Below are 42,575 nucleotides of genomic sequence, written 5' to 3'. Positions count from 1 at the left end.
AACCTTGCCAAGGTTGAGGTCGCGAGTTCGAGACTCGTTTCCCGCTCCAAGTTTTAGCAATTTGGCCGATACAGTCGGCCAAAAGCTAATTTGGCGGGATAGCAAAGTGGTTATGCAGCGGCCTGCAAAGCCGTGTACGCCGGTTCGATTCCGACTCCCGCCTCCAAAATACCAAAGTGAATGTAAGCCGCAGGCAGTAAATCGCCTCGCGGTATTGGTTAAACAAACCATACATCAGTCAGCACGGCGGGGTGGCAGAGTGTTTATGCTGCGAGGGGTGCAACCCTCGTATAGGCCGGTTAAAATCCGCGCCCCCGCCTCCAATCATCCAGGCTGACAAACCACAGCCCGGCCCGAGTGGTGGAATTGGTAGACACAACGGACTTAAAATCCGTCGCTCCTTAATACGAGCGTACCGGTTCGATTCCGGTCTCGGGCACCACAAAACAGCTTGTTTCCAAATACAAAAACCCGCTCTGCTTTGAGCGGGTTTTGCTGTATTTTCGGCCTTGGTTTTGTTCTACATTTTATGGCTTGTTCTACATTTCTGCATTTTGCCGCATGAAAAAAGCACGGTTTCCCGTGCGTTTTTTCAGGTAGCCTGACGGTTTTTATTTAACTTGACGGCCGGCTCGGAGAGGTGGCCTTTTCGGTTGCGGATGTAGCGCTTAGTCATGTTTTGAGTAGTGTGGCCGAGCAGCACGCGGGCGGCTTCGATGCCGACGGCATCGTCGGTATCGGTGGCTGCCTTGGCGCGGAGGTCTCGGAACTGGAAGGCTGCCTTTTCGATTCCAGCTTTTTCGCGGGCCCTATCCATTGCGCCGCGCAGCATAGCATATGTCATCGGCTGGCCGCGATGGCGCTGGCGGCCGAGCGAGACAAATAAGTAATCGTGTTTCTGCTCGCCCCTCTCCCGCAAAATCAAGTCCAGCACCTCTGCCAACTCGCCGGTGAGTTTGATGCGGACTTTGGTTTGCACTTTGTTTTGCTCAATCCACAGCTCCCCATCTTTAATATCTGTGGTGCGTATTTTCAGGCAATCGGCCACACGCTGGCCGATAAAATATGCAACCAGCATCAACAGTTGCAGATGCCGCTCGGCGCACTCGTACAGCCTCCAATATTGCTCATCCGTGATGTACACATGGCGACCGGTCTCTTGGTATTTATTCACACCACGGCATGGGTTTTCATTGTTGGTGTAGCCCCATTTCCGCGCCCAATTAAAGATAACGCTAAACAACGCGATTTCGCGATTGGCACGGATTTTGGCCGCCTGCCGCCATTCCAAATATTCGTAGATGTCCACACTCAAAATTTGGTTAATCGGCGCGGGGTTATCGCCGTCAAAATACTCGTACAAAAATTTGAGCTGATACAGGTAATCCGACTGCGTCCTGGGTGACAACGTTGGCAGCACAGTGCGCACATAACGCTCGGCCACCACCCGGAAAGTGGCCTCTCGCTCAATACGGGCGGTCAGCTCTTGGCTGTATTCCTGCTCGTAGTCGGCATACTTGCGCAAGGCTTCGAAAAAGTCCGATCCGAGTGGCAGCCACTTGCGTGGCTTGGCGCAGGTGTCATAGTAAAAATACACCTTGTCGCTACTGGTTTTCTTTTGCCGCATTCTCATGGGCAGATTTCTTATTGCCTGTTTCATAATGGTTTAATTTGGTTTTGCTTTGCTACTCTGCCATCTTCGGCGCGGGCTGGCAGCTTGCTCCGGCCTGCCCTCGAGCACGGCGCGGATCACAATGGGGCGGCCGGTTGGATTGGTGATAAACGGGATGCCCATTTGGCGCAGCACGTCGCATTGCTTTCCGTAGCGTTTATAGTCGGTGAGGCTGGCAACCTCATCCCTAGTTAAAAACATTTCGCTCATCTTAATTTTCTCCGGTGGCCGCCGTACCCAAGGGCGCGGCGGCTAAATCATGGTTTTCAGGTAGCCTGAAACCGGCCACAATCAATGCACGATGTAGAGCGCATCATGTTCGGTTTCGAGACGGGCGAGCAGGGTGTCGAGCTCGGCCATCACGCTTTCAGCGGTATCGTGGCGTTTTGGTGCCGGCCAGCGGCGATGCGGGGTTTTAAATGGGGTTAGGTCAATCGCGGTTTCAGGTAGCCTGTTGGCCGGCGGTGAAAGGCGGTCGAGGTGGTGCAGGTGGTGTTTGTATTCGCGCGTAGCATCGGATTGGGCCCGGGTTTGCTCGGCGGCGGCACGGGCGGCGGCAACTTGAGCGGTAGCTTCGCGGCTGTTAATGGCGGGCTTGGCAGTCAAATCATGCAGCGCCCCGTGCAAAATGGTGATTTCACGCTCTTTAATAATCGCAGGCGCTTCGCTTTCCAGCACCCGATCTATCTGTTGCAGTATCTCTTCACGCAGTAGCGGGATGTGGCAACGCGGCGGCTCCATACCGCGATATGGATTTCCCCCAAAAACCTTATCGTCTTCTAATTCAAAATCAGCTACTTCTCCCACTTTTTTCGATTTCGTAGAGTTATTGACACCAGTCCAAGGGGCGGCTTTGCCGCCCTGCAGCATCTGCCATTCGTGGATGCGGCTAATTTTTACAAGCCCCGTTTCCGGCTCGAATACGCCGCGAATCATTGGCGGGCGCGGCTCTTGGTAGCGGTTGAGCTCTTTCGGGTCTTCTTTGTAGAGGTGAATAGGGCGGGCAGAACGGCTGGCAGTGGCACCACCCATAATCATCGTAAACTTGCCCCAGTCACCCGCATCGGCGGCCAGTGAGGCGCGGACAATCGTGTCGTTGTAGTCGCCCGCAGTCATGCCCTCGCGGCGGAGCTCGCGCCAAGTGGTAACAGGTGCGCCGCCTATTTGCTGGAATTGGCGGATGCCATGCAGCGACGCCCAAGCGTCCACCAGCTCGGCAGTCTCCACCACGTTGCGGCCGTCTGCCTCGTAGTCGATACCCACGCTGTCGCCCAGCGTGTTTTTGCCGTCGATATTTTTGGCAATGTATTTGGCAATGTAGCCCGCTGCCGTGCCGCGCCGCCAATCGATGGCTTTAAAATTAACGCGGGCATCCACCTGCCGAAAGGCTCGGTAGTCGGCCGCCGCCCAAAAACCGGCTTCGGTCTGCATATCGGCCAGCAGCGACTTAATGCTAGACACATGACCGCCATGCTCAATAGCACGGCGGCGCTGGGCGGCCTGAATCAATTTAGCCTGCTCGATGGCGGCAGCCTTGGTTTCAAAGTAATCTAATCCCAGCTCTTCGCGGCTGTCGCGGCAGGCGTAGCGGGCAACGGTGCGGCGGAAGGCTTGGCGGTGCTCTTTTGGCATAAAAAACAAGCCGTGCCAATGCGGCGTGCCGTCGTGGTGCGGTTCGGCCACACGGAAGCCGTACACGGCAATCTCTTGACGCTGTAGCGAGGCTTGGATGCGCCCCCATACTTTTTGCAGATAGGCTTGCGCTTCGGTGGGCGTACTGCCGTCGTATTTGCTGTTTTGGCTGCCTGAAACATGATGCGCTGCATGAAAGCGGCTGGGGCAGGTTAAAGTGATAAATTCGCCGATGTGCCCCGTTTCGCGGGCGATGTATTCAAACCCGGCGATGCGGGTCATCAGCTCGGCGCGGCGGATGGCGGGGTTGGCGTTGGATTTTTCCACCAGCTCGGCCAGCGTGAAGGTTTGCCCCAGCTCATTCACCATCTTCAATGATTCGAGCAAGACGCGATTGCGGTGCTTCTGCTGACGGCGGCGTACCAATGCGGGAGCCGATACATAAAGCCAATGCCGCCGATGGATCAGATTCATACCGCCGCGCAAGGTATTCTCCAGGCGGCGGCCGATGGCGCGGCGCAAAAACCGACGCCACCATCGCGCATCCTGAAGGCGCAGCGCAATCGCCTCCCAGTTGCCTGCCTTAATCTGCTTGGCAAATCTGTTTTGCCAATCATCCAGGCCGTCCTTCTCCGCCAGCTTGAGCTGTTTGAATATATCCATGCCGTATTTGGCACGGCTACAAAACAAAGCAGCCTGCTTGTCGGCATAACTGCAGATGTCGTCGTCTGATGCGTTCAAGTCCAGCGGCAGGGGGTTGTGCATCAGCGGCTTGGCAAATTCATACAGTTCACAGTTGGCTTTATCGTCGCTGTATTCATACTGCAGCGCATGGGGTTTGCACACCGGTTTCACGTTGGCAGTTTTCAGCCAACGCTGCCGTGCCAGCTCGGCCAGCTGTGGCGGCATTTTGTCGAGAAATTCTTGGGCAAAACGGCTGACTTTAGTAAGTGCTGGTCTCATACACTGCCTCCTGCAACAGACAGGCAGCCGCCTGCCGCCGGCATACCTAACAGGGCAGCCAGGCGGCAGAATTGCCTAAAGCGGATTAGCTTAGGCGCTCCAAATCGACGAGCACAGTTTGAAAGCGCTGGTTGATGGCTTCGAGTAAGAAATAGAGCTCGCTGGCATCCAAGGTGTGATTGGGTGCAGCAGAAAGCAGAGAGGTAACAGCCGAGAAGGCGGCAATATCGGCCCGCAGTCGGTCGGAGAGGGAGGAAATGGAGAAGAGCGGCACAGACAGGCCGGAAGAAACGGAGTTCATGGGAAATACCTTTGTGTTTAGTTAGTGTATTGCCCACAGGATGAGGTGGGCGGGACTCAACTACCTCACAAAGAAGGCTGCCGCTATTCCCTTGCGGTATTGTATTGACGGCTATCATCCCGCCATAAACATGGCGAGCCCCCGCGCGAGACGGGCGCAAAAATACCGCAGGATTGACGGATGCGGCTGCCGCTTTGTGAGTAGTGCGGCGATTGTAGGCGGCGCAGGCGGGGGCTGTCAAATTCATGGTGTGATTCTCAAAAATCAATGTGATTGAGATAACTGGTTGCAGCGGACTACGGCTTCATCCCACTGCTGCTTCCGTTCTTCGGCCAAATGCCGGATATTGTCGGCGAGTTCATGCCAGCCCAATGCAACGGCTACGTCTTCTAATGCAACCAGATAGCCGGCGCGAAACAGCACGTTTTGGGCAATCTGCTGTTCTCCTTCTGCAACTAACGGAATATCTAACTGCATCAATACGCTTTGGCGCGCGGCGCGCTCGGCAAGCCAACGGGGCAGATTTATTTGTTGATTGGTAGATTTTGGTTTCATGATTTTCCTTTCAGGTAGCCTGAATTTTTTAGCTCTAGATCTGCCATTACTTCTTCGCGGCGGCGCTGAGTGGTTTGACTGATGGTTTGGTATTTGCCGCAGGCCGGGCGGCGGGAAGGCAGGAAGTTGAAACATTCGCCTTGTGCGCAGGCGGCGAAACCGTGGCGCAGCATGGGCGCTGGTTTTGGCTCGCCATCCTTTCCTGTTTGACTGGCTTGCCAATGGCGGCAGGTGCGGCATGTGCTCATGCTTATTCCCCTACCGGTTCCAGCACCACGCCGGCCATTGGGTCTTGGCTGGTAGCGGCTGCCAAGGCGGCGGCTTGGCGGCGAGCACGGCAATCGGCACGGGTTTGCTCGGCGGCAAGATCGGCAGCGGTGATTTGGTGCTGCAAATCTTGGTTTACTTGGAAATACAGGCCGGCGCGGAGTTCGGCGTTGTCCAGCTCGGCCTGCATGGCGGCTTGCTGGTTGGTGCGATAGGTATCGTTGATGTATTCGCCAGCCGGTAGGCCGATGATGATGCCAAGCAATATGGCTGCAGCTTTAGACATGGTTTTCCCCCCTATATCGAAGTGTAAGCGTGATGGTTTCGGACAACTTGCCCGGATTAACCAGCCAAATAACGATGATTGTGATGTCGTAACCGGCCAGCTCTTGCGGCTCGCTGCGGCGCAGCTCCCAGCCGCTCTCCTCGGTAAACTCTTGCACGGCACGGTCGATGCGTATGTCTTGCTCCACCGTCTCAATATCGAGCAGCAGAGTGAGTTCGCTGTAGTCGGCAAAATTGCCCAGTTGGAACAACACCCCGGCAGACTGCAGGCAGTCGGCCAGCTGTTGCAGCGGCTCATACATGGCACAGGCGCGGTCGGCTTTGGCGTAGATACTGTGGATACTTTCGGCGGCGGCAGCCTGAATCATTTTGGCTACCTGAAAATCGGGAGTAGGGCTAATCATAATTACGGTTTCCTTGGCGTTGATTAAGCTGGTCGATGAGGTGGCTGATGTGGTCGGCGGCGGTACTGTCCGGGCTGTGCACGGCCTGCATGGTTTCCCACACACCGGCGAGCTGGTTGTAGGCGGCGGTGGCGAGGTGGCCGCTTACGCCGTCAGACAGGGCAGCATTGGCTGCCGCAATGGCATCGTGGTATAGGCGGTTGCCGAGACGGATCACGGCTTGCTGTTGGCTGGCATTCATCAGGCAGCCTCCCTTTGTCTGTTTGGCGTGGCGAGCTTGAGCGGGGCAGCGGTGAGCCGCACTTGCGGCTGCACGGCGCGGATGCCGAGGCGGCGGGCGGCCGCACGGGCGGCGATGATGCACTCATCCAGCTGCCACAACAGATTGGCTACCTCCGGCAGGCAGAGCGTGCCCACCGGCAGCTCGTAGGTGATGAGAGTGGTGTTGATTTGGGCGGTAGCGCGGTGGATGTGGCCGCACAGCTTTTGCACAATTTCCACCCCTTCTGCCTGCTTCGGGGTGAGCAGGCGGCTGGCGATTTGGTTGGCCGGCAATTCGTGCACCATCGGCTGGCGCGGAGCGGCGGTTTGCATGGGCACATGCCCGGCTAATTTAGCCAACATCTGATTACGGCAATCCCAAGCGGTTTGCGTGTAACCTGCGGGGCGTGGTTTCTCAAATTGCTGAATTTCTTTCATTTTATTTTTCCTTTCCCTTTTTTAGGGCGGCAAAAACCCTGCTGCGCGCAGCAAGCGGCAGCGACTGGCTTAAAACAATTGGTCTTCTACTGGCGGCGGATCGATGAAAAAACTGGCATCTACTGTTTCAGGTAGCGTGCCGTGCCGCAGCGGGGCGGGCGGCTCATGGGTGGTTTTGATGATTTCGAACATGCCCAAACCGCGCCAGCCGCAGAGGTGATTGGTGCACCAAACATAGTATTGGCGGGTGAGCTGGCTCGGCTTGCTGCTACCGCGCACTAGGCAGCGGTGGCCGCAGTTGGGGCAAACCACCTGAACGCGGAATTTGCCCGGCTCGTGTTGGTTACGGTTTTTCAGCGGCATCTGAAAAATCCCCATAGATGCGGTCGGTGAGAGCGGCCACAGATACCAGGCGGTTTACCACACTGCGCACCTGCGCCCACAGCTCGGCACTTTCGGAGCGGCTTAAAAAACCGTCGGCGGTGGATTCGCGCCATTGCACGAACAGCTGGCCGAGCTCTTCAACTGCGCCGTGCAGGTGGTCGCGGATGTCTTCGCCGAGCAGGGCTGCCGCATCCATTTCCGGCACCGGTACAAACACCCCGCCGCTTTCGGCAGCCACGGCGGCAGCAAAGTCGGTGCGGTCGGTGAGGCGCTGCAGCAGCATGGCTTCAGCAATGCCGATGCGCTGGCCTTTGACTTCGTAGAGGCGGTTTTCCAGGGCGGCAGTAGTCATGCCGAGCATGGCGGCGCTGGCTGCGTAGCCGCCGTTGGGCGACTGGGCCATCGTGCGGATGGCTTGATTGATGGGGTTAGGCGTCATCAGTCATCCCTTTCAGCAGTTGCTCTAAATCCGTGATAAGCTCGCTGTGCTTTGCCAACCATTGATCAAAATACTTGGAGCGTAAAAATGAATCAGAAACCGACCTACGACGAATTGAATAAGGCGCTTGAGCAAGCATTGAAAGAATTAGATGATGCTGAGAGCGAAGTTGATGCTCAAGAACTTTTAATTGCTGCTTTGCTGCGTAGTACTTTAGCTGCACACAGCGGCGATAAAGCTGGCATTCGAGATCGGATTGCGGCTCTTGTTGCAGAGGATCAGACGCTTGGCTTGATGTTGCACAGCCCGGAGCCGGAAGAGGAGCAGCGGGTGATTGAGGAAGCGTTGGCGACGCTGGATTCGCGGCTGAAGCTGCACAATCAAACGGGGTGCTGACGATTTCATCGGGCGCGGCCTGATAGGCGGCGGCGATGCGCTGATTGAGTCTCTGCAGGCGCATTTTGAGGCGGCGCAGTTTTTTGCTGTATTGGATTTTTGCCATGATTAGCCCTTTCGTGTCTTGGTGTTCAGGTAGCCTGAAAGGGCTTAGGATGCAGCTACGGATTGATTACGAGCGGCCACAATAGAGGACTGGCGAATAAATGCACTGATACCCAATCCATTATTTTTCGCAGCCTGCCGTATCATTTCGGCGTCCGGTTTAGTAAACCAGACTTGCACAAGGTCTTCACGTTCCAAACGAGCGCGGCGGCGCTCTATTGATGAACTCTTGTTTTTTGAGGGATTCATGCTAGAATTACCTTTCGTTGTAAGTTGTTCGTAATGTTTTGTTGTGGTGACTGAATATTACGTTACTTACAGTTTCATTGCAATACCTAAAGTTCCGTATTTGCGGTACTTTAGGTTATTGCTATGTTTCTTAAGGTAAAATATTTTGTCCAACAGTATCGACCGAGCCAAAGAAGCGCTCAATGTTTCGTCAGATTACGAATTGGCGAAAATATTAGGCATCACTCATAGCGCCGTTGCTGGTTATCGCAGGCGCGAAAACTCCCTGCCTCTTGCTCAATGCTTAAAAGTTTCTGAACTAGCAGGGAAAACATTAGACTGGCTAATTCTTGGTAAAGGTTCTGATACAGATACAGCGAGCAAAAAATCAGTAACCTCTATACCTAATATTGTATTGGTGCCGCTATACGACGTGCCGGTGAGCGCTGGGCATGGTAGTTTTTTTGATACCGAAAACATCATTCAGCAGATACCGTTTGATACGGAGTGGCTGGAGCGCGAGGAGCTGATTGCAGGCCAGCTGGCCTGCCTGCCGATTAAAGGCGACAGCATGAGCCCCGGCCTAAAAACCAGCGACATCGTGCTCGTTGACCTGACACATCAGCGCGGCGACGGCGTATTCGTGCTGCGCTTGAATGGTGCGCTGCGCATTAAGCGGCTGCAATGGCTGGCCGACGGGCGGCTGCGCATCAGCAGCGACAACCCGATTTACGAAACTGAATACGTTGATCCGAACACACCACCGGATGATTTTGCAATCATCGGTTTCTGCCATACCAAAATCGGCAGAGTGGTGTGATTTTTCTGAATACCTAAAAATAGGCGGCTAAGATGAGGCCGCCATTTTTCTATTGAGATGGAGGAGAAAATGGCCGATAGCAAAAAAACACTATTGCCGTGTAATGCAAGGTTATTGCTGGTTTACCAAAATAAGAGCGGCAAGAATAGCGAGCGTGTAGTGGATGTGAAACGGTTTGAAGGGTGGCCGGACGGGCACTTTGTTGGATTTTGCCACTTACGCCAACGGGTGCGCACTTTCACTTATAGCGGCATTCAAGAGGCGACGGATATAGCCAGCGGCGAAGTATTGGCAGCAGAGCAGGTGGTGCAGCATTTAATGCGGTTGTACCAACATTCGCCACAGCGCTCACTGGATATTTTTATACAGGAACACAAACCGGTTATTGATGTATTGATGTATATCGGGTACTGCGACGGCAGATTCGCGCCGGCGGAAAGAAATGCGGTAGTGGAGTGGCTGTTGCAAGAAACCGGCGTCGCCGACGAGCTGGCCGATTATGCCAAGGAGCAGGTCAAAGAATGGCCGCTGCCGATGGCAATGGATTTTGATTTTGCCGCACTCACCATCAGCCGAACGATGCCGGAAATGAAGGAGGCAGTATTGCAGCAGGCTGAAGAGGTGGCAGCAGCTGATAATAAATTGCATGAAAACGAGAATGCTGCGCTGCAGCGGCTGCGCAGGATCTTTGCGGTGTAAGCGAATCAGGCTACCTGAAATTTTCAGGTAGCCTTTTTGCTGGGCGTTGACTTCTCCCCGCCATTTGTCGGCTCGTCGAGGTTGATTTGCCCCTCGAGCTGGATATTGCAACTGTAGCCACTGCTGTCGAGGCGGTGGCTGATTTCTTTAATCAGCCATTGCTGGCTGTCGATTTCGGGTTTAAAGCCGGACACGCTGACGGGGGTTTCCGGTGTGAGGTCGGGGCGGCCGACAGCCAAGGTAAGGCTGAATTGCGCAGCACCGCGCAAGAGGCGGCGGAAAGCGGCGCGGGCACCAGTAAGGGCGGTTTGCTCGCTGGCGTAGAGGTGGCGCAGGGTTTTGATTTTGAGGCCGTCGGTGTTGATGCGTCGGGTGGTTTCAACGGTGCGGGTGATGGTGCGGCTGCCATCTCTGCGCCGGCGGCGGGTTTTGCGGGTTTCGGTTTTGCGCTGGGGCTCGAGGTTGTCTTTGTTGATAACGACCTCTTTGCGGCGGCCGGTGCGTTTGTCGGTGTAGTAGGCGCGGACGGCATTGTAGGCGTTGGTGGCCGAGTAGTTAAAGCTGTGATTGTCGCCGCTGGCACGGGTGATGGTGAGCGGCGGGATGGGCGCACCGCCGGCGGTTTGCGCCTCACCGGCTGGGATAAACAGCAAGCGGCCGGCTTTGACGGTTGCGATGGCATCATAGCGTTCGGCAAGGCGGGAGAGGAAGCTGGCGTCGCTCTCGTTGGTTTGGTCGATATGGGCGATGGTTTCCTGCTTGTATTGCTCGGCAATGCGGTATGGATAGCGGTGCTCTTTGGCGATGGCTTCGACGATTTGATAGAGCGTTTTTTTGTGCCAGCTGCGCTCTTTCTGCTGGGCAAGGGTTTCGGCAAGGTCGGCGGCGCGGGCGGTGATGTTTAGGCGGTCGGGGGCGCCGGTGTGAGTGAACTCGGAAAACAGGTATTCGCCTTTATCAACAATGCCGGTTTCCTGATAGCCGAGATGCAGGGTGATTTTACTGCCCGGACTAGGGATGGCGATGGCGCCATCATAGTCGTCAAGCTCGATGGTGAGTTCGTCGGCCTCGAAACCGCGTTTGTCGGTGAGGTCGATGCTGACAATGCGCGAGAGGGTGGCGCTGCCGAATGGCTGGCCGTTGATGGTGAGGCGGGCGACCGGCGTGAGATGGCGGCCGCCGCTATCGGTGAGCGCGGCAAATACTTTGTTGGCGGCATCCGCCACGGTGTCGAGCAGGCTCATGGCTACACTCCCACCAAGCTGCGCACCATGCCGACGGCGAGGCCGAGCGCTTCACCTTCCAAGCCGAAGGCGTGGTCGGCTACTTTTTTCAGGTTCATGCTAAAACTGATGGCGCGGGCTTTGCCGTCATACATCAGCTGGCTTTGCTTATCTTGAATATCGGTGATGACGTAGCTACCGAGCAGCTGGCCGGTGCCGAGAATAAGCGGCCACGGCTTGCCGCCATTAGCCATGCTGCGCAGCAGGTTGATGCTCATGTCGCCGCCAGTAACTTCCGGGCGCAGTTCGGCCTGAATAGTGATGGTGTCCGGCTCTTTGCCGGTGTATTGCGATGGCGGCGGGCTGTCGTTGCCGACAATGCTTTTGTGCGGATGCCGCCAGCTTTGGCTGCGGTCGATGCCGTTGTAGGGGATGGTGGCGGTGTGGAATACGAAAAAGCCGAGGGTAGCGAGTGGCATGGGTTAATCCTTGTCTTGATAGCGTGAATTAGCGCGGCGCGCAGCCTGGGCTTGGCGTTTATCCAATTCGGCAGCCACAGCACGGGCGATGCTGCGCTCGTCTTGGCCTGGGGCGGCATAGACGTTAATGGTAACGCCGCCGGCGCCAGCCAAAGCAGGCGCTGGGTTGGCATTGCCGCCACCTAAAGACTGCAGGGCGCGCAGGCCACCGGTGCGCAAGGCTTCTACAGCGCGCCAACCGCCAAAGTGGCGCACGTCGGCCTGGCTGAATACCACCTCACCGCGATGCACGAGGCCGGCAATTTGGTTGATGCCGCCAGCGCCGGTGTAGCCGCCGACGGAAAAACCTTTGGCGAGGCGGCCGCCAGCTGCGCTGCCTACCGCGCCTGGCGCACGACGGGCGCTGTTGCCGAGGCCGTTAAATAGGTTGGTGGTTTGCCGCCAAACGCCAGAGAGGTCGGGCAGCATGGATTTGATGCCGTTAACCAGTGATTGGATCATGTTGCGGCCGGCGGTAGAGAGTTTGGCCGGTAGCTCAATGCCAAACCAGCGCAGCACAGCGGCGAAGGCTCGATAAAACAGGCCGAGCGGTGACCAATTGACGATTTGGGCAGTGATGCCGGAAATGCCACCGCTGAAAAATGATTTGATGCGCTGCCACATTCCAACAAAAAACGGGGCGACAATATTCCAGTTATTTACAAGGAGACGGGCGAGGCCGACTATCGGAAAAATAAAGTTGAGAATTGGGTTTCTTGCAAATGCGGTGTCAATTTTCTGCCACCCGGCAATGAGGGCGGTTTTGACACTCTCCCAATGGGTATAGAGCAAATACAGCGCGCCGACCACAGCCACGATGGCGATAAGCATGGGGTTGGCTATCATCATAGAGATAAGCCCACGGAAAGCGCTGCCAAGCAGGGTAAATGCCCGCGTGAGCAGGCCGATTTTTCCAACGGCCGCGCCGCTGGAAGCAGCCAACGTTACCCAGCTTAATTTCATCACGGCCAGCGGCACGATGACGGCGGAAATCACCGCTGCCAGTGCAGCAAATACGGCCAATGCAATGCCTACTATCGCAATGACTTTTAGGATAGCGTTGGCAGCTTTGGGGTGTTCTTTTGTCCAGTTACTCAAGCCGACGGAGATGTCGTTAATCCAACCAATGACGGTGCGCAGCTCGCCTTGAATACTACTGCCGAGCTCGACCATGAAATTAGTAAACGCGCCGCTGGCGGCATCCCATAGATTGGTTACGGTGCCGAGGGTGGCATCGATACGCTGTTGCAGGCTGGCCTGATTCTGCAGCTTGGCGGCAAATTCATTGTAACCAGCCTGGCCTTTTTCGATCATGGTATTCAATGCCTGCAGGGTTTCGGCATTATCGCCAAAAATATCCTTTAGGATTTGCAGGCGTTTCTCTGTGTTTACCTGCTGCAATTTGGCGATTTGGGTGTAAAAATTTTCGATGCCGCCGAACTCGCCTTTACCATCGGTAAAGTCGATATTTAAGTGTGAAACTCCGGCATCCTCTAGTGCTTTGCGCACATTGGCACCATTCATGGCACGGGTAAACACTTTGCGCAGGGCATTGCCGGCGCTTTCACCGGAGAGGCCGGCTTGGTCGAGCATGGCAATCAGCGGGCCGAATGTGCGCAAGGCTTCCTCGCCTTTGATTTTGGCAATATCGAGGGCGGGGGATAGCTTGGCGAATGCGCCGAGGATGTTTTGGTCTTCGACGCCGGCGTAGTACATGCGCTGCACGGTATCAACCAAACCGAGCATTTCGCCTTCGGTGGCGCGCACGGCATCCTGCAGCTTGGCGGCCATTTCGGCAGCTTCCTCCGGGCTCTTGCGTAACTGCACAGCGAGATAGGCGGCTGCCTCACCCGTACCGCCAAGGATGGTTTTGACGCTCATGCCTTGACGAATAAGCATCGTCATTAGGTTTTTAAAGTCGGCGGTGGTACCCGGGAGACGGTCGCCGAGGCGAGTGGCTAAGGTGTCGATGTCTTTGTAGGCGGCAGCCACTTTGCCGCTGCTATCCATCATGGCTACGCGCAAATCCATGCCGGCGTTTTCAGCGTCGGCGAAATCCCGAATCGGCACGCTTAGGCCGCGCTTGATGGCAACCGCTCCGGCACCAGCGGCCACACCGGCCGCACCCCATCGGCCGGCGGCGGCTTTGGCATTGGATACGCCTTTTTGTGCGTTTTCCAAACGGTCGAGCGCGGCTTTCTGCCGGCTGATTTCGGCGGTGGATCTGGCGGCTTCGCGCTGCAGGCGCATTTGTTCATTGGCGAAATTCTTGGTATCGAAACCGGCCTTGTGCAGCTCACGGGATAACTGGCGGCTCTCATCGGCCAGCTTTTGCTCTTTGGCGGCAGCGGCACGGCTGGCGGCCTCAAGCTGTTTCATGCGGGCAGCTTGGGCAGTGGTTGGCGCACCTTGGGCGGCGATTTCGCGGGTGAGCTGTTTGATTTCGCGGGTGAGCCTGTCGCTTTCGGCAGCCGCTTGCTGCATCTTGCGCTGCAAATCGCCGTAGGCATTGGATTGGCGCATAGTTTGCTGCACGGCGCGCAGCTTTTGTTGGTTTTCCTGCAACACTCCACTCAAGCCACGGGCGGCGCGGGATAGCTTGGTAAACGCACCGCTTGCTTTATCGCTGGCTCGCATAATAATATTAAGTACAAGGTCTTTTGCCATGTTTGCCTCTTGATGGGAGATTTAAAATGTACCGCGACTACTCACCAATCCGCCTATTGGCCGACGGGGTAATGCTGGCTTGGGCTTTCTTCGGTTTCCTGTTGCTGATTGGATTGGCGGTGATTCCCGCCGTGCTGCTATTCCAATAAACCTTTCGATTTTCTGACGCTCGCTTCGGCGGGCGTTTTTATTCGCCTTCTTCCGCCGGGCGGGTGAGCAACACGGCGCGATGAGTCCAGCGCAATAGAGTAAGCAGGTTCATTTCACCAAATGCAGCAATGCCGCCGCCGAAAGTAGCCGCGCATTTGGCGAGGCAGTCGGCGACGGCATTAAAAAACTGCAGCTCCTCTTGCTGTGCGGTGTCGTAGAGGTGCGGGGCGTTGGCTACGATGGCTGCGCAGTCGTCGGCTCGGATGCGGAGGCCGGCAGGTAGCCCAATTCGGCCAGCGCCGCCTCGAACTCCGCCCTCGCCGACGGCGGCGCTGAAAAAAAATCCAAGGCCGTATTTAAAACTTGGGTGTCGGCAATGCCGAGGAATCCGTATTGCTTGCGGGTGAGCTGCGGGGTGCTGATGCGTCCGAGCAGTTTTTGCACTTGGTCGGTGTGTTTGATTTTTATGAGGTCTTGACTTAGGCCGTCCATGTCTTTGCCCAGCGGCTCGCGCAGAGTTATGCGGTCGCCGTTGCTCAAAATGACGGTTACGGTGTTGTCTTCGTTGATTTGGATGGATTGGTTGCTTTTCATGGGGTTTCCTTGGGATGTTTGATTCAGGCTACCTGAAAATTCAGGCAGCCTTTTTTTGTTTCTCACATCATGCCGAGTGCTTTGCGCAGGCCGGCGCGTTCGTCTTTGCCGCCAAAGCTGGCTTTGTTGGCTAATACATCGAGCTCCAAAATCTCTTGGCCGTCGAGGGTTTCTTTCCAATAGACAAGCGCGATTTTGAATTTGTGCTCACCGCCTTCGCCCTGCTTGTCGCTGCCGGGGTCGGCTTCAATAATGCGGCCACGGGCTTCACCCTTGAGCTCTTGGTAGGTGCCGCCGTCTTCTTGCTGCAGGGCGCCTTGGTAGCGGATGAGCTTGCCGTTGATGCTGGAAGTCATGGAGCGCAGCATATCGGCGTCGTAGCCTTTGCTTGTGATTTCCAGCTCCATTTTTTCAAAGCCGTGCACCACGGTCATTTCCATCATGGCGCCGCCCGGTGTGTAGTCTTCGGTTTTGCGGGCGATTTTGGGGCGGGTTACATCGGCGATGACGCCGTATTGGTTTTCGCCATCGACGAATAAGTTAAATCCTTTGAGGATGCGGGGCATTTTCATGGTGTATTGTCCTTAAATGGTGGTGGCTTTTAAGTTGCTGGCAAAGCTGATTACCTTGTCCACCAAATTCACAAAGAACGTGTCGGTGTTGTGCTGGTTGAAAACCATGTTTTCCAGCGGCGGCACATAAGTCCATTCGTAATCAAAGGCAAACTGGCCGGCTTGGATGGCTTGCGGGGTTACTTTGCCTTTATCCAAGAACACACGAGCACCGAGGATGTAGCCTTTATTGACGTATTCAGCCAGCTTGGCGTTGATGCCCATGATGATGTCTTCAATTAGGCTGGGGTGCATGGGCTTGTCCATTGCCCACAAGAAGGCGCTGGCAATGGTTTCTTGGATAATCTGAGCAGAGCGGACGGCGACCTCAAAGGCCAGCATGGGATCGCTGGAACAGGTGCGGTTGCCCCAAACTCTGAAACCGTTTTCGCGGATCAGGGTAGTTACTTCGGAATTATTCAGGGTGTTGGCATCGCAGTTTTTGTCCAGCAGGTCGAAAGTGCGGCCGTATTTGAGCGCGGAAACGCCGTTAATCTCGGTATTAGAGATAGATTTATGCCAGCCGATTTGTGTGTCGAGCTTGGCGCGGGCACCGAGCACGCGGGCAATGGTGGCAGCCGGTTTGTTGGCTTTGGCGGCGGTATCGAAAGCGAGGAAGTCGTTATCGATGAGCATGAGCTCACGCTGGCCGAAGTTTTGGCGGTAGCTGGTAACTTCGCTGATGTTTTCCGCGCCGCCGGCAGAGGCATACACAAAGGCGCGGGTGGCTTGGGCAAGCCCTACGAGCTCGGTTACCACATCCTGACTGTCCATTTCCGGCACGCCGAGAATTTTCGGGGTTTGTCCGGTGATGGCTTTGGCGCGGCGCAGAGCCTTGAGGCCGGTGTAGTTGCCGCCGGTGGCGCTGCCGATGACGTTGGCTTTCAGGGTGTCGGCATTGTCGGACTCGGGCACGCGCACAATCACGATTTGCGCGTCGGCTTGGTCGACGATGGCGTCGAGCGATTTGGCGAGCGTGCCTTTTTCGCCAGCTTTGCCCAGCACGTTGTAGGCGGAGGTGTGGAAAATGGGTGTATTAAGCGGGAATGCGTCGTTGTCGGCATCGTCGGCCGTGCAAACCATGCCAATGATGGCGGTGGAAATATCGGCGATGGCACGGACGCCGTGGGTAAATTCGTTGGCGGTAATGCCGTGGTGGCGGGAAGCAGTCATGGGCGGGATTCCTTGTTGACGGACTGCCCCATCATGCGCGATTGGCGCGCACGGGGCGAGGGTTTTGGTTTTTAGGGGGATTTTTTACAGCTGGCAGCCGCGATTGATAAAGGTATACACCACGGCAGGCAGGCTGTTGGGACTAAAGCGCCAGCTTTCAGGCAGGCCGATGGCCTGGGCGCACCATTCGGAGCAAAACCACCGGCGGCGGCTGTGGCTGCAGGCAATAGCCAAACCTAACGCACCGGCAAAATCATAGGGCGCGGCGCGGGTGTTATCCCACAGGCTTTGCAAACGTTCGGCCATAGCCTGGCTGGCTGGCAGCGGGATAACATCCCATTTGTCCGTCGGCAGCGGCATGACCTTCATACGCACCCCACCGTCGCGGATACTGGCGCTTCGGCACTCATATAATGGCGAGCCGTCGGCGGCGTTTTCAGGTAGCCTGACGGCAATTTCGCAGTGGCTGTACTGGCCACGGGTTAAAACGCGCGTGAGCCAGTCGGTCGCTCTTGCACACCATACGCGCCAGCCGGAGCCATCACGACGGCCTTTGTACAAGGCGAGATAGATTTGGTGATTACTCATTTGCCCACCTCGCATAGCTTGTCGGCAATCGGCTTAATCTCCGCCAAGATTTCTGCCGTGCGTTTCTCTACTTCGGCGGCAGTCTGCAAGCCTTTCAGTTCAAACTTGCGCATCCGCAATACGCCCAGTTTGCCCATGACCATGCGCAAGTTGTCGGCTTGGGCGATTATGATGTCGGTCGCTTCGCAGGCAGTTTTACCAGCAGGCTTGGCAAAGGCAGCTACTTGCATCGGTGCTTCCCCTTTGCAGCCGCCGGCCTTGTAATCCCTTGCCTGTTGCTCGCGCACTTCATATTCAGGCTGGAAGCGGGTAACGTGGCGGTAGGCTTCATCCACCAGGTTGTTAATCGCATCCGTGCCTTTGTCGATTGCTTCGGCCAGTAACCAGGAAGCGGCGGCTTTATCTAACACCCATTCTTTCCCGTTCCATTGGTGCAGATGGCTGGGTGCTGGGAGTGTTAAAACCGGCTTGCCATCTTTGCCGGGCATGATGGTTTTACCCTGCGCTTGCCCGGCCAGCAGCGTGGCATGGTATTCGGCAGTAATCTCTACCACATCCTCCGGCCATGTTGTATGGATGGTGGAGTCGTAAAACGCCTGATTGGATTTCGAATAATAGATGGTCATGCTGTATCTCCTGTTAATGTCCTATAGCCAGCCAATACACAGGCCTTGGGCCGACTATGCCGTTTTCCGATACGCCAACATGGCAGCCGGTTTGGTTGATTCTCCCTACATGGGCGGATAATACGGTTGCACCTGGGACAGCCTGGTCAAGAACAGCGGTGGCCTGCACATTAAGGCAGGCAGTCGGGAATGCTAATGGGAATACTACCTGGACATAACTATCAACAGGCACTTGGGCCGTACCCCATTCAAAAATCAGTCCGCTTGGCGTTTTTATGTAGCCTGAAGTGGTTTTCTGAGCGGGGAAGTCATCCACAGTGAGCAGTCGCTTGCCGTCATAGCGCAGCTCGCCGTCGTTACGCATGGAGAGATATTTGCCGCTCTTCTTGTTGTGGAGATATGAATTTACGTTGTTCGAGCCGATTTGCAGGTATTGGTTGGCGTTAAAGTCGCCTACGCTGTCAGCCACAATCGCGCCTTTTTTCAGAGTGGCAATGCCGGTAAAGGCTTTGTCGCCGGCGATTTCTTGGTTGTCGGTGGTTTTGACTGTGCCTTCTGCTGCTTCTTCGGCAGCAACGGCTTTGTCGTAGGCGGCCTTGACAGCTTTTAATGAGGCTGCGGTGTCTTCGTCGGTGCTATTAGTAACAGAGGAGATTTTAAGCAGGCCGGCGACGCTGTCGGTTGGCACAGCATCGATTTTGTCTTTCAGGTAGCCTGTGCGCCCGACAAGGTGGGAGATGCAGATATTGATAGGGGCATCGGTGCCGCCGATCACGCGGTCGCCGACTTCGATTTGGCGGACGTTTTCCACCCATTCTTTGGTGTTTTTGATATTAGCCACTTGTGATTGCTCCAAATGTGTAGTTGCCGTTGAAAGTGATTTCGCCATTCCAGTACAGCGGATTGCTGCGATAGTCGAGATAGAGCAGCTGGCAGCGGGCAGGGGCGATTTCTGCGAGCAGCGCTTTGATGACTTCGGCTTGTTCAATGCTGATTACGCGCTTGAGGACGATGGCATATTTAGCCCAGTCTCCAGGCGCGCCGCCGAACAGGTGCGAGCCGTCAAAATTAAAGCTGCCATCCCATGTTTTTTCTGTTACCCGCTCGAGGATTTCAATTTCGCCAAGCTGCAAGTCTCTAAACAGGCGGCGGATGACGGCGGGGGTACCTTTGAGCTGATGCTTTTCGATGTAGCCGGCGATGAGGTTGCGCTGCGCTTGTTCGGTTTCAGCAAATCGCCAGCCTTCGGCGTCGCTGATGCTGTTCTCCCAAGCCAGCCACGGCAGCCAAACGGCGGCGCACACGGCCGGGTCTTTGGACTGGGTAATCACGCGCCAATCGATGGCGGCAGTTTCGGCCTCTGTGAGCCGGGCGAGCGCGTGCATCAATGGGCTGTTGTTGCTGGGTAGGATGGTTTGGCTCATGCGCCGACCTCTCGGGCGGTTATGGTGGCGACGCGGATAAATTCTCCGGCGGTGCAAACGATGTCGGCGGCGGGCTGGATCAGGCGCACTTTTTTCGCGCCGACCACATCCAGCGCGCCGATGATTTTGGAGAGCGCCAGCTCACCGGCCAGGCCGCTGTTTTCATCCAGCACCTTATCCAAATCACGGCGCTGCTGGGCGGCGACCAGGGTTTTATCGGGGCCACTCTCAAACACGGTTTCATATTCGATACTGATAACCTTGGGCGTGGCGGCTTCTACTTCGACCAAGTCGTTTAATGGGCGGCGCTCGTCGGCAGACAGGTAGGCGGCCACAGCATCGAGCAATGAGCGTTCCGGCACGCCTTGGTTGGCGTAGCTCTTGATATAGACGCGTACGGTTCCGGCCACGGGGCGGGTAGGGTTGGCATCCTCTACGCCATCTACGTCCAGCGCGTGGGCGATGTAGGCGGCACGAGGCCCAGCCGCTGCGAATTTCTCCGGGTGGAGCTGGATGCGTTTTCTAAAGTCGCTGTCGGATTCTTTGATTTCCGGCACAGGCGGGATTTGCGTGGGGTCGGCGGCCTGAATGATTTTGCGGGTGAGTCCTCGACCGGCGCCGATATGGTCGAGGTCGGCACCGGCAGCCAAGGCCAAAAAGCCGGCGCGGGTGGCTTCATTGATGCGCTGGCGCACCAACATTTCGGAATAGGCTTGCTGCTGCAGGTCGATGGTGAGCGGTTCGCTTTCGAGCTCCAGCGTGGCGGCAATGACGGTGCGGATGTTTTCCGGGCAGAGCGCAATGAGCTGCTGCTTTTTGCGCGCAAAAATCTGCTCAAAGCTAAACACCTCGACCGCATCAGGAGCGGGCAGTTGGGTAAGGTCGATTTCCATATAGTTATAATCCGACAATAAAGTTTTCGATTTGGCCGCCTAGCCGTCCGGTAATACTGATTTCTACGCGCAAGCCGCTATCGGTCGGTGCGGCGCGGGTTTCGGCGGCGGTAATCACCAAGCGCGGCTCCCATTTGGCGAGCGCCAGCACCACGGCGGCGTTGCAGCGCAATAGTGTGATTTCGTTGAGCGGCGCATCCATCAGCAGCGGCAACAGGCTGCCATATTCTTCGCGCTGGACGCGGGTGCCGACGGCGGTAAACAGGATATTGCGGATGGATTGGCGGACGTGGTCGGTAAGTGGCAACAGGCGGCCGGTGGTTTCTGACATCATTTTGGGCCACCTGTATCTGCACCGCCTGCCAGCACTCCGCTGTGGACGTGGCTGTCGAGCACCACGTTGTTGCTGCTGACTTTGCCGGTGTTTTCAAAATTGCCGGTGTGTTTAAAATCGCCCTCGATGGTAGTGGTGCCGGTGGCGCCGTTGCTGCCGGCCATGCCGGATTGGTAGGTAAACAATCCCTGCACGGTAACGGCGCCGGTGAAGGTGCTTTGCGGGCAATCGACGGTAGTCAGGCTGGCAGCTTGGATGTTGGCTGTATTGATGCCGGAAATATTGAGCGTACTGGCGGCGTGGTTGTATTTGGCGACTGCGCCGTCTGGAAATTTGACGATGGTTTCGTCTGCCGATTGTCCTGGTTGCGGGAATTGGTCGGAGGCCATGCCGCACAAGACGACACCGTTGGCAGGTTCACCGCTGGGGGATAACACAATGCAGTTTTCGCCGACGCTGGGCGGGCGATGTACGGACACCCCGCCTGCAGCGGGCACGAAATAAGGCAACCAATCGGTGGTGAGGCCGCCGTGCAGCACGCGCACGCGGCTGGCTGCCGGGTCGCTTTCGGCAATCGTGCCCTGCTTGATGAGGTTGGCGAGCAGGCGGGAGAGTTCGGCGGTGTTCACGGGGTGGCTCGTAAAATGGACGTGTGCCGATTATGCCGCCGCTTCCGCGCGCGGGCAGTCGACTGGTGGTTTGAGGGTTTTTTTTACAAGCGGCAAAGGCTGCCTGAATGTTCAGGTGGCCTCTTTTATTTGGCAGCGTTGAAATGCTGGATAACCAGCTCTTCGATCATGCTCAAATCTTCAGCGGAGAAACCGAGCAGTTCACGGGCTGGGCGGCCGTCTTCGCCGTATTGGTGGGCGGCAGCAATATAGGCCGCCAAACCGCTCATAAAGCCGACCGCGGCCTCGTTATCGGTGGTTCTGAGTTTGAGGTATTTGTATTGGTGCAGCTTGCGAAACATCAGCTTGCCGCGCGGGCTGTTGTCCGGCTTGCCGATTTTGCTGCGCAGAGCCTTGAATAGGTGGCCGGTGGTGTATTCCCAGCCGGCCACAGCATCGGTGTCGGGTAGTTGGCGCAGGGTGCGGAAGCGGCGTAGTTTGCCGTTGTAAACAAAATCCTGCTCCACCCGCAGGCGGCCGCCGAATTTGCGCGCGGCCACGCCACGGCGCGGGGTGAAGCGGTTGCCGTCTGGCGCGATGTTGGCTTGGATGCGGCGTTTATTGGCCTGGCGGATTTGGCGTCCGATGTCGCCGGCAAGGCGGCGGCGTTCGGCAGGCGACAGCTTGCGGATTAAGGTGTCGAGATTTTCGATGTAGCGGTCGAGTTCGGGGGATGCGGACATTTCAGGTAGCCTCTTTCAGGTAGCCTTAACCGCCATTGCCGAGGATGCCTACGAGGTCTTTTTTATGCTGCGGCTCGGGCTGGTGGTCTATTTTGACGTTGCCGTTATCGTCCACTAGGGCGCGGGTGCGCTCTGACAGCTTGAGCTCGATGAGGATGTCGTAGCTGTTATCAGCAAGGATGTCGGCCTCGAAGCGGTAGGCGGCCGGGTCGGTGTTGCCGGGCCCAAGAATATCGGGCTGATGGGTTTGCAACCAATTGACGATAGTGGTGTGCAGCGCGTCGAGGTTGCTGGTGAAATCGGTAATCAGCAGGGAGAGGGTGAATTCGGCGGTGTGCGAGAGGGTGGCTTTGTAGGCGCGGATGTGGCCGTTGCCGACAAACAGGGTGAGCTTGTCGGGATGTTGTGCGATTTCCGGTAGGCTTTTTTCAATGGCGGCGCGCAGCGATGCGGGTTTTTCCATAATGTTCGATTTCCTCCTGGCAGGTTACGCAGCAGCGGCAGCCGATAACGGCGCGGCGGCGCTCTTCGGGGATGGGTTCGCCGCATTCTTCGCATTCGTAGGCGGAGACGGCAGCGGCGGTTTGGCTTTTTCTTATCTGCTCCTCGAGGGCGAGACGGCGGTGCATCTCTTCGATTTCGCAGGCTTGGTCGATTTGGCGGCTCATGGTTTCGGTGGCGTGGTGAGGCATCGTTGCAGGGTATCTCGGGCGATTTTGCATTGCGCCAATTCGGCATCACGCTGCAAATAGGCTTGGGCGAGGTCGCCGTTGGTGGTGAGGCTGACGGGGGCGCGGGTGCATTCGGGCACGGTGGGGCAGCTCGGGGGCAGATAACGAACAACGGTTTTCGGGGTGCAGGCGGCCAGCAATAAGGTGGCGGCAATGACGGCTTGGGCGTGGCTCATGCGGTTAATCCCTCCAAATAGACAGTTTGCAGCCTGCCACCGATGCGGCGTTTTGCCGATGTTTTAACTTGGTTGCGTTCGGCGCTGTGGTGGCGGCAGCCGAAATGCACCCAAGAGTTGATGCCCGGCGTGTCCGGGAACTCGAGGATGAGCTGGTCGAAAGTAATCAATCCCTCATTGCGCATTTGTATGATGTCTTCGGCCAGTTGGCGGCTGGTGAGGCCGGCGGCACGGATGTCGGCAGCCGAGCCGTGCAGGTGGGCGGACGTGGGCGAGCCACCGGCGGCACGATTGACTGCCGGGCTGCGGAAGCCGGAAGTAACGCGGATGGCGACGCTGCGCCCGTATTTTTGGCACAAATAGGCGCGGATTTTTTCCAGGCGCTCGGCGGTGGATCGGATATTGGCGAGCTGGGCATCATTTGGCTGATTGTTGAGGCCACGGGCGGCGGCGATGCCGCTGCGGGTGAGCTCGGCTAGGGTGAAATGCGGGGTGATTTGGATGATTTCAGTCATTTTTTAAATAGCTCCTTCAGCGATTCGGGCAGCTCTGTGTCGCGCCATGCGGCATTGGTTTGCAGCGCTTGAGCAAGTGCATCACGGCGGGCAGCAGCTTCGGCTTGAGCAGCGGCGAGCTGCTGCATCATTTGCTGATTAGCTGCCTGCAGCGCGGCGGCGCGTTCTTCGGCCTGTTTGAGCTCACTGCGGGTGCTGGCGAGGTCATCTTTGGCATAGGTGAGCTGGGTTTGCACGGATTTGAGGCGGTAGTGCTGCACAGTTTGGGCAATGCCCGAAGCGGCGAGCAGCGCGGCGAGGATGATGGGGAGGTTTAATTTGGCGGGGAGCATGTTTCAGTTTTCAGGTAGCCTGAACTGGTGCATTTTTTGCACCAGTTCAAAAATTACACTATTCGGGAAGATGTTATTTTTCGACTGCCAGTTCGGCTTGAGCGGCATAGCGCGCGTAGGCGTTGGCGAGCTTGCTGTCGTAGTTGTGCCGTTTGTAGGCGGGGCCGTTGTAGAGGCTGGCGAATTTTTCCCAGTCTTTTTTCTGCAGGGCGGCGTGCATGGCTTTGTTGGCTTTGACAAAGCGGGCGAAGGCTTGTAGCTGTTGCCCTTCGCTTTGCTTCATGGCATCGACAAACTCATCCACAGAATCAAAACCGGCGGCTTGATGGTTAAAACCCATGATTTGGAACAAGCCCCACGAAGCGGCGAGCAGGGCGGCGGTTTTATCGATGCCCATTGCGCGGGCGAGGCGCGGATATTCGGCCACACCGCCGCGATAGCCGCCCGGCTGCGGGTGGCAGACATGCGGGGCTTCGGCAGCGGTGTGCTCGGCAAACTCTTTGCCTTTGGCCTTAACCAGCTCTTTATAAAAAATATGGCGCTCGAACAGGATTTTTACGCGGCCGTCCGGCAGGTAGCCGCTGCCGGCGCTTTCTACCTGCACGATGGCTTTGATGGCGGCGACATCAACGTCTAGCAAAGCAGCAGCGGTTTGGATGTCGGCTTCTTTCAGGTAGCCTTTTGTGGATACATGGGCAATGGCGGCGGCGGTCGCGGGGCCATAAATCCCGTCGGCAACGAGGCCGCGCTGTTGTTGGTAAGCGATGAGGGCGGCTTCGGTTTTATCGCCGAAATCACCATCGGCGGCGATTGGGTGGCCGGCGGCGATGAGGGCACGTTGTAGGACGGCGACGGGCTCGCCTTTATCGCCATGTTTGAGCAATGGGGTCATGATGATTTACTCCGGTTTCCTGGTGGTTGGATTTTGGTGACGTTGCCACGCGCCAGCAGGATGCTGCCGGTGTATAGCGCGAGGCCGAGGATGAGCAGCCAAACGATGAGGCGGTCGGCGCGCAGATAGGCGGCGCCGGCGAGCGCGGCCATTTGTAAAAAAATCAGATAGGCGATGACGGAGGCCAGCGGCTTGTGGGTTTTGCCGCGCTTGTCGAAAAACATCACGCTGATGGCCGAGGCAGTGGCGAGGGCACCAATAATGCCGTATTGCAATTGGGTCATCATAAATCTTCCTCCTCTCGGGTGCGGCGGTCGATGATGGAATAGGCGTACTGGATCATGGCCACGGAAAATGCGGAGGCGAGCACGGCACCGGTGAACTCGTTTATTTGCAACAGGCCACGGTCGGGCAACATCCAATTGAGAATGGCGGCAGCATCTTCGCCACCAAATACGCCGGAGAAATAGGAGAGGGCAAACAGCCAAGCCTTATATACTGGGCCATGCCCGCGACGGCTCAAGATAAACAGGCTGGAGCCGACCAGTGCGCCGAAAGCGATGGAAATAGGCAGGTGGTAGCTGCCGATCACAATAACGGCGGTATTGACTAGAGCGGTGTGTTTGTCAGAGGTAGGGGTTGGAGTCATGATTGGTTTAATCCCACAAATTGACGGTTTTAATAACAGCCGGCTCGTTGTTGTTTTGTTGGATGGGCAGGCTGATGGCGATGCCAGCAGGCAGTTGCGCCGGATAGCGGCACAGGCCGGGGTTACGCTCCAAAATCTCTTCCACCCGGTGGCGGCTGCTGCCATAGAGGCGGTAAGCAATGGCGCTAATGGTGTCGCCTTCGGTGCTGATGACGGTATCGGCAGCTTGGGTGATTCGGCGCATTTCAGGTAGCCTCAAAGTAGTTCGCTATCGATGCGGCGGCGGCCGAGCAGCCAGGCAATGGCGTGATGCCCTTCGCGGCGGTAGTCTTCGGCTTGCTCTTGTTTGGCGGCGGCGCGTTCGGCAGCTTTACCGGTGGCGTCGTAGTCGGCATAGGCTTCGAGCAATAAGGCTTTGGTGTAGCAGTACACGGCGCGGCGGTAGCGGTGGTGGCGGATGCTTTCGCCATTGATGGTGAGGTCATCGGCGCGGGCTAATTGCGGGCGAAGGCGCATCAGTTCGGCCAACTGGGCATTGACATAGGCCACCGCTTCGATTGCTGTATGGTGCAGGCGTTCTGGGGTGATCGTGGCGTCGATGCGGGCAGCTTGGCGCAGATGGTCGAGGTCGATTTCCGGCCAAAAACTGCCCGAGCTGATGGTTTTGAGCCTGGGCGGCTGTTCGTTACTTGGGGCAGTTGGGAAAGTGAGTTCGGACATGGCACGGCTCGGAGGTTATGTTTTGGTATGGCGGCAGCGGCGGCACGGGCTGGCGGCAAAGGAAACAACAGGAAATCCGACAGACAGGCCGCCGCGCCCCATACGGCGGGGGAGAAGGTTAGCTGTCGCCTTTACTTAATGCGGTGATGCGGGTTTTCACGCCGACACGGTCGTTATAAGTGAGCGCGGTTTCATACAGGCTGCGGGCGTAGCCTGGCATTTGCTGCTCTTCAGCCCATTCGCCTGCGGCTTTGAGCAGCTTGGCGCGGATGTTGTCATTGACGTTGTAGCGGTGCAGGCCGTCTTCGCCTTTGGCGGTGGCCCATTCGACCAGGGTTTTCAGGTGGTCGCCGGTGATGGTGCACCCGGCGGAAAGCTGGTCTGCGTACTCTTCAAGCAGCAAATCAGGCATTTCACGTTGGAACTCATCAGCGGTTGGCAATTGGTGCTCTAGCGCGAAAGCGGCGAGCGGCATAGCTTCATCGAGCAGGCCACAATCAATCATCCAAATCAGCACAGTTGGCGTGATTTTGTCGTCTGTTTGAGCTTGCTCACCCTGCAGCACCCCGGCAATCCATTCGGCGTAGGCTGGCAGCATGTCAGCCTTGGCTTTGGCTTTATCGGTGTTGCCGTTGATGGCTTTAAGGATGGTTTTGTCTTGATACAGTTGTTTGAGCAGCTGCTGATAAACGCTTAATTCGGCAAGAGGGATGTCGCCACCAGCCTCGGCGGCAAGGCGGGCGCTTTCCTGCAAAAAGTGGCGACGTGCGGGGCTAGTCATAATTGCGGTTTCCTTAATGATTCGGTAAACGGCCGGCTGCCGAATGTGGCAGCCGGCTGGCGGTGGTGGTTAGGCGGCGTATTCGAGGTTTTCCACCAGCACGGCGGCGCCGTACTCTTCGACGATATAGTCGATATTTTTGGACTGGTAGCTCTCAATTTGGTCGCGCTCGGGCGCGTCTTTAATGTGGCGACGCTCGCCGCCGGTCTGATAGTAGATAGACAGGTTTTTCAGCGGGGTAACTAGGATGGTGTCGGCCGGGAAATTGGGCACATACATCACGGGCAAGCCGCCGAGGGTGCGTTTCTCATTCAGGCGGCCGCCGGCCTCGATTTCGGTGGCTTTGTCGCCGCTGGCATTAACGATGCGGAGGTATTTATCGCCCACGGTGCGGCGTGAAGCCAGCACAACGAAGTCGGTGCGGTCGGCAAAACGTTCGTCCACCATTTCGTTGAGCACGTCGGTTACCACGGCATCGAGGTTTTTGTATTCAGATGCGCCGGGACCGTATTTAACAGCCTGCTTGGTGGTTCCGATTTGGCCGGACTGCCAGCCCATGACGCGGGTTTGATTTTCCTCACGCATTTTCTGCAGCCAGCCTTTGGCTACGTCTTGCAGCAGTGGATTGCTGGCAAAATCGCTGTCTTTCACGCGTTTCTTGCCGTTGACGCCGATGGTAATCAGGCTGATGCCGATGGATTCGGCGATTTTCTTGTTGATGCGGGCGGGGAAATCTTTGGCTACAGCTGCCCAGCCGTCGATTTCGTCGTAGCGGAGGGCCACGTCGAAGTTGGTTTTTTCCAGCAGGAATTTACGGTCGCTCAAACTGTGGATGCTGCGCGGGGCGCGGGTTTTGTTGGCGGCGGCGGTGTCGGTATTGGAGCCGATGAGGCCGCTGGATAGGCCGATAATCTGGCCGATTTTTTCCTCTTTCCCGACGATGTTGATTTTCTGCAGCAGTTCGCTGGAGAGGGCGATTTCGTCGTACATCTTCTGCACGGCGGCGGGTTCGACGGCAAAGTCTTTGCTGACTTCATCGGGGGCGATGTGGTTGGCGGCGGCGACGGCGCTAAACAGGCCGGCAATGGCGGTTTTTCGTTGTTGGGTGCGCATGATGGTTTCTTTCTGTAGAGGATGTGGCGGTTTAGGTGTGATGATTTCAGGTAGCCTGCTGCTTACCAGCCGACGGTCGGCGTCGGGTTGTTGCTGCCGGTGTGCTCTTGGCGCGCACCTTCTGCGGGTTCAGTCTCGAGGCGTAGTTTCATGGCATCAAATTCTTGGCGCAGGGTTTCGTGGTTGGCAGCCAGTTGGTTATAGGCTTGGGCGTCGGCCTCTTGCTTGTCGATCAGCTTTTGCACGAGCTCGGCGGCGGTTTGGTATTCCTGGCGAATGTCAGCGATGGTTTGGCTGTAGTCTTCTGGCTTCGCGGCGGCCGGTTGGGCAGGCTCGGCTGGCTGCTGCTCGGGTTTGCTGCCAGCAGTGAATTTGGCGAGCAGGCGGGCAAACAGGCTTTCGGCACCGGCTTCGGTGAGCGGTTTGTCGGCGGTTGGGTTTTGTGGCTGGGTTTGGTTTTGCGGCATAACGGTTTCCTCAAGTAGGCGGTAGGCGGAAAAAACGGTTTGTTGACTGCCGGCTTGTTCGGCGGCGCGGGAAAAATTGGCGGTGGTGCCGAGGCTGGCCGGCGTGTCAGTAATAGCGAGGCCGGCGAGGTAGGCTTTGCCGGTGTCGGCAAATGGGCGCACGATTTCCATGCTGGTATAGATTTTCTTGCCTTCATCCCACAGTTTTTGCAGGGCGGGCAGCACGGCGATCTTGGCGTGCAGTGCGGTTTTGCTCGGGTCTTTGTGCCAAGGCTCGGTTTTGAGTTCGAGCACGTCGCCATAACCGCCGGCATAGTCGGGCAGCAGGAAATTGACGTGCTCGAGGTTGATACGGGCGCCGTAGATTTCGGGGTCGTATTGCGCGGCCATTTCCTCCAGCTCTTGGGCGTTGATGAGGCGGCCGTCGATGGTGTCGCCGGAAACGCCGACAATGCGCCAATCGGTGGTGGTGGCTTTGCTATCAGGCATGGTTTGGTCTCGCTGTCTTGGGTGTGCGGATGGCTTGCGCGTAATAAGATGTGGATAGTTTGGCGGCAGCGGGTGGCGTGGTCTATCCGCTGTTGTTTTGGGGGGATTTTTTACAAATGCGGGATGATGCCAGCAGTCGCAAAACGGGCGATTGTTGGCTTTATTTATTTACCGACTGCAAAAAATGAGCCGAAAACACATTACGCCGCCGCCAACCGCTGCGATTGCCAGCAACCTCGACCCGCGCATTCAGGCGCGGCTGCTGTATTGGCAGGGCTGGCGCATTTCTGATATTGCCCGCCTGCTCGGGCTCAAGCCGCCCGCCGTTTACAGTTGGAAAAACCGCGATAACTGGGACGGCGGCACGCCAATCCAGCGGGTGGCGGCCAGCGCGGAAATGCGGCTACACCAGCTGATTAGTCGGCCGAAAAAATCAGATGCGGATTACAAAGAGATTAAGCAGTTGTTTGGATTGATGGGCGGACAGCCGCGCAAAGATGCTGCGCCGGAAGTAGCCGAACTGGGCGAGGTGTTGCCTGATGCGCCGAAACTGGCGGATGAGCCGCCGAAGAAAGGCAAAGGGCTGCGCATGGTGGTGGATCACGGGCACCCAATACCGACTATCGACAACCCGCCGAAGCCGCCGCGCGAAACACGGGAGCGGGTGCCGAGCAACCGCAAGCCGGAGCCGAATTTTTTTACCGCCGAACAAATTACACAAGCGCAACAAATCTTTTTGGAGCAGCAGTTCGGCTATCAGCGCGCTTGGTGGGATAACAAGGCGCGTTTCCGCAACCTGCTCAAAAGCCGCCAAATCGGGGCGACCTTTTATTTTGCGCGCGAGGCATTGGTTAATGCGCTGACGATGGGTAAAAACAAGGTATTCCTGTCGGCTTCGCGGCGGCAGGCGTTCCAATTTAAGCAATACATGATGGACTTGTCGGAGATGGTCGGCGTGGAACTCAAAGGCGACACCATCCGCCTAGGCAATAATGGGGCCAAACTGCATTTCTTGGGCACCAACAGCCGCACCGCGCAATCGTATACCGGCGATTTGTATGTGGATGAGTATTTTTGGATTCCGGATTTTGACGAGTTATCCCGGGTGGCAAAGCCGATGGCTTCGCAAAAACGGTTCCGCATTACTTATTTTTCTACGCCGTCTTCGACCTCACACCCTGCTTATCCGTTTTGGTCTGGCGAGCATTTCAACCGTGGGCGGCCAGAGGCCGAGCACATCAAGCTGGACGTATCACATGCGGCACTGGCGGCTGGGCGCGCCTGCGAGGATGGGCAGTATCGTCAGATTGTAACCTTGGATGATGCCATTGCCAGCGGCTGCGACCTGTTCGACCGAAACCAACTATTGCTGGAAAACTCACCTGAAGAGTTCCGTCAGCTTTTCATGTGCGAATTTACCGAGGACGGCAGCAATGTGTTTAGTTTCGAGCTGTTGCAGAAATGCGCAGTGGATTCGTGGGAAGAGTGGCGTGATTTTTATAAGCCGTTTGCGGCGCGGCCGGTAGGCATGCTGCCGGTGTGGATTGGCTACGACCCGACCGACTCGGGAGATGCGGCGGCGTTGGTAGTGGTGTTAGCGCCACGCTTTGCCGGCGACAAATTCCGCATCATCGAGCACCACATGCTGCGCGGCAATAATTTTGAGGAACAGGCTGCGTTTATCAAAAAGACGACCGAGCGCTACAACGTGCAAAAAATCGTTGTAGATAAGACGGGGCTGGGGGCGGCGGTGCTGCAACTGGTGCAAAGCTTTTTCCCGCCGGTGGTTGGGGTGCAATACTCGCTGCAGGAAAAGTATTTGATGGTTAATAAAATGCACTCACTCTTGCGCGACCGCCGCGTTGAGTGGGAACTGGATCACAAGGATATTACTGCGGCATTTTTGAGCATTCGCACAGTGGCAACGGCCAGCGGCAAGCAGGTTACTTATGCCAGCGGCCGCTCGAATGAGTTAAGCCATTCAGATGTGGCATGGGCAGCGTTGCAGGTGTTTTATCAGGAGCCGCTGGACGGGTCGCTTGCGACCGGTGGCGGCGAAGTGGAAATTTTCTAATGGAGCAAAACAATGAGCAATATTGATATGGAAGTATTCAGCTTTGAGGATTTACCCGGTGAGCATGGGCTGTTTGATTTTTTAGGCTGCCTGAATAACGGGGTTTATTATGAAACGCCGGTGAGCTGGCTTGATGTGGTGCGTCTATTAGAAAAAGGGGTGCATCATGCTTCGGCAATTCAGGCCAAAATCAATATCCTCAAAGTAACGTTTGAGCCGACAAGGTATTTATCGCGGGCGGAGTTTGAAAAGCTGGCGTTTAATTACTTGGTGCTGGGCAATGGCTACCTGGAAATGCAACGCAACCGCTTCGGCGAGGTGATCGGTATGCAAAGCCGGCTGGCTCTGTACATGCGCCGTGCGTCTAATCTTAAAGATTTTGTCTATTTGCGCAATGATGACTTTGGCGTCGACTACGAAAAAATCAGTGGCAATCAAATCGTGCATATCATGCAGCCTAATCTGAAGCAGGAGGTTTATGGGATGCCGTATTATTTGGCGGCTCTCAACTCCATCGACCTTAACGAGAGCGCGACTCGGTTCAGGGTGCGCTACTATAAAAACGGTTCACATGCTGGATTTATTCTGTATGCCACAGACACCAAGATCGATGAAGATGGCTGGGATAATGTTAAGCAGCAGCTCCGTAACTCTAAGGGCACCGGTAACTTTAAAAACGTGGTGCTGCGTGCGCCTGGCGGCAATCCTGATGGCATCAAATTAATTCCGATTGCAGAGATCGCGGCCAAGGATGAGTTTTTAAACATTAAATCTGTGAGCGCTGAAGATATGCTGGCTATCCACCGTGTGCCGCCGTCTCTAATGGGTATCGTGCCCAAGGCAACCGGTGGGCTTGGTGATGCGATGACAGCGGCCAAGGTGTTCGCCCGCAATGAAGTGACACCGCTGCAGCAAACGTTTATCGACATCAACGAGCGGCTTGGGCTTGAGGTGTTTAAGTTTGCACCCTACGAAATAGAGCCACAGGCTGCCTGATACTCCCTGCTCTTCCAGCAAAATCGGCTCCGAAAAATCGGAGCTGATTTTTTTATTTTTTCCCAACCTGCTCGGCGAGCCCGCGCGCTCCCCTCCCGCCTGCCCGGCGTTTAAAAAATGAGTAATTTTTATGCAACCAGCCAATATAGGCAAAACCTAGAGCCATCTTGCTTTTGATAGATTTTTTTGTGCTTAAAATTTACGCATATCTATTCAAATATAATCAAATTTAGGCTTAATTACGCGGTCGATTTTTAGCTGCTTTTTTCTGTTCTACATGCCTCCATATTTTCTTTATAAATCAGCTATGTTTTCCGTGTTGTTTTGTGGTTAATGTAGAATTAAAAACGCTTTAATCAAATGATTTAAAACAAATACAGCTAGAACTTAAAATCCGTCGCTCCTTAATACGAGCGTACCGGTTCGATTCCGGTCTCGGGCACCACAAACCGCTTTATAGCGGTTCTTTTTTGTCTCCAGATATCCTCAGAAATACACAGAACAGTTTAAAATCAATTAACTGACTGATTTTAGTCTTACTTACCCTACTTCGGAACTATTCCGCCATCTTCCTCAGTCCACATGAATTTATTGGTGCTTTTGCAGGTGCTTAACCGACCACAACCGTAGCAGGTTGTTTCAATCTAACCTTATCGAAGCCAAAGGCTACCTGAAAATTTCAGGTAGCCTTTTCATTAATCCTGTCCAAACAAGTGTACATTGGGCCCATTCTGCCAGCTGGTAAGCCTTGCAGCTGTTCAGCTTAAATGCAGCATTTCCCTAATACATATAACTACTCACATTACTGCTAGCGCGGCCAGGCATTTTTCGCGTTGGCCGTTTTGCGGGGGGATGGTTTGGCCGGGCAGGATTAAGGTGTAGCGCTGGCCGCGGCCGTGGGCTTCGAGCACGCGGTAGCACAGGAGGCCGGCGAGGCGGTCGGCGCTGGTGCCGGCGGGGTAGTCGGCGTAGCTGATGATGTGGTCGGCGGCGTGGAAGGCGGGTTCTTCGAAGTGTTTGTCGAGCAGGCGGCCGCTTTTGGCGTAGCTTTTCCAGGCGATATGTTGCAGGGAGGTGCCGGGTTGGTGGTCTTGCAGGAAGGCGAGGTCTTCGTTGCCGCCGAGTTTGAGGCGCGGCTCGCCTTCTTCGGCCGGGGTGCTGCCGGGCGGGGCGGTGTGCGGCTCGGGGGCGGGGTAGGCGAGGCCGTTGTCTGGCCAGTGCCAGACGCATTCGACGCTGCTCACGGCAAACGGCCACACGCTGGCGCAGCGCAGCGGGGGCAGGATGAGGCGGCCGCGCCTTGCGGGCAGCACGGGCCAGATGAAGGGTTGGGGCTGCTTAGCGGTGAAGAGGGCGGCGCGGTATTCGGGCTCGGTGTTGCGGCGGCTCTCTGGGGCAAACCACAGCTGGCGGTGGCGGGCTTTGACGGAAGGGGCAGGAAATAGCCGGATATCGGCAGGCTGCCCTTGGAAGAGCTCTTCTGGCAGGGTGAGGTCGAGGCGCAGGCCGAGCAGTTGGAGGCAGTTGAGCAGGGTGCCGACAAACAGGAAGCCGGCGAGCCAGAAGGCGACGATATAGGCGAGGTTTACCTGATAGTTGAGCCCGACGAGCCACAACAGGGCAATCATAGCGGCCAGGCTGATGCCGAGTCGGGTGGGGCGCAGGCGCAGGTCGCGCAGGCGCGGGCTGTATTGGTTGGTGCTCACGATACGGCTACCTGAAGCAGCATTTGTTCCAGCAGCTGGGTGATGGATTGGGGTTGCAAGGTTTGCAGGCGGTGTCTGGCCACGGCTATCCATACGGCTTTGATGTCTTCCGGCAGCACATAATCGCGGCCGGCCAGGAAGGCCCAGGCCTTGGCAGCTTTAACCACGGCAAGGCCGGCGCGCGGGCTGAGGCCGGTAACGAACAGGCCGGGCTGGCGGGTGGATTGCACCAGCCGGTAAACATAATCGGCAGCCTGCTGCGAGCATTTTACTTGGGCGGCCTGTGCCTGCCATTGGATCAGGATTTCGGCGTTGCACACGGCTTTGAGCGCGGGCAGCAGTTGGCGGCGGTCGCCTTGGGTGTAGAGCCGGCGTTCGGCTTCGGCGGAGGGATAGCCCAGTGAGAGGCGCATCATGAAGCGGTCGAGCTGGGATTCGGGCAGGGGGAAGGTGCCGAGCTGTTCGATGGGGTTTTGGGTGGCGATCACGAAGAAGGGTTTGGGCAGGCGGTAGGTTTTACCGTCTACAGAGACTTGTTTTTCTTCCATGGCTTCCAAAAGGGCAGACTGCATTTTGGGCGAGGCGCGGTTGATTTCGTCGGCCAGCAGGAAGTGGTGGAAAATGGGGCCGGGATGAAATTTGAATTGGCCGTCGGCAGGTTGGAAGACGTTGATGCCCAGGAGATCGGCGGGCAGCATGTCGTTGGTGAACTGGACGCGGCGGTAGCCGAGACCGAGTACGGCGGCTAAGCCGTGGGCGAGGGTGGTTTTGCCCACGCCGGGCACGTCTTCGAGTAAAACGTGGCCGTCGGCCAGGATGCAGGCCATCAGGTGTTGGAGAACGGTTTCTTTACCGAGAATCAGGCTGTTGAGTTGGGAGAAGACGTTTTGTAAGTAGGGATTCATGGTGTGGATTATTTGAGTTGTGGTGTGGCGTGGTGTGAATGAGGCTACCTGAAAATATTTTTACTATGACGGTATGAAGAAAAGCCCTGTTTAATCAACAGGGCATATTTTTCAGGTAGCCTAATCTTGTACCGGCTCTTCGGCGGCAACCTGCTCGATTAATTGGGAGATGCTCATGCCGCGTTCGAGCGATTGGTCGTATTTGAAGTGCAGCTCGGGCGTTTTAAACAGCTTGATGCGGCGGGAGAGCTCGCTGCGCAGATGGCCTTTGGCGTGTTCCAGTGCTTCGGCGGTAATCTCGCGCGTGGCATCGTCGAGCACGGTGTAATACACGGTGGCGTGGCTGTAGTCGCGGGTAAGCTCGACTTCGTTGATGGTGATGAAGCCGGCGCGCGGGTCTTTGAGGCCGGTGCGGACGAGCTCGGCCAGCTCGCGCATGATTTGTTCGCGCACGCGGTCTTGGCGGGCATAGCCGCGGTGGATTTTGGCCATATGGTCTTTCTCGATAAGGGGTTATTTCAGTTCGCTGGTGCGGTCGAGCAGGGCATCCATCAGCGAATCGTATTGTTTCTTGCGGTGTTGGATGCGCAGTTGGTCGAATTCGCCCAGCTGTTCTTCAAAGGTGCGGGTTTTGAAATAGGGCTTCAGGTCGAAGGACTTTTCCAAAAACCGGATAACGTTGAGGTCGTTTTCGCGATCAACAGGGCGTAGGGGCAGCCGCCCGGTGAGCACGAAGTTGTCGGGCATGACAAGGGTGGCCACGATGATCGGATCGCCGTTTTCACGTTGGCGTATTTCGCGGACTAGGGTAAAAGTTTCAAAGGTGTAGGTTTGTTTGTCGTTCATTTTCGCGTACTCATCAGGGCAGCGGTTGGTATGGTGGGCAAACACGGTGTTAACAGGCGATATGATACGACAACCATCGTCGGCTGGGTATAGGCTGAGGCATTTATTTCTTTACATATATAGCCAAGCTGCTAGAAACCATAACCGAAAGATGGAGCTTGGTTGCGTTTGCTGATTTGCCCAACATTGCACGGCGCCACAATACTCGCAATGCCGCCTGGTCGTGCTTGAGATATAACAAGAGGCTACCTGAAAGGATTCTGGCAGCCTCTTGTGTCGCTTGATGCCTGTTTACAGGGTACGGGCTACTTCCACAATATCGAAGGCTTCCAGCATGTCGCCTTCTTGGATATCGTTGTAGTTCTTCAGCATCAGGCCGCATTCGAAGCCCATACGCACTTCTTTCACATCGTCTTTGAAGCGTTTGAGCGATTCGAGCTCGCCGGTGTGGATCACCACATGGTCGCGGATGAGGCGTACGCGGCTGTCGCGTTTGATGAGGCCGTCGGTAACCATACAGCCGGCAATATTGCCCACTTTGGAAATATTGATGACCTGACGGATTTCCACTGTGCCGGTCTGCTGCTCTTTCTGTTCGGGAGCAAGCATGCCGCTCATGGCTGCTTTCACATCGTCGATGGCGTCGTAGATGATGTTGTAGTAGCGGATTTCGATGTCTTCGTTTTCGGCCAGCTTGCGTGCGGAACCGTCGGCACGCACGTTGAAGCCGATAATGAAGGCGCCGGATGCAATGGCCAGGTTGACATCGCTTTCGGTAATGCCGCCTACGCCGCTGTGCAGTACTTCCACTTTCACCTCGTCGTTTGACAGCTTTTTGAGGCTACCTGCAAGCGCTTCATATGAACCCTGCACGTCGGCTTTGATGATAACGGCCAGATTTTGCGCTGCCTGGCCATCGCCGGCGTTGGCAAACAGGTTTTCCAGTTTGGCAGCCTGCTGTTTGGCCAACCGCACGTCGCGGTATTTGCCTTGACGGAATAGGGCGATTTCGCGGGCTTTTTTCTCGTCGGCCAACACCATGGCGTCTTCGCCAGCATTGGGCACGTCGGAAAGGCCGAGGATTTCCACCGGAATGGAGGGGCCGGCTTCCTGTACTTGTCTGCCGTTTTCGTCCACCATGGCGCGGACTTTACCGAAGGCAGTGCCAGCCAGGAGCATATCGCCTTTTTTCAGCGTGCCGCTCTGCACCAGCAGGGTAGCTACCGCACCGCGGCCTTTATCAAGGCGGGCTTCCACGATGATGCCTTTGGCGGGCGCGTCTACCGGCGCTTTCAGTTCGAGCACTTCGGCTTCCAGCAGCACGGCTTCCAAAAGCGCATCGATATTGATACCTTGTTTGGCGGAAACATCGATAAACTGCACATTACCGCCCCAAACATCGGGGATCACTTCATGTGCGGTCAGCTCTTGGCGGATACGCTCGGGATTGGCGGCTTCCTTATCGATTTTGTTCACGGCCACCACCATCGGCACGCCGGCCGCTTTGGCATGGGCAATGGCTTCGATGGTTTGCGGCATCACGCCGTCGTCGGCGGCCACCACCAAAATCACGATATCAGTGGCCTGGGCACCGCGTGCACGCATCGCGGTAAAGGCTTCGTGGCCCGGGGTGTCGAGAAAGGTGATAACGCCGCGCGGAGTCTGCACATGGTAGGCACCGATGTGCTGGGTAATGCCGCCGGCTTCGCCTTGCACCACTTTGGCGCGGCGGATGTAGTCGAGCAGCGAAGTTTTACCGTGGTCCACGTGGCCCATTACGGTTACCACCGGCGGGCGCGGCAGAGCCTCGGCTTGAACCGCGGTTTCGGTGTCGTCCAAGAAGGCTTCCGGGTCGTCCGCAGCAGCGGGTTTGCCGATGTGGCCCATTTCCTCCACCACAATCAATGCGGTTTCCTGGTCGAGCGATTGGTTGATGGTCACCATCATGCCCATCTTCATCAGGGCTTTCACCACTTCTACACCCTTAACCGCCATTTTGTGTGCCAAATCGGCCACGGTGATGGTTTCGGGCACGAGCACTTCGTGCACCACCGGCTCAGTTGGGGCTTGGAAGGCATGTTGGTTCGGCTCCAGTTTGAGCTGTTTCTTGCCTTTTTTGCCACCACGTACGCGCTCCTCATCGCCACGATTGCTGCGTTCTTTGCCTTTGCCTTTGGCGGAACGGCCGCGCGGTATGTCGTCGTCGCGTTGCTGGTGGCGATCGCCTTTTTTCGGGCGGCTGCCGCCGGGAGCGGCATTGTAGGAGGAAAGGGGGGCTTTTTCGCTCGGTGCGGCGCTGCGCGGGGCAGACTGCTGCTCTTTGGCCAGCTTGGCTTCCTGCTGCGCCTGCAGTTTGGCTGCTTCGCGGCGGGCCTGGCGCTCCTGTTTTTCTTTCAACAGGGCTTGCTGGTGGGCACGCAGAGCCTCGGCGCGGCGGGCTTCTTCGTCACGCATGGCCTGTTCGGCGGCGCTAACCACTTCCACCGGCTGCGGTGTTGGCTCAGGGGCCTTTTCTTTTTTCGGTTTGCGGCTGCGTTTGGGTTTGGCTTCTGCTGCCGGTGCTTCATCCGGTGTGGCTGTTTCAGTAGCTACTGGTGTGGCATCGGCTTTGGAGTCAGTGGGTTCGGTGGCAGGTGCTTCAACCACTGTTGCCTCGGCGGCTTCTGAGGCTACCTGAACATTCTGTGCTTCTACGGCAGGCGCAGCTACAGGTGCTTTCTCAGCAACAGGAGCAGCAGCCGGTTGTACTGGTGCAGCTTCGGCAGCAGGTTTGCTCTCGGCAACTGCTTCAATTGGCGGCACGGCCACGCGGCGGCGGCGGCGGGTTTCCACCTGTACGCCGGCCACAGTGCTGCGTTCGGTACGGGTACGGCTCACGCTGATAGATACGGTGCCACTATCGTTCTGTTTGCGCAGGTGTGCCAGCAGGGCTTGTTTGTCTGCCGGACTGATGCTGTCGGCACCGCTGCTTTTTTCCACGCCGGCGGCTTTGAGCTGCTCCAAGAGCGTGGGCACGGATTTTTTCAGTTCGGCGGCAAATTGTTGTACGGTATTACTCATAAGTTTCCGGCCTCCTTATTCCTGTGTTTCGGCAAACCAATGTTCGCGGGCAGCCAAAATAACGGTTTTGGCTTCTTCTTCGCTTACGCCGGTTATTTCGATCAATTCGTCGGTGGAAAGCTCGGCCAGGCTGTCACGGGTGGTGATACCGGCTTGTGCCAAATCGCGCAGCATGTCTTGGTCGATGCCGTTGAGGGTTTTCAGCTCTTCTTCCACTTCGTCCAGTTTTTCTTCCGACATGATGGCCAGAGTAAGGATGGCGTCGCGAGCGCGGTTGCGCAGGGTTTCCACGGTGGCCTCGTCGAAGCCGATTTCCACCAGTTCGGCAGCAGGCACATAAGCCACTTCTTCCAAAGCGGCGAAGCCTTCTTCAATCAACAGGTCGGCGGTTTGTTCGTCCACGTTCAGGTGTTGCATGAACAGGCTGCGGATTTGCGCATCTTCGGCTTCGTGACGCTCTTCGGCTTCCTGTACGGTCATGATGTTGAGCTGCCAGCCGGTAAGGTCGGCGGCGAGGCGTACGTTTTGGCCGCCGCGGCCGATGGCGGGCGCGAGCTGGTCTTCGGCCACGATAACGTCTACTGAATGGTTGTCTTCATCAATCAGAATACGGCTGACTTCAGCGGGGGAGAGTGCATTAATCACAAACTGGGCAGTTTCGGGCGACCATAGCACCACGTCCACTCGTTCGCCGGCCAATTCGTTGGATACGGCATTCACGCGCGAGCCGCGCACGCCGATGCAGGTGCCTTGCGGATCAATACGTGCATCATTGGATTTAACGGCAATTTTGGCGCGTTGGCCGGGATCACGGGCGGCTTCTTTGATTTCCAGCAGACCGTCTTCGATTTCCGGCACTTCTTGTTCAAACAGTTTCACCAAAAATTCGCGTGAGGTGCGGCTGAGGATAACTTGTTTGCGGCCGCTGTTGCCTTGTTCGTCCACGCGCAGGAAGAGGGCGCGGATTCGGTCGCCGCTACGGAAGTTTTCGCGCGGGATGCACTGGTCGCGCGGAATCAGTGCGTCCAAACGGCCGACTTCCACAATGATGCCGTGGCGCTCAACACGTTTGACCGTGCCCATTACCACGTCTTCGCGGCGGGCGAGGAATTCTTGCAGAATCTGCTCGCGCTCGGCATCGCGAATGCGCTGCAAAATGATTTGCTTGGCAGTTTGTGCGGCTTGGCGACCGAAGGCCACATTTTCCAGCTCTTCTTCGTAATACTCGCCGATTTGCAGCGGGGAGTCGGGGAATTCTTCTTGGATTTCCTCGATGGTTTTTTGCGTGTCGGGATAGGTGTAGTCTTCATCCGCCACGATTAACCAGCGGCGGAAGGTGTGATATTCACCGGTGTTGCGGTCGATGCTCACGCGTACGTCCATGTGTTCGCGGTCGGCCTTTTTCTTGGCGGCCACCGACAGGGCGAACTCCAATGCTTCGAATACCACTTCGGATTCAACGTTTTTTTCGCTGGCCAGGGCTTCGGCCAGTTGCAACATTTCACGGCTCATGGGAATGAACTCTCCATTAATTGATAAATAGGCAAATTAGAATTCGGGCTTCAGGCGCGCCCGGTCGATATTGGATAATTCGATGGCAGCAGTTTTGCCATCGAAGGCGATAGTCAGCACATCGGTTTCAAAGTTTTCGATGCGGCCGATGAAGTTTTTCTGACCCTCCACCGGCAAACGGGTTTTCAGCTTGACGAGGCTACCTGAAAAACGGATGAAGTCAGCCGCTTTTTTTAGTGGGCGGTCGAGGCCGGGGCTGGAAATTTCCAGCCGTTTGTAGTCCACATCTTCCACCATGAAGAGGCGGCTCAAATGGTTGCTGACGGTGGCGCAGTCTTCCACGGTAATGCCTTCGGGCTTATCGATAAACACGCGCAAATCGCCTTGTGCGGTGAGCTCGAAATCCACCAATTCATAGCCCAGGCCGGGCAGGGTTTTTTCTAAAACGGCTTGAATATCCATGATTCCCTAGTTGGAAAACAAAAAAATGGCCTCGGGGCCATTTCTCATTTATCTCGTATAAATAACTGAAAAACGGCGCGATTCTAAACTATATTCGGCGGTTTGGCAAATCTGTTTGCACCCGATGCGCAGGGTGACGGGCGGGCTGTGAGAATCGCGCAACAATGCAGGATTGGAACGAAGGATAAGGTTGGATTGTGGCTTTAAACTGATCTGAGGCTTATGTTTTGGCGTAACAGTACAGAAACGTTATTTTCATTTTAGATTGTGGCCGATACTTTCAGGTAGCCTGTGTTACCACGCGATGTAAAACATTGCCTTAGCCAAAAACACAATCAGCAGCATCTGCACTAGCACGGCGCGATGGATGTATTTGGAGAAGGCCACGGTCATGGTGTGGCGGCGCATACGGGTAACGGCGGCCAGAAAGTGGCAGAGGATGCTGAAAGCCAGCAGCAGCTTGATGGAGAGCTGGATAAAGAAAGAGTTGGCAAACGGGTTGTGTAGGATTTGCAGGTAGCGGTGCATCATTACCAGACCGGAAAGAAATAGCAGCCCGACTACCCAGGGCATAACCTTCACCGCCCGTGCGGAAAGCGCTCGTTCCGCTTCGCGCCGCACCTCACGGCTGACTTTTTTGGTGTGCAGCACCGACAAAACCAGCGACTCAAATAGCACCCCGCCCACGAAGGTAATGGCACAGAATAAGTGAATGATGTGTGCAACGGAGTAAACAGACATTTACCTGCCTTTTGATGCAGTCACAGAAAAATGCGATACTCTCACAGGCAGGTAGGGCGGTCAAATCCGCCATACCTCTCTGATACTGACAGAAAGGGTATATATCATGAGAAAATCTACCGTTACTTCTCTTTTCACCGTTATGTTGCTGACTGCCTCCCTAAGCGCCTGTACCGGCATGACCACCAAACAGCGCAATATCGCTGTGGGTGCCGCAGTGGGCGGCGTGGCCGGCAATGTGATCGGCGGTGACACCGGCTCGACCTTGGGTGGTGCTGCCTTGGGCGGCCTGGTAGGCAGCCAGGTTCAATAAGTTCTAAACCCTTGCCAATGATGCGGGCGGAAGTGTGAAAGCACTTCCGCCCGTAGTTGTTTTGATGTAGTGGATTAAAATTAAGAATACTGCTGCGTTGGCTTGCCTTGCTGTACTACTTGTACTATCTGCGGCTCGCCGCCTTGTCCCATTCTTAATTTTAATCCACTATATTTATATTGGCACGGTTTTGATATTCGACCATTCGAGTAAGCCGAAGCTGGGTAAACCAAGGCTGCCTTCCGTTTTATCGAAATGCTTAGAAATAATGTGTACCGCAGCCGGCCGGTAAGCCGGGTTCTGTCGTTGGACAGTCATTCCTCTAGGCCGATTGTTGCCAAGCGGCTCAAGCAACCTACCCGAATGCTCGGCGAGCAGCGTCATTGCATCCTGTTTGGTCTTGCTGCGGATGGGGTTTAGCCTGCTACGGACTGTTACCAGCCGCACGGTGCGCTCTTACCGCACCATTTCACCCTTACCTGTGCTGCGTTGCCGCAGCCATCGGCGGTTATGCTTTCTGTTCCACTTTCCGTCGCCTCGCGGCGCCCGGCCGTTAGCCGGCATCCTGCTCTGTGCAGCCCGGACTTTCCTCCCCGCCCAAAGGCGCGGCGACTGTCTGGCCTGCTGCGATACGGGCAAGATTATAACGGATTGGGCGGGAAAGGCTACCTGAAAGTTGCAATGCCCAAAAGAAGGCTTGGTTTTACTCGCATGGAGCACGAATTGCCTAGCCTGCTGATGCAAGGGCAACTCAAGGTGGGCTACCTGAAAAGATAATATAAACGATCAAGTGCTTACTAGGCCAAGTCGTCGATGCTGTTGGCTACTTGTTCCAGTTCGCCGCCGTCGCTCGACCAGAGGAAGATGGCTTCGCCGAGCTGTTGCGGAGATTCGGGCAATAGGAGCAGGAAGTCGCCGCATTGATTGTCGCCAATCAGCACGGCTTGGGCGGGGAAACCATGCCAGTTTTCCCGAGCAGAGGCGGTTTCTTTGGCAATGTGATGGCAGGTGCGGCGCAGGCGTTTTTTATCGGAGGTGTCGGCATAAGTAACAAAAAAGGTGCTAAAGCCTCCCGCAAGCCTTATCCTGCAAGG

56 protein-coding genes, 3 tRNA genes and 1 other RNA gene are annotated in these 42,575 nt (G+C 56.2%); 9 read left to right on the top strand and 51 right to left on the bottom strand.

Going from position 1 to position 42,575, the window contains the following annotated elements:
* The first annotated feature begins 92 nt into the window (after nt 1-92).
* From ACO6EE_RS07285 to ACO6EE_RS07275, 3 genes are all read left to right on the top strand, one after another.
* A tRNA-Cys gene (locus ACO6EE_RS07285) sits at nt 93-166 on the top strand.
* Between the two features lie 79 nt (nt 167-245).
* Nucleotides 246-323 (top strand) — tRNA-Cys (locus ACO6EE_RS07280).
* Between the two features lie 28 nt (nt 324-351).
* Nucleotides 352-442 (top strand) — tRNA-Leu (locus ACO6EE_RS07275).
* A 150-nt stretch (nt 443-592) separates the two neighbouring features.
* On the opposite strand, the gene ACO6EE_RS07270 is transcribed toward ACO6EE_RS07275, so the two are convergent.
* The 14 genes from ACO6EE_RS07270 to ACO6EE_RS07205 all read right to left on the bottom strand — a co-directional run bounded on the left by ACO6EE_RS07270 (nt 593) and on the right by ACO6EE_RS07205 (nt 8,351).
* Entirely contained in the window at nt 593-1,633 is a 1,041-nt protein-coding gene (locus ACO6EE_RS07270; protein WP_485960281.1) for a tyrosine-type recombinase/integrase, read from the bottom strand.
* Nucleotides 1,634-1,666: 33 nt separating this feature from the next.
* Entirely contained in the window at nt 1,667-1,882 is a 216-nt protein-coding gene (locus ACO6EE_RS07265; RefSeq protein WP_485960280.1) for a DUF4224 domain-containing protein, read from the bottom strand.
* A gap of 81 nt (nt 1,883-1,963) precedes the next feature.
* Nucleotides 1,964-4,267 carry a replication endonuclease gene (locus ACO6EE_RS07260; RefSeq protein WP_485960278.1) on the bottom strand — a complete coding sequence of 768 codons (2,304 nt, stop codon included), beginning with the start codon at nt 4,265-4,267 and terminating at the stop codon, nt 1,964-1,966.
* Between the two features lie 85 nt (nt 4,268-4,352).
* The gene (locus ACO6EE_RS07255) at nt 4,353-4,568 is read right to left on the bottom strand and encodes a hypothetical protein (RefSeq protein WP_315540246.1); all 216 of its coding nucleotides are present in this window, start codon (nt 4,566-4,568) and stop codon (nt 4,353-4,355) included.
* 264 nt (nt 4,569-4,832) lie between these two features.
* A complete protein-coding gene (locus ACO6EE_RS07250; protein WP_315540244.1) occupies nt 4,833-5,123 on the bottom strand; it encodes a hypothetical protein in 291 nt (96 codons plus the stop codon).
* Nucleotides 5,120-5,371 carry a hypothetical protein gene (locus tag ACO6EE_RS07245; protein WP_485960276.1) on the bottom strand — a complete coding sequence of 84 codons (252 nt, stop codon included), beginning with the start codon at nt 5,369-5,371 and terminating at the stop codon, nt 5,120-5,122. Before ACO6EE_RS07245 ends, ACO6EE_RS07250 begins: the two co-directional genes overlap by 4 nt.
* Before the next feature lie 2 nt (nt 5,372-5,373).
* Nucleotides 5,374-5,676, bottom strand: a complete 303-nt coding sequence (locus ACO6EE_RS07240; protein ID WP_485960275.1) for a hypothetical protein — start codon at nt 5,674-5,676, stop codon at nt 5,374-5,376.
* The gene (locus ACO6EE_RS07235; protein WP_485960274.1) at nt 5,669-6,079 is read right to left on the bottom strand and encodes a hypothetical protein; all 411 of its coding nucleotides are present in this window, start codon (nt 6,077-6,079) and stop codon (nt 5,669-5,671) included. Before ACO6EE_RS07235 ends, ACO6EE_RS07240 begins: the two co-directional genes overlap by 8 nt.
* The gene (locus ACO6EE_RS07230) at nt 6,072-6,320 is read right to left on the bottom strand and encodes a hypothetical protein (RefSeq protein ID WP_153716832.1); all 249 of its coding nucleotides are present in this window, start codon (nt 6,318-6,320) and stop codon (nt 6,072-6,074) included. Before ACO6EE_RS07230 ends, ACO6EE_RS07235 begins: the two co-directional genes overlap by 8 nt.
* On the bottom strand, nt 6,320-6,778 hold the full coding sequence (locus ACO6EE_RS07225) for a hypothetical protein (RefSeq protein ID WP_485960273.1): 459 nt from the start codon (nt 6,776-6,778) through the stop codon (nt 6,320-6,322). The genes ACO6EE_RS07230 and ACO6EE_RS07225 overlap by 1 nt, the downstream gene beginning before the upstream one ends.
* A gap of 69 nt (nt 6,779-6,847) precedes the next feature.
* The gene (locus tag ACO6EE_RS07220; protein WP_485960272.1) at nt 6,848-7,141 is read right to left on the bottom strand and encodes an ogr/Delta-like zinc finger family protein; all 294 of its coding nucleotides are present in this window, start codon (nt 7,139-7,141) and stop codon (nt 6,848-6,850) included.
* On the bottom strand, nt 7,122-7,601 hold the full coding sequence (locus tag ACO6EE_RS07215; protein WP_003821884.1) for a YmfL family putative regulatory protein: 480 nt from the start codon (nt 7,599-7,601) through the stop codon (nt 7,122-7,124). The genes ACO6EE_RS07220 and ACO6EE_RS07215 overlap by 20 nt, the downstream gene beginning before the upstream one ends.
* Nucleotides 7,591-8,103 (bottom strand): hypothetical protein, encoded by a 513-nt coding sequence (locus ACO6EE_RS07210; RefSeq protein ID WP_485960270.1) that lies wholly within the window; start codon nt 8,101-8,103, stop codon nt 7,591-7,593. The genes ACO6EE_RS07215 and ACO6EE_RS07210 overlap by 11 nt, the downstream gene beginning before the upstream one ends.
* A gap of 44 nt (nt 8,104-8,147) precedes the next feature.
* Nucleotides 8,148-8,351, bottom strand: coding sequence for a hypothetical protein (locus tag ACO6EE_RS07205; protein WP_153715834.1), 204 nt, complete (start codon nt 8,349-8,351; stop codon nt 8,148-8,150).
* 145 nt (nt 8,352-8,496) lie between these two features.
* Between ACO6EE_RS07205 and ACO6EE_RS07200 the strand changes: the two genes are divergently transcribed.
* Both ACO6EE_RS07200 and ACO6EE_RS07195 read left to right on the top strand, forming a co-directional pair.
* Nucleotides 8,497-9,150, top strand: coding sequence for a LexA family transcriptional regulator (locus tag ACO6EE_RS07200; RefSeq protein WP_485960268.1), 654 nt, complete (start codon nt 8,497-8,499; stop codon nt 9,148-9,150).
* A 69-nt stretch (nt 9,151-9,219) separates the two neighbouring features.
* Nucleotides 9,220-9,849: a tellurite resistance TerB family protein gene (locus ACO6EE_RS07195; RefSeq protein WP_485960266.1), complete on the top strand. Its 630-nt coding sequence runs from the start codon at nt 9,220-9,222 to the stop codon at nt 9,847-9,849.
* Between the two features lie 23 nt (nt 9,850-9,872).
* Here ACO6EE_RS07195 and ACO6EE_RS07190 read toward each other — a convergent pair whose 3' ends face one another.
* Genes ACO6EE_RS07190 through ACO6EE_RS07180 form a run of 3 tightly spaced genes read right to left on the bottom strand, consistent with a single transcriptional unit; the run spans nt 9,873 to nt 14,257 of the window.
* Nucleotides 9,873-11,093, bottom strand: coding sequence for a contractile injection system protein, VgrG/Pvc8 family (locus ACO6EE_RS07190; RefSeq protein WP_485960265.1), 1,221 nt, complete (start codon nt 11,091-11,093; stop codon nt 9,873-9,875).
* A 2-nt stretch (nt 11,094-11,095) separates the two neighbouring features.
* Nucleotides 11,096-11,551, bottom strand: a complete 456-nt coding sequence (locus tag ACO6EE_RS07185) for a phage tail protein (RefSeq protein ID WP_485960264.1) — start codon at nt 11,549-11,551, stop codon at nt 11,096-11,098.
* 3 nt (nt 11,552-11,554) lie between these two features.
* Nucleotides 11,555-14,257 (bottom strand): phage tail tape measure protein, encoded by a 2,703-nt coding sequence (locus tag ACO6EE_RS07180; RefSeq protein ID WP_485960263.1) that lies wholly within the window; start codon nt 14,255-14,257, stop codon nt 11,555-11,557.
* A 26-nt stretch (nt 14,258-14,283) separates the two neighbouring features.
* Here ACO6EE_RS07180 and ACO6EE_RS07175 point away from each other — a divergent pair, with 26 nt between their 5' ends.
* The gene (locus tag ACO6EE_RS07175) at nt 14,284-14,406 is read left to right on the top strand and encodes a hypothetical protein (RefSeq protein WP_485960261.1); all 123 of its coding nucleotides are present in this window, start codon (nt 14,284-14,286) and stop codon (nt 14,404-14,406) included.
* Between the two features lie 235 nt (nt 14,407-14,641).
* Here ACO6EE_RS07175 and ACO6EE_RS07170 read toward each other — a convergent pair whose 3' ends face one another.
* The 24 genes from ACO6EE_RS07170 to ACO6EE_RS07055 form a co-directional block, all read right to left on the bottom strand.
* The gene (locus tag ACO6EE_RS07170; RefSeq protein ID WP_088382953.1) at nt 14,642-15,001 is read right to left on the bottom strand and encodes a phage tail assembly protein; all 360 of its coding nucleotides are present in this window, start codon (nt 14,999-15,001) and stop codon (nt 14,642-14,644) included.
* A 62-nt stretch (nt 15,002-15,063) separates the two neighbouring features.
* Entirely contained in the window at nt 15,064-15,573 is a 510-nt protein-coding gene (locus ACO6EE_RS07165) for a phage major tail tube protein (RefSeq protein WP_485960259.1), read from the bottom strand.
* A gap of 12 nt (nt 15,574-15,585) precedes the next feature.
* Complete coding sequence (locus tag ACO6EE_RS07160; protein ID WP_485960257.1) at nt 15,586-16,785, bottom strand: phage tail sheath subtilisin-like domain-containing protein; 1,200 nt, start codon at nt 16,783-16,785, stop codon at nt 15,586-15,588.
* Nucleotides 16,786-16,869: 84 nt separating this feature from the next.
* Nucleotides 16,870-17,373, bottom strand: coding sequence for a hypothetical protein (locus ACO6EE_RS07155; protein WP_485960255.1), 504 nt, complete (start codon nt 17,371-17,373; stop codon nt 16,870-16,872).
* The gene (locus tag ACO6EE_RS07150; protein ID WP_485960253.1) at nt 17,370-17,999 is read right to left on the bottom strand and encodes a hypothetical protein; all 630 of its coding nucleotides are present in this window, start codon (nt 17,997-17,999) and stop codon (nt 17,370-17,372) included. Before ACO6EE_RS07150 ends, ACO6EE_RS07155 begins: the two co-directional genes overlap by 4 nt.
* A gap of 13 nt (nt 18,000-18,012) precedes the next feature.
* Nucleotides 18,013-18,840, bottom strand: a complete 828-nt coding sequence (locus ACO6EE_RS07145) for a phage tail protein (RefSeq protein ID WP_485960251.1) — start codon at nt 18,838-18,840, stop codon at nt 18,013-18,015.
* Nucleotides 18,833-19,423 carry a phage tail protein I gene (locus tag ACO6EE_RS07140; RefSeq protein ID WP_485960250.1) on the bottom strand — a complete coding sequence of 197 codons (591 nt, stop codon included), beginning with the start codon at nt 19,421-19,423 and terminating at the stop codon, nt 18,833-18,835. The genes ACO6EE_RS07145 and ACO6EE_RS07140 overlap by 8 nt, the downstream gene beginning before the upstream one ends.
* Nucleotides 19,420-20,316, bottom strand: a complete 897-nt coding sequence (locus ACO6EE_RS07135; protein ID WP_485960249.1) for a baseplate assembly protein — start codon at nt 20,314-20,316, stop codon at nt 19,420-19,422. The genes ACO6EE_RS07140 and ACO6EE_RS07135 overlap by 4 nt, the downstream gene beginning before the upstream one ends.
* A gap of 4 nt (nt 20,317-20,320) precedes the next feature.
* Entirely contained in the window at nt 20,321-20,650 is a 330-nt protein-coding gene (locus ACO6EE_RS07130; RefSeq protein ID WP_485960248.1) for a GPW/gp25 family protein, read from the bottom strand.
* A complete protein-coding gene (locus ACO6EE_RS07125) occupies nt 20,647-21,279 on the bottom strand; it encodes a phage baseplate assembly protein V (RefSeq protein WP_485960246.1) in 633 nt (210 codons plus the stop codon). Before ACO6EE_RS07125 ends, ACO6EE_RS07130 begins: the two co-directional genes overlap by 4 nt.
* Before the next feature lie 125 nt (nt 21,280-21,404).
* Nucleotides 21,405-22,001, bottom strand: coding sequence for a phage virion morphogenesis protein (locus ACO6EE_RS07120; protein ID WP_485960244.1), 597 nt, complete (start codon nt 21,999-22,001; stop codon nt 21,405-21,407).
* 25 nt (nt 22,002-22,026) lie between these two features.
* Nucleotides 22,027-22,464: a phage tail protein gene (locus ACO6EE_RS07115; RefSeq protein ID WP_485960242.1), complete on the bottom strand. Its 438-nt coding sequence runs from the start codon at nt 22,462-22,464 to the stop codon at nt 22,027-22,029.
* Entirely contained in the window at nt 22,430-22,693 is a 264-nt protein-coding gene (locus ACO6EE_RS07110) for a TraR/DksA C4-type zinc finger protein (RefSeq protein WP_485960240.1), read from the bottom strand. The genes ACO6EE_RS07115 and ACO6EE_RS07110 overlap by 35 nt, the downstream gene beginning before the upstream one ends.
* Entirely contained in the window at nt 22,666-22,908 is a 243-nt protein-coding gene (gene lysC / locus ACO6EE_RS07105) for an Rz1-like lysis system protein LysC (protein WP_485960238.1), read from the bottom strand. Before lysC ends, ACO6EE_RS07110 begins: the two co-directional genes overlap by 28 nt.
* Complete coding sequence (locus ACO6EE_RS07100) at nt 22,905-23,423, bottom strand: D-Ala-D-Ala carboxypeptidase family metallohydrolase (RefSeq protein ID WP_485960237.1); 519 nt, start codon at nt 23,421-23,423, stop codon at nt 22,905-22,907. Before ACO6EE_RS07100 ends, lysC begins: the two co-directional genes overlap by 4 nt.
* Nucleotides 23,420-23,755: a hypothetical protein gene (locus tag ACO6EE_RS07095; protein ID WP_485960236.1), complete on the bottom strand. Its 336-nt coding sequence runs from the start codon at nt 23,753-23,755 to the stop codon at nt 23,420-23,422. The genes ACO6EE_RS07100 and ACO6EE_RS07095 overlap by 4 nt, the downstream gene beginning before the upstream one ends.
* A gap of 73 nt (nt 23,756-23,828) precedes the next feature.
* Nucleotides 23,829-24,647, bottom strand: coding sequence for an N-acetylmuramidase domain-containing protein (locus ACO6EE_RS07090; RefSeq protein ID WP_485960235.1), 819 nt, complete (start codon nt 24,645-24,647; stop codon nt 23,829-23,831).
* Entirely contained in the window at nt 24,644-24,934 is a 291-nt protein-coding gene (locus ACO6EE_RS07085) for a phage holin family protein (RefSeq protein ID WP_485960234.1), read from the bottom strand. The genes ACO6EE_RS07090 and ACO6EE_RS07085 overlap by 4 nt, the downstream gene beginning before the upstream one ends.
* On the bottom strand, nt 24,931-25,296 hold the full coding sequence (locus ACO6EE_RS07080) for a putative holin (RefSeq protein ID WP_485960233.1): 366 nt from the start codon (nt 25,294-25,296) through the stop codon (nt 24,931-24,933). Before ACO6EE_RS07080 ends, ACO6EE_RS07085 begins: the two co-directional genes overlap by 4 nt.
* 7 nt (nt 25,297-25,303) lie before the next feature.
* Nucleotides 25,304-25,540 carry a tail protein X gene (locus tag ACO6EE_RS07075; RefSeq protein ID WP_485960232.1) on the bottom strand — a complete coding sequence of 79 codons (237 nt, stop codon included), beginning with the start codon at nt 25,538-25,540 and terminating at the stop codon, nt 25,304-25,306.
* A gap of 11 nt (nt 25,541-25,551) precedes the next feature.
* The gene (locus ACO6EE_RS07070) at nt 25,552-26,016 is read right to left on the bottom strand and encodes a head completion/stabilization protein (RefSeq protein ID WP_485960231.1); all 465 of its coding nucleotides are present in this window, start codon (nt 26,014-26,016) and stop codon (nt 25,552-25,554) included.
* Between the two features lie 118 nt (nt 26,017-26,134).
* The gene (gpM, locus tag ACO6EE_RS07065) at nt 26,135-26,797 is read right to left on the bottom strand and encodes a phage terminase small subunit (RefSeq protein ID WP_485960229.1); all 663 of its coding nucleotides are present in this window, start codon (nt 26,795-26,797) and stop codon (nt 26,135-26,137) included.
* A gap of 69 nt (nt 26,798-26,866) precedes the next feature.
* Nucleotides 26,867-27,910 carry a phage major capsid protein, P2 family gene (locus ACO6EE_RS07060; RefSeq protein ID WP_485960228.1) on the bottom strand — a complete coding sequence of 348 codons (1,044 nt, stop codon included), beginning with the start codon at nt 27,908-27,910 and terminating at the stop codon, nt 26,867-26,869.
* Nucleotides 27,911-27,972: 62 nt separating this feature from the next.
* Nucleotides 27,973-28,866, bottom strand: a complete 894-nt coding sequence (locus tag ACO6EE_RS07055; RefSeq protein ID WP_485960226.1) for a GPO family capsid scaffolding protein — start codon at nt 28,864-28,866, stop codon at nt 27,973-27,975.
* A 184-nt stretch (nt 28,867-29,050) separates the two neighbouring features.
* Between ACO6EE_RS07055 and ACO6EE_RS07050 the strand changes: the two genes are divergently transcribed.
* On the top strand, nt 29,051-30,940 hold the full coding sequence (locus ACO6EE_RS07050; protein WP_485960224.1) for a terminase large subunit domain-containing protein: 1,890 nt from the start codon (nt 29,051-29,053) through the stop codon (nt 30,938-30,940).
* Nucleotides 30,941-30,952: 12 nt separating this feature from the next.
* On the top strand, nt 30,953-31,936 hold the full coding sequence (locus ACO6EE_RS07045; protein WP_485960222.1) for a phage portal protein: 984 nt from the start codon (nt 30,953-30,955) through the stop codon (nt 31,934-31,936).
* A 797-nt stretch (nt 31,937-32,733) separates the two neighbouring features.
* On the opposite strand, the gene ACO6EE_RS07040 is transcribed toward ACO6EE_RS07045, so the two are convergent.
* The 8 genes from ACO6EE_RS07040 to ACO6EE_RS07005 all read right to left on the bottom strand — a co-directional run bounded on the left by ACO6EE_RS07040 (nt 32,734) and on the right by ACO6EE_RS07005 (nt 41,168).
* Nucleotides 32,734-33,642 carry a DUF58 domain-containing protein gene (locus tag ACO6EE_RS07040; protein WP_485960220.1) on the bottom strand — a complete coding sequence of 303 codons (909 nt, stop codon included), beginning with the start codon at nt 33,640-33,642 and terminating at the stop codon, nt 32,734-32,736.
* Nucleotides 33,639-34,547, bottom strand: a complete 909-nt coding sequence (locus ACO6EE_RS07035; protein ID WP_485960218.1) for an AAA family ATPase — start codon at nt 34,545-34,547, stop codon at nt 33,639-33,641. Before ACO6EE_RS07035 ends, ACO6EE_RS07040 begins: the two co-directional genes overlap by 4 nt.
* A gap of 120 nt (nt 34,548-34,667) precedes the next feature.
* Entirely contained in the window at nt 34,668-35,039 is a 372-nt protein-coding gene (gene rbfA / locus ACO6EE_RS07030) for a 30S ribosome-binding factor RbfA (RefSeq protein ID WP_049258553.1), read from the bottom strand.
* A 21-nt stretch (nt 35,040-35,060) separates the two neighbouring features.
* Nucleotides 35,061-35,393, bottom strand: coding sequence for a hypothetical protein (locus tag ACO6EE_RS07025; RefSeq protein ID WP_485960216.1), 333 nt, complete (start codon nt 35,391-35,393; stop codon nt 35,061-35,063).
* Between the two features lie 291 nt (nt 35,394-35,684).
* Entirely contained in the window at nt 35,685-38,453 is a 2,769-nt protein-coding gene (gene infB, locus ACO6EE_RS07020) for a translation initiation factor IF-2 (RefSeq protein WP_485960214.1), read from the bottom strand.
* Nucleotides 38,454-38,468: 15 nt separating this feature from the next.
* Nucleotides 38,469-39,965 (bottom strand): transcription termination factor NusA, encoded by a 1,497-nt coding sequence (gene nusA / locus ACO6EE_RS07015; RefSeq protein ID WP_485960212.1) that lies wholly within the window; start codon nt 39,963-39,965, stop codon nt 38,469-38,471.
* A 36-nt stretch (nt 39,966-40,001) separates the two neighbouring features.
* The gene (rimP, locus tag ACO6EE_RS07010; protein WP_485960210.1) at nt 40,002-40,427 is read right to left on the bottom strand and encodes a ribosome maturation factor RimP; all 426 of its coding nucleotides are present in this window, start codon (nt 40,425-40,427) and stop codon (nt 40,002-40,004) included.
* Nucleotides 40,428-40,721: 294 nt separating this feature from the next.
* Nucleotides 40,722-41,168 carry a CopD family copper resistance protein gene (locus tag ACO6EE_RS07005; RefSeq protein WP_485960208.1) on the bottom strand — a complete coding sequence of 149 codons (447 nt, stop codon included), beginning with the start codon at nt 41,166-41,168 and terminating at the stop codon, nt 40,722-40,724.
* Nucleotides 41,169-41,274: 106 nt separating this feature from the next.
* Here ACO6EE_RS07005 and ACO6EE_RS07000 point away from each other — a divergent pair, with 106 nt between their 5' ends.
* On the top strand, nt 41,275-41,481 hold the full coding sequence (locus ACO6EE_RS07000) for a glycine zipper 2TM domain-containing protein (RefSeq protein WP_485960206.1): 207 nt from the start codon (nt 41,275-41,277) through the stop codon (nt 41,479-41,481).
* Between the two features lie 273 nt (nt 41,482-41,754).
* Here ACO6EE_RS07000 and rnpB read toward each other — a convergent pair.
* Together rnpB and ACO6EE_RS06990 are read right to left on the bottom strand one after the other, a co-directional pair.
* Nucleotides 41,755-42,109: RNase P RNA component class A (gene rnpB, locus ACO6EE_RS06995), an RNA gene on the bottom strand.
* A 169-nt stretch (nt 42,110-42,278) separates the two neighbouring features.
* The coding region (locus ACO6EE_RS06990) for an SMI1/KNR4 family protein (RefSeq protein WP_485960204.1) at nt 42,279-42,575 on the bottom strand (297 nt) is incomplete at its 5' end.

The organism is Eikenella sp., assembly GCF_057315495.1.
The sequence above is the reverse complement of the archived record's forward strand: the minus strand, read 5'-3'. Positions and strand labels throughout refer to the sequence as shown.

Bases quoted from the DNA above. Each gene is read 5' to 3' on its own strand.
- ACO6EE_RS07150 (WP_485960253.1), bottom strand. From the start codon at position 17,999: ATGACCATCTATTATTCGAAATCCAATCAGGCGTTTTACGACTCCACC.
- ACO6EE_RS07265 (WP_485960280.1), bottom strand. From the start codon at position 1,882: ATGAGCGAAATGTTTTTAACTAGGGATGAGGTTGCCAGCCTCACCGAC.
- ACO6EE_RS07255 (WP_315540246.1), bottom strand. From the start codon at position 4,568: ATGAACTCCGTTTCTTCCGGCCTGTCTGTGCCGCTCTTCTCCATTTCC.
- ACO6EE_RS07005 (WP_485960208.1), bottom strand. From the start codon at position 41,168: ATGTCTGTTTACTCCGTTGCACACATCATTCACTTATTCTGTGCCATT.
- ACO6EE_RS07260 (WP_485960278.1), bottom strand. From the start codon at position 4,267: ATGAGACCAGCACTTACTAAAGTCAGCCGTTTTGCCCAAGAATTTCTC.
- ACO6EE_RS07195 (WP_485960266.1), top strand. From the start codon at position 9,220: ATGGCCGATAGCAAAAAAACACTATTGCCGTGTAATGCAAGGTTATTG.
- lysC (WP_485960238.1), bottom strand. From the start codon at position 22,908: ATGAGCCACGCCCAAGCCGTCATTGCCGCCACCTTATTGCTGGCCGCC.
- ACO6EE_RS07115 (WP_485960242.1), bottom strand. From the start codon at position 22,464: ATGGAAAAACCCGCATCGCTGCGCGCCGCCATTGAAAAAAGCCTACCG.
- ACO6EE_RS07135 (WP_485960249.1), bottom strand. From the start codon at position 20,316: ATGGAAATCGACCTTACCCAACTGCCCGCTCCTGATGCGGTCGAGGTG.
- ACO6EE_RS07035 (WP_485960218.1), bottom strand. From the start codon at position 34,547: ATGAATCCCTACTTACAAAACGTCTTCTCCCAACTCAACAGCCTGATT.
- ACO6EE_RS07220 (WP_485960272.1), bottom strand. From the start codon at position 7,141: ATGCCGCTGAAAAACCGTAACCAACACGAGCCGGGCAAATTCCGCGTT.
- ACO6EE_RS07215 (WP_003821884.1), bottom strand. From the start codon at position 7,601: ATGACGCCTAACCCCATCAATCAAGCCATCCGCACGATGGCCCAGTCG.
- ACO6EE_RS07110 (WP_485960240.1), bottom strand. From the start codon at position 22,693: ATGCCTCACCACGCCACCGAAACCATGAGCCGCCAAATCGACCAAGCC.
- ACO6EE_RS07250 (WP_315540244.1), bottom strand. From the start codon at position 5,123: ATGAAACCAAAATCTACCAATCAACAAATAAATCTGCCCCGTTGGCTT.
- ACO6EE_RS07130 (WP_485960248.1), bottom strand. From the start codon at position 20,650: ATGATGTCAGAAACCACCGGCCGCCTGTTGCCACTTACCGACCACGTC.
- ACO6EE_RS07180 (WP_485960263.1), bottom strand. From the start codon at position 14,257: ATGGCAAAAGACCTTGTACTTAATATTATTATGCGAGCCAGCGATAAA.
- ACO6EE_RS07045 (WP_485960222.1), top strand. From the start codon at position 30,953: ATGAGCAATATTGATATGGAAGTATTCAGCTTTGAGGATTTACCCGGT.
- ACO6EE_RS07235 (WP_485960274.1), bottom strand. From the start codon at position 6,079: ATGATTAGCCCTACTCCCGATTTTCAGGTAGCCAAAATGATTCAGGCT.
- rbfA (WP_049258553.1), bottom strand. From the start codon at position 35,039: ATGGCCAAAATCCACCGCGGCTATGCCCGCCAAGACCGCGTGCGCGAA.
- ACO6EE_RS07175 (WP_485960261.1), top strand. From the start codon at position 14,284: ATGTACCGCGACTACTCACCAATCCGCCTATTGGCCGACGGGGTAATG.
- ACO6EE_RS07050 (WP_485960224.1), top strand. From the start codon at position 29,051: ATGAGCCGAAAACACATTACGCCGCCGCCAACCGCTGCGATTGCCAGC.
- ACO6EE_RS07120 (WP_485960244.1), bottom strand. From the start codon at position 22,001: ATGTCCGCATCCCCCGAACTCGACCGCTACATCGAAAATCTCGACACC.
- ACO6EE_RS07000 (WP_485960206.1), top strand. From the start codon at position 41,275: ATGAGAAAATCTACCGTTACTTCTCTTTTCACCGTTATGTTGCTGACT.
- ACO6EE_RS07070 (WP_485960231.1), bottom strand. From the start codon at position 26,016: ATGTCCGAACTCACTTTCCCAACTGCCCCAAGTAACGAACAGCCGCCC.
- ACO6EE_RS07055 (WP_485960226.1), bottom strand. From the start codon at position 28,866: ATGCCTGATAGCAAAGCCACCACCACCGATTGGCGCATTGTCGGCGTT.
- rimP (WP_485960210.1), bottom strand. From the start codon at position 40,427: ATGGATATTCAAGCCGTTTTAGAAAAAACCCTGCCCGGCCTGGGCTAT.
- infB (WP_485960214.1), bottom strand. From the start codon at position 38,453: ATGAGTAATACCGTACAACAATTTGCCGCCGAACTGAAAAAATCCGTG.
- ACO6EE_RS07205 (WP_153715834.1), bottom strand. From the start codon at position 8,351: ATGAATCCCTCAAAAAACAAGAGTTCATCAATAGAGCGCCGCCGCGCT.
- ACO6EE_RS07095 (WP_485960236.1), bottom strand. From the start codon at position 23,755: ATGCTCCCCGCCAAATTAAACCTCCCCATCATCCTCGCCGCGCTGCTC.
- ACO6EE_RS07155 (WP_485960255.1), bottom strand. From the start codon at position 17,373: ATGAGTAATCACCAAATCTATCTCGCCTTGTACAAAGGCCGTCGTGAT.
- ACO6EE_RS07270 (WP_485960281.1), bottom strand. From the start codon at position 1,633: ATGAGAATGCGGCAAAAGAAAACCAGTAGCGACAAGGTGTATTTTTAC.
- ACO6EE_RS07160 (WP_485960257.1), bottom strand. From the start codon at position 16,785: ATGACTGCTTCCCGCCACCACGGCATTACCGCCAACGAATTTACCCAC.
- ACO6EE_RS07185 (WP_485960264.1), bottom strand. From the start codon at position 11,551: ATGCCACTCGCTACCCTCGGCTTTTTCGTATTCCACACCGCCACCATC.
- ACO6EE_RS07165 (WP_485960259.1), bottom strand. From the start codon at position 15,573: ATGAAAATGCCCCGCATCCTCAAAGGATTTAACTTATTCGTCGATGGC.
- ACO6EE_RS07245 (WP_485960276.1), bottom strand. From the start codon at position 5,371: ATGAGCACATGCCGCACCTGCCGCCATTGGCAAGCCAGTCAAACAGGA.
- nusA (WP_485960212.1), bottom strand. From the start codon at position 39,965: ATGAGCCGTGAAATGTTGCAACTGGCCGAAGCCCTGGCCAGCGAAAAA.
- ACO6EE_RS07140 (WP_485960250.1), bottom strand. From the start codon at position 19,423: ATGAGCCAAACCATCCTACCCAGCAACAACAGCCCATTGATGCACGCG.
- ACO6EE_RS07170 (WP_088382953.1), bottom strand. From the start codon at position 15,001: ATGAAAAGCAACCAATCCATCCAAATCAACGAAGACAACACCGTAACC.
- ACO6EE_RS07085 (WP_485960234.1), bottom strand. From the start codon at position 24,934: ATGATGACCCAATTGCAATACGGCATTATTGGTGCCCTCGCCACTGCC.
- ACO6EE_RS07230 (WP_153716832.1), bottom strand. From the start codon at position 6,320: ATGAATGCCAGCCAACAGCAAGCCGTGATCCGTCTCGGCAACCGCCTA.
- ACO6EE_RS07225 (WP_485960273.1), bottom strand. From the start codon at position 6,778: ATGAAAGAAATTCAGCAATTTGAGAAACCACGCCCCGCAGGTTACACG.
- ACO6EE_RS07210 (WP_485960270.1), bottom strand. From the start codon at position 8,103: ATGGCAAAAATCCAATACAGCAAAAAACTGCGCCGCCTCAAAATGCGC.
- ACO6EE_RS07190 (WP_485960265.1), bottom strand. From the start codon at position 11,093: ATGAGCCTGCTCGACACCGTGGCGGATGCCGCCAACAAAGTATTTGCC.
- ACO6EE_RS07240 (WP_485960275.1), bottom strand. From the start codon at position 5,676: ATGTCTAAAGCTGCAGCCATATTGCTTGGCATCATCATCGGCCTACCG.
- ACO6EE_RS07060 (WP_485960228.1), bottom strand. From the start codon at position 27,910: ATGCGCACCCAACAACGAAAAACCGCCATTGCCGGCCTGTTTAGCGCC.
- ACO6EE_RS07075 (WP_485960232.1), bottom strand. From the start codon at position 25,540: ATGCGCCGAATCACCCAAGCTGCCGATACCGTCATCAGCACCGAAGGC.
- ACO6EE_RS07080 (WP_485960233.1), bottom strand. From the start codon at position 25,296: ATGACTCCAACCCCTACCTCTGACAAACACACCGCTCTAGTCAATACC.
- ACO6EE_RS07100 (WP_485960237.1), bottom strand. From the start codon at position 23,423: ATGACTGAAATCATCCAAATCACCCCGCATTTCACCCTAGCCGAGCTC.
- gpM (WP_485960229.1), bottom strand. From the start codon at position 26,797: ATGACTAGCCCCGCACGTCGCCACTTTTTGCAGGAAAGCGCCCGCCTT.
- ACO6EE_RS07025 (WP_485960216.1), bottom strand. From the start codon at position 35,393: ATGAACGACAAACAAACCTACACCTTTGAAACTTTTACCCTAGTCCGC.
- ACO6EE_RS07090 (WP_485960235.1), bottom strand. From the start codon at position 24,647: ATGACCCCATTGCTCAAACATGGCGATAAAGGCGAGCCCGTCGCCGTC.